General features: G+C 36.1%; 62 protein-coding genes and 1 tRNA gene. 49 read left to right on the top strand and 14 right to left on the bottom strand.

What is annotated here, in order from left to right:
• Window positions 1–494: 494 nt before the first annotated feature.
• The 7 genes from AC5KOD_RS10345 (at window position 495) to dltD (ending at window position 8174) form a co-directional block, all read left to right on the top strand.
• Entirely contained in the window at window positions 495–1262 is a 768-nt protein-coding gene (locus AC5KOD_RS10345) for an ABC transporter ATP-binding protein (protein ID WP_496914478.1), read from the top strand.
• Window positions 1249–3321, top strand: a complete 2073-nt coding sequence (locus AC5KOD_RS10340; protein ID WP_496914477.1) for an ABC transporter permease — start codon at window positions 1249–1251, stop codon at window positions 3319–3321. The genes AC5KOD_RS10345 and AC5KOD_RS10340 overlap by 14 nt, the downstream gene beginning before the upstream one ends.
• A gap of 319 nt (window positions 3322–3640) precedes the next feature.
• Window positions 3641–3802: a teichoic acid D-Ala incorporation-associated protein DltX gene (locus AC5KOD_RS10335; protein ID WP_496914476.1), complete on the top strand. Its 162-nt coding sequence runs from the start codon at window positions 3641–3643 to the stop codon at window positions 3800–3802.
• Between the two features lie 34 nt (window positions 3803–3836).
• Window positions 3837–5348: a D-alanine--poly(phosphoribitol) ligase subunit DltA gene (dltA, locus tag AC5KOD_RS10330; RefSeq protein WP_496914475.1), complete on the top strand. Its 1512-nt coding sequence runs from the start codon at window positions 3837–3839 to the stop codon at window positions 5346–5348.
• 26 nt (window positions 5349–5374) lie between these two features.
• Complete coding sequence (dltB, locus tag AC5KOD_RS10325) at window positions 5375–6628, top strand: D-alanyl-lipoteichoic acid biosynthesis protein DltB (protein ID WP_496914481.1); 1254 nt, start codon at window positions 5375–5377, stop codon at window positions 6626–6628.
• 41 nt (window positions 6629–6669) lie between these two features.
• Window positions 6670–6909, top strand: coding sequence for a D-alanine--poly(phosphoribitol) ligase subunit DltC (dltC, locus tag AC5KOD_RS10320; RefSeq protein WP_496914474.1), 240 nt, complete (start codon window positions 6670–6672; stop codon window positions 6907–6909).
• On the top strand, window positions 6906–8174 hold the full coding sequence (dltD, locus tag AC5KOD_RS10315) for a D-alanyl-lipoteichoic acid biosynthesis protein DltD (protein ID WP_496914473.1): 1269 nt from the start codon (window positions 6906–6908) through the stop codon (window positions 8172–8174). Before dltC ends, dltD begins: the two co-directional genes overlap by 4 nt.
• A gap of 279 nt (window positions 8175–8453) precedes the next feature.
• Here dltD and AC5KOD_RS10310 read toward each other — a convergent pair whose 3' ends face one another.
• Window positions 8454–9230, bottom strand: a complete 777-nt coding sequence (locus AC5KOD_RS10310; RefSeq protein ID WP_496914472.1) for an endonuclease/exonuclease/phosphatase family protein — start codon at window positions 9228–9230, stop codon at window positions 8454–8456.
• A 194-nt stretch (window positions 9231–9424) separates the two neighbouring features.
• Between AC5KOD_RS10310 and AC5KOD_RS10305 the strand changes: the two genes are divergently transcribed.
• The 6 genes from AC5KOD_RS10305 (at window position 9425) to AC5KOD_RS10280 (ending at window position 15621) form a co-directional block, all read left to right on the top strand.
• Window positions 9425–10507: a M42 family metallopeptidase gene (locus AC5KOD_RS10305; protein ID WP_496914471.1), complete on the top strand. Its 1083-nt coding sequence runs from the start codon at window positions 9425–9427 to the stop codon at window positions 10505–10507.
• A 295-nt stretch (window positions 10508–10802) separates the two neighbouring features.
• Complete coding sequence (locus AC5KOD_RS10300) at window positions 10803–11543, top strand: MBL fold metallo-hydrolase (protein ID WP_496914470.1); 741 nt, start codon at window positions 10803–10805, stop codon at window positions 11541–11543.
• A gap of 21 nt (window positions 11544–11564) precedes the next feature.
• Window positions 11565–12569: a lipoate--protein ligase gene (lplA, locus tag AC5KOD_RS10295; protein ID WP_496914469.1), complete on the top strand. Its 1005-nt coding sequence runs from the start codon at window positions 11565–11567 to the stop codon at window positions 12567–12569.
• Between the two features lie 192 nt (window positions 12570–12761).
• On the top strand, window positions 12762–13262 hold the full coding sequence (locus AC5KOD_RS10290) for an FUSC family protein (protein ID WP_496914480.1): 501 nt from the start codon (window positions 12762–12764) through the stop codon (window positions 13260–13262).
• A 358-nt stretch (window positions 13263–13620) separates the two neighbouring features.
• Window positions 13621–15036 carry a glucosaminidase domain-containing protein gene (locus tag AC5KOD_RS10285; RefSeq protein ID WP_496914468.1) on the top strand — a complete coding sequence of 472 codons (1416 nt, stop codon included), beginning with the start codon at window positions 13621–13623 and terminating at the stop codon, window positions 15034–15036.
• 102 nt (window positions 15037–15138) lie between these two features.
• Window positions 15139–15621 carry an NAD(+) diphosphatase gene (locus AC5KOD_RS10280; RefSeq protein WP_496914467.1) on the top strand — a complete coding sequence of 161 codons (483 nt, stop codon included), beginning with the start codon at window positions 15139–15141 and terminating at the stop codon, window positions 15619–15621.
• A gap of 51 nt (window positions 15622–15672) precedes the next feature.
• Here the strand turns inward: AC5KOD_RS10280 and AC5KOD_RS10275 are convergent, their stop codons facing one another.
• A complete protein-coding gene (locus AC5KOD_RS10275; protein ID WP_496914466.1) occupies window positions 15673–16245 on the bottom strand; it encodes an ATP-dependent Clp protease proteolytic subunit in 573 nt (190 codons plus the stop codon).
• 135 nt (window positions 16246–16380) lie between these two features.
• Window positions 16381–17391 carry a tryptophan--tRNA ligase gene (gene trpS / locus AC5KOD_RS10270; RefSeq protein ID WP_496914465.1) on the bottom strand — a complete coding sequence of 337 codons (1011 nt, stop codon included), beginning with the start codon at window positions 17389–17391 and terminating at the stop codon, window positions 16381–16383.
• Window positions 17392–17826: 435 nt separating this feature from the next.
• On the opposite strand from trpS, the gene spxA reads away from it, so the two are divergent.
• The 3 genes from spxA to AC5KOD_RS10255 all read left to right on the top strand — a co-directional run bounded on the left by spxA (window position 17827) and on the right by AC5KOD_RS10255 (window position 19924).
• On the top strand, window positions 17827–18225 hold the full coding sequence (gene spxA / locus AC5KOD_RS10265) for a transcriptional regulator SpxA (protein WP_496914464.1): 399 nt from the start codon (window positions 17827–17829) through the stop codon (window positions 18223–18225).
• A 139-nt stretch (window positions 18226–18364) separates the two neighbouring features.
• Entirely contained in the window at window positions 18365–19060 is a 696-nt protein-coding gene (locus tag AC5KOD_RS10260) for an adaptor protein MecA (RefSeq protein WP_496914463.1), read from the top strand.
• Between the two features lie 180 nt (window positions 19061–19240).
• Window positions 19241–19924, top strand: coding sequence for a YjjG family noncanonical pyrimidine nucleotidase (locus tag AC5KOD_RS10255; RefSeq protein WP_496914462.1), 684 nt, complete (start codon window positions 19241–19243; stop codon window positions 19922–19924).
• 51 nt (window positions 19925–19975) lie between these two features.
• On the opposite strand, the gene nrdF is transcribed toward AC5KOD_RS10255, so the two are convergent.
• The 4 genes from nrdF to nrdH all read right to left on the bottom strand — a co-directional run bounded on the left by nrdF (window position 19976) and on the right by nrdH (window position 23832).
• Window positions 19976–20941: a class 1b ribonucleoside-diphosphate reductase subunit beta gene (gene nrdF, locus AC5KOD_RS10250; RefSeq protein WP_496914461.1), complete on the bottom strand. Its 966-nt coding sequence runs from the start codon at window positions 20939–20941 to the stop codon at window positions 19976–19978.
• 141 nt (window positions 20942–21082) lie between these two features.
• Entirely contained in the window at window positions 21083–23242 is a 2160-nt protein-coding gene (nrdE, locus tag AC5KOD_RS10245) for a class 1b ribonucleoside-diphosphate reductase subunit alpha (protein WP_496914460.1), read from the bottom strand.
• The gene (gene nrdI / locus AC5KOD_RS10240; protein ID WP_496914459.1) at window positions 23220–23600 is read right to left on the bottom strand and encodes a class Ib ribonucleoside-diphosphate reductase assembly flavoprotein NrdI; all 381 of its coding nucleotides are present in this window, start codon (window positions 23598–23600) and stop codon (window positions 23220–23222) included. Before nrdI ends, nrdE begins: the two co-directional genes overlap by 23 nt.
• A 1-nt stretch (window position 23601) precedes the next feature.
• Window positions 23602–23832: a glutaredoxin-like protein NrdH gene (nrdH, locus tag AC5KOD_RS10235; RefSeq protein WP_496914458.1), complete on the bottom strand. Its 231-nt coding sequence runs from the start codon at window positions 23830–23832 to the stop codon at window positions 23602–23604.
• Window positions 23833–24382: 550 nt separating this feature from the next.
• Between nrdH and AC5KOD_RS10230 the strand changes: the two genes are divergently transcribed.
• The 4 genes from AC5KOD_RS10230 (at window position 24383) to AC5KOD_RS10215 (ending at window position 27457) form a co-directional block, all read left to right on the top strand.
• Window positions 24383–24865, top strand: a complete 483-nt coding sequence (locus AC5KOD_RS10230; protein WP_496914457.1) for a FeoA family protein — start codon at window positions 24383–24385, stop codon at window positions 24863–24865.
• Window positions 24855–27017: a ferrous iron transport protein B gene (gene feoB, locus AC5KOD_RS10225; protein WP_496914456.1), complete on the top strand. Its 2163-nt coding sequence runs from the start codon at window positions 24855–24857 to the stop codon at window positions 27015–27017. The genes AC5KOD_RS10230 and feoB overlap by 11 nt, the downstream gene beginning before the upstream one ends.
• A 47-nt stretch (window positions 27018–27064) precedes the next feature.
• Window positions 27065–27208, top strand: a complete 144-nt coding sequence (locus AC5KOD_RS10220) for a FeoB-associated Cys-rich membrane protein (RefSeq protein ID WP_496914455.1) — start codon at window positions 27065–27067, stop codon at window positions 27206–27208.
• Between the two features lie 176 nt (window positions 27209–27384).
• Window positions 27385–27457: transfer RNA gene (locus AC5KOD_RS10215), tRNA-Lys, on the top strand.
• Between the two features lie 106 nt (window positions 27458–27563).
• On the opposite strand, the gene AC5KOD_RS10210 is transcribed toward AC5KOD_RS10215, so the two are convergent.
• The 3 genes from AC5KOD_RS10210 to AC5KOD_RS10200 form a co-directional block, all read right to left on the bottom strand.
• Complete coding sequence (locus tag AC5KOD_RS10210; protein WP_496914454.1) at window positions 27564–28715, bottom strand: site-specific integrase; 1152 nt, start codon at window positions 28713–28715, stop codon at window positions 27564–27566.
• Window positions 28716–28774: 59 nt separating this feature from the next.
• Window positions 28775–29443, bottom strand: coding sequence for a Fic family protein (locus AC5KOD_RS10205; RefSeq protein WP_496914453.1), 669 nt, complete (start codon window positions 29441–29443; stop codon window positions 28775–28777).
• 67 nt (window positions 29444–29510) lie between these two features.
• Complete coding sequence (locus AC5KOD_RS10200; protein ID WP_496914452.1) at window positions 29511–30338, bottom strand: helix-turn-helix domain-containing protein; 828 nt, start codon at window positions 30336–30338, stop codon at window positions 29511–29513.
• Between the two features lie 142 nt (window positions 30339–30480).
• On the opposite strand from AC5KOD_RS10200, the gene AC5KOD_RS10195 reads away from it, so the two are divergent.
• The 22 genes from AC5KOD_RS10195 (at window position 30481) to AC5KOD_RS10090 (ending at window position 49178) form a co-directional block, all read left to right on the top strand.
• Window positions 30481–30681, top strand: coding sequence for a helix-turn-helix transcriptional regulator (locus AC5KOD_RS10195; protein WP_496914451.1), 201 nt, complete (start codon window positions 30481–30483; stop codon window positions 30679–30681).
• A gap of 35 nt (window positions 30682–30716) precedes the next feature.
• Window positions 30717–31004 carry a hypothetical protein gene (locus tag AC5KOD_RS10190; protein WP_496914450.1) on the top strand — a complete coding sequence of 96 codons (288 nt, stop codon included), beginning with the start codon at window positions 30717–30719 and terminating at the stop codon, window positions 31002–31004.
• Window positions 31005–31148: 144 nt separating this feature from the next.
• A complete protein-coding gene (locus AC5KOD_RS10185; RefSeq protein WP_496914449.1) occupies window positions 31149–31412 on the top strand; it encodes a hypothetical protein in 264 nt (87 codons plus the stop codon).
• A gap of 73 nt (window positions 31413–31485) precedes the next feature.
• Window positions 31486–31614, top strand: coding sequence for a hypothetical protein (locus AC5KOD_RS10180; protein WP_496914448.1), 129 nt, complete (start codon window positions 31486–31488; stop codon window positions 31612–31614).
• Entirely contained in the window at window positions 31611–32198 is a 588-nt protein-coding gene (locus tag AC5KOD_RS10175; RefSeq protein ID WP_496914447.1) for a hypothetical protein, read from the top strand. Before AC5KOD_RS10180 ends, AC5KOD_RS10175 begins: the two co-directional genes overlap by 4 nt.
• A 335-nt stretch (window positions 32199–32533) precedes the next feature.
• Window positions 32534–32752, top strand: coding sequence for a hypothetical protein (locus tag AC5KOD_RS10170; RefSeq protein ID WP_496914446.1), 219 nt, complete (start codon window positions 32534–32536; stop codon window positions 32750–32752).
• Complete coding sequence (locus AC5KOD_RS10165; protein WP_496914445.1) at window positions 32739–32960, top strand: hypothetical protein; 222 nt, start codon at window positions 32739–32741, stop codon at window positions 32958–32960. Before AC5KOD_RS10170 ends, AC5KOD_RS10165 begins: the two co-directional genes overlap by 14 nt.
• A gap of 57 nt (window positions 32961–33017) precedes the next feature.
• Complete coding sequence (locus AC5KOD_RS10160) at window positions 33018–33845, top strand: phage replisome organizer N-terminal domain-containing protein (protein WP_496914444.1); 828 nt, start codon at window positions 33018–33020, stop codon at window positions 33843–33845.
• Between the two features lie 247 nt (window positions 33846–34092).
• Complete coding sequence (locus tag AC5KOD_RS10155) at window positions 34093–34269, top strand: hypothetical protein (RefSeq protein ID WP_496914443.1); 177 nt, start codon at window positions 34093–34095, stop codon at window positions 34267–34269.
• A 207-nt stretch (window positions 34270–34476) separates the two neighbouring features.
• A complete protein-coding gene (locus AC5KOD_RS10150) occupies window positions 34477–34830 on the top strand; it encodes a hypothetical protein (RefSeq protein WP_496914442.1) in 354 nt (117 codons plus the stop codon).
• 39 nt (window positions 34831–34869) lie between these two features.
• Window positions 34870–35349, top strand: a complete 480-nt coding sequence (locus tag AC5KOD_RS10145) for an ArpU family phage packaging/lysis transcriptional regulator (RefSeq protein ID WP_496914479.1) — start codon at window positions 34870–34872, stop codon at window positions 35347–35349.
• Between the two features lie 72 nt (window positions 35350–35421).
• A complete protein-coding gene (locus tag AC5KOD_RS10140; RefSeq protein ID WP_496914441.1) occupies window positions 35422–35718 on the top strand; it encodes a hypothetical protein in 297 nt (98 codons plus the stop codon).
• Window positions 35712–36296, top strand: coding sequence for a hypothetical protein (locus AC5KOD_RS10135; RefSeq protein WP_496914440.1), 585 nt, complete (start codon window positions 35712–35714; stop codon window positions 36294–36296). Before AC5KOD_RS10140 ends, AC5KOD_RS10135 begins: the two co-directional genes overlap by 7 nt.
• Before the next feature lie 80 nt (window positions 36297–36376).
• Window positions 36377–39295: a gp58-like family protein gene (locus AC5KOD_RS10130; protein ID WP_496914439.1), complete on the top strand. Its 2919-nt coding sequence runs from the start codon at window positions 36377–36379 to the stop codon at window positions 39293–39295.
• Window positions 39295–39735: a DUF1617 family protein gene (locus tag AC5KOD_RS10125; protein WP_496914438.1), complete on the top strand. Its 441-nt coding sequence runs from the start codon at window positions 39295–39297 to the stop codon at window positions 39733–39735. The genes AC5KOD_RS10130 and AC5KOD_RS10125 overlap by 1 nt, the downstream gene beginning before the upstream one ends.
• A gap of 150 nt (window positions 39736–39885) precedes the next feature.
• The gene (locus AC5KOD_RS10120) at window positions 39886–40203 is read left to right on the top strand and encodes a helix-turn-helix domain-containing protein (protein ID WP_496914437.1); all 318 of its coding nucleotides are present in this window, start codon (window positions 39886–39888) and stop codon (window positions 40201–40203) included.
• Window positions 40204–40279: 76 nt separating this feature from the next.
• On the top strand, window positions 40280–40543 hold the full coding sequence (locus tag AC5KOD_RS10115; RefSeq protein ID WP_496914436.1) for a hypothetical protein: 264 nt from the start codon (window positions 40280–40282) through the stop codon (window positions 40541–40543).
• 522 nt (window positions 40544–41065) lie between these two features.
• Window positions 41066–41935 (top strand): hypothetical protein, encoded by an 870-nt coding sequence (locus AC5KOD_RS10110; RefSeq protein ID WP_496914435.1) that lies wholly within the window; start codon window positions 41066–41068, stop codon window positions 41933–41935.
• A 226-nt stretch (window positions 41936–42161) separates the two neighbouring features.
• Entirely contained in the window at window positions 42162–43292 is a 1131-nt protein-coding gene (locus tag AC5KOD_RS10105) for an AAA family ATPase (protein WP_496914434.1), read from the top strand.
• Window positions 43282–45537 (top strand): S8 family peptidase, encoded by a 2256-nt coding sequence (locus AC5KOD_RS10100; protein ID WP_496914433.1) that lies wholly within the window; start codon window positions 43282–43284, stop codon window positions 45535–45537. Before AC5KOD_RS10105 ends, AC5KOD_RS10100 begins: the two co-directional genes overlap by 11 nt.
• A gap of 1024 nt (window positions 45538–46561) precedes the next feature.
• Window positions 46562–47386, top strand: a complete 825-nt coding sequence (locus tag AC5KOD_RS10095) for a hypothetical protein (RefSeq protein WP_496914432.1) — start codon at window positions 46562–46564, stop codon at window positions 47384–47386.
• Between the two features lie 898 nt (window positions 47387–48284).
• A complete protein-coding gene (locus AC5KOD_RS10090; RefSeq protein WP_496914431.1) occupies window positions 48285–49178 on the top strand; it encodes an NAD(P)H-dependent oxidoreductase in 894 nt (297 codons plus the stop codon).
• Window positions 49179–49216: 38 nt separating this feature from the next.
• On the opposite strand, the gene AC5KOD_RS10085 is transcribed toward AC5KOD_RS10090, so the two are convergent.
• Window positions 49217–49849, bottom strand: coding sequence for a VanZ family protein (locus AC5KOD_RS10085; RefSeq protein ID WP_496914430.1), 633 nt, complete (start codon window positions 49847–49849; stop codon window positions 49217–49219).
• A gap of 603 nt (window positions 49850–50452) precedes the next feature.
• Between AC5KOD_RS10085 and AC5KOD_RS10080 the strand changes: the two genes are divergently transcribed.
• Complete coding sequence (locus AC5KOD_RS10080; protein ID WP_496914429.1) at window positions 50453–51034, top strand: polymer-forming cytoskeletal protein; 582 nt, start codon at window positions 50453–50455, stop codon at window positions 51032–51034.
• Between the two features lie 180 nt (window positions 51035–51214).
• Here AC5KOD_RS10080 and AC5KOD_RS10075 read toward each other — a convergent pair whose 3' ends face one another.
• The 3 genes from AC5KOD_RS10075 to AC5KOD_RS10065 form a co-directional block, all read right to left on the bottom strand.
• Window positions 51215–51505 (bottom strand): recombinase family protein, encoded by a 291-nt coding sequence (locus AC5KOD_RS10075; RefSeq protein ID WP_496914428.1) that lies wholly within the window; start codon window positions 51503–51505, stop codon window positions 51215–51217.
• Window positions 51506–52534: 1029 nt separating this feature from the next.
• Window positions 52535–52768 (bottom strand): DUF2922 family protein, encoded by a 234-nt coding sequence (locus AC5KOD_RS10070; RefSeq protein ID WP_496914427.1) that lies wholly within the window; start codon window positions 52766–52768, stop codon window positions 52535–52537.
• Window positions 52765–53589, bottom strand: a complete 825-nt coding sequence (locus AC5KOD_RS10065) for a hypothetical protein (protein ID WP_496914426.1) — start codon at window positions 53587–53589, stop codon at window positions 52765–52767. Before AC5KOD_RS10065 ends, AC5KOD_RS10070 begins: the two co-directional genes overlap by 4 nt.
• Window positions 53590–53916: 327 nt before the next feature.
• Between AC5KOD_RS10065 and AC5KOD_RS10060 the strand changes: the two genes are divergently transcribed.
• From AC5KOD_RS10060 to AC5KOD_RS10035, 6 genes are all read left to right on the top strand, one after another.
• On the top strand, window positions 53917–54132 hold the full coding sequence (locus tag AC5KOD_RS10060) for a hypothetical protein (protein ID WP_496914425.1): 216 nt from the start codon (window positions 53917–53919) through the stop codon (window positions 54130–54132).
• Window positions 54133–54160: 28 nt separating this feature from the next.
• Window positions 54161–54400 carry a DUF2922 family protein gene (locus tag AC5KOD_RS10055; RefSeq protein WP_496914424.1) on the top strand — a complete coding sequence of 80 codons (240 nt, stop codon included), beginning with the start codon at window positions 54161–54163 and terminating at the stop codon, window positions 54398–54400.
• Window positions 54401–54507: 107 nt separating this feature from the next.
• Window positions 54508–54801 carry a hypothetical protein gene (locus AC5KOD_RS10050; RefSeq protein WP_496914423.1) on the top strand — a complete coding sequence of 98 codons (294 nt, stop codon included), beginning with the start codon at window positions 54508–54510 and terminating at the stop codon, window positions 54799–54801.
• A gap of 51 nt (window positions 54802–54852) precedes the next feature.
• On the top strand, window positions 54853–55434 hold the full coding sequence (locus AC5KOD_RS10045) for a helix-turn-helix domain-containing protein (RefSeq protein WP_496914422.1): 582 nt from the start codon (window positions 54853–54855) through the stop codon (window positions 55432–55434).
• A 13-nt stretch (window positions 55435–55447) separates the two neighbouring features.
• Entirely contained in the window at window positions 55448–55651 is a 204-nt protein-coding gene (locus AC5KOD_RS10040) for a hypothetical protein (RefSeq protein ID WP_496914421.1), read from the top strand.
• 19 nt (window positions 55652–55670) lie between these two features.
• Window positions 55671–55913 (top strand): DUF2922 family protein, encoded by a 243-nt coding sequence (locus AC5KOD_RS10035; protein WP_496914420.1) that lies wholly within the window; start codon window positions 55671–55673, stop codon window positions 55911–55913.
• Window positions 55914–56363: the final 450 nt, after the last annotated feature.

Genomic DNA, 56363 nt, shown 5'->3' with positions numbered 1-56363 from the left:
TATTATATTCACCATTTGGACAACAGATAAACCCTACGAAGTTCGTTTAACTTGTGAAACAGATACCTAGAAAAAATTTGTATTCTTCTCTAGGTTTATTTATGTTGCATTAAAAATCACAACAAACAATTTTAAAATAGTTCAGTTTTTACTTGACCTTTTTATAGCTGGCTTACTTAAATTGTTTATTTATTGGTTAATAGTTAAACGCATAAAATTATTATAGCATCTTTTGCGCCAATCGCGAAACTAAATTAGTCTTTTTACGAGCTAGGTTAAGAATAAGTTAAAAAAGAGGCTATTCCTTTTAGAGAAGTTGAGGTAAAATAAAAGGTTAGTGACATTTTTGTAAGTTAGTCGGTGAAAGTGTAAGGTGGTTAGATTTTCAATTGTTGAAATGCTTGATACAATTAACGAAGAATAGTGGGATATGGGGCAAAGTTTATAGGTGATCCGTCAGTAATATGCCACGAAACGAATGGAGGATAAAAGAAATGGCAAGAATTCTAGAAGTAGCCCGGTTAACTAAAATTTATGGGAGTAAATTGAATCCGACCAATGTTTTAGATAACATTTCTTTTACTGTGGATAAAGGCGAATTTATTGGAATTATGGGACCGAGTGGCGCAGGGAAAACAACTTTACTGAACATGATGTCGACGATTGATAAGCCGACAACAGGTAAAGTACTGATTAATGGAACTGATATCACGCGACTTAATGAGCAGAAATTGAGTGATTTTAGGCGACAGGAATTGGGGTTCATCTTTCAAGATTTCAATTTGATGGATTCGCTGACAGTTAAAGATAATATTTTATTGCCTTTAGCACTAGAGCGTCTGCCTTATGAAGAAATGTCTGGTCGTCTAGATCGTATTACTCGTATTTTAGGCATCAACCATTTGTTGGCAAAGGTTCCAGCAGACATTTCGATCGGACAAAAACAGCGAGTAGCAGCTGCCAGGGCGATTATTACAAAGCCACAACTTATTTTTGCCGATGAACCAACAGGCTCTTTGGACTCTAAATCAGCAACTGAATTATTACAATACTTAACAGAAATGAATAAGCAGGAGCAGGCTACTATTTTGATGGTGACTCACGACGCGTTCACTGCTAGTTATTGTCATCGTATCTTATTCATTAAAGATGGTGTAATATTTTCTGAAATAGTTCGCCAAGGGACTCGACGCGAGTTTTTCCAAAAAATAATGGATATGCAGTCGGCTATTGGTGGAGGTGTTTCACATGATCTTAGTTGAACTAGCGCTTAAAAATGTTCGAACGCAGTTAAAAAGTTACGTGATATACTTCATCAGTATGGCGTTCTCAGTTATGGTTTATTATAGCTTTACGTCAATGAGTCTGGATAAGTATTTAGTTGAGCGTATCGGACCAGAACAAAGCATTGATAGTACTCTTAAAGCAGCCAGCGTGATGATTGTGTTATTTATATTAGTTTTTATGTTTTCTGCTAACAGCTTCTTTTTGAAAAAACGTAAAAAAGAGATTGGCTTATATAATTTATTAGGGATGCGCAAATTTTCAATAGGCTTGTTGTTTTTTATGGAAAATTTAGCGATCGGGATAGGCGCACTACTAGCTGGGTTAGTATCCGGCGTGATTTTTTCGAAATTATTTGCCATGTTATTGGTTAAAGCCATGTATGTTGAAGCAGACAGTAGCTTTGCTTTTTCGCTACAGGCAGTCTGGTATACCGTAATTATGTTTATGATTATCCTAACGTTGGTATCGTTTCGAAGTGGCCGAGTAGTTTATCGGTATAAATTAGTTGACCTTTTTAAGGCAAGTCAAAAAGGTGAACGCATAAAAAAAATGACTTTTATGACTTGGGTAATCGGGTTATTAGGCATTTCATTGATCCTTTATGGGTATTACCAGGCCGTCCATTTAACGGATTATTCGATCTATTTAAATGAGAAAACAAAATCAGATATCGGTTTTCTTTATGCAGTAATGTTAATCTTGTTAGTTTGTGTTACGGGCACGTACTTATTTTTTCATGGATTTCTGCAAATAGCGATTGATGTAGTTCAAAAAATCAAACCTTTTTATTATCGCGATATTCACATGGTAACAACAGGTGGCCTTCGATTTAATTTGAAAAAAAATGCGACCACACTTGGAACAATCGCCGTTCTTTCAGGGACAGCTCTAGCGGCTATTGGAGGAGCTACAAATGTTTATTCGTTTGGAATGGAATTGGTGGATAATGAAATGCCTTTAGATTATCTGGTTGATAGTCGTGATTATCCAGCTCTAGAGGAAATTATTAGTGGCTTTTCAAACCATCCAGTGACAGATAAGGTGGAGTTGGAGATTAAACAAGTAGGGGGACATTTTATCCAGTCTATTTATGAGTTTGATACGTCTCACATCGCACCGATTGGGGTTGTGTCATTGAGTAATTATAAGCAGTTAAGTAAATTCAATCATTTACTAAAGCCAATTACTCTTAAAGGTGAAAATGAGGTTGTCTTATTGCAACGCTTATTAGGCAGTTCGATGGAGACAGAGTCTTACACATTTAGTGATTTAACTCTGCAATCGTATAACCAGCCTTTGAAAATTAAGGAATATCGATCTGATGATTTAGGTGGGGCTCGTAATGATCGTTTCAGTGGGAATACCATTATAGTTAGTGACAAGCTCTATGAGACCTTGCCTACCGAGCGAAGTTATCAGTTAACTATGATTAATGTAAAAAATGGTCAAGAAAGTGCGAACTTGTCAAAGGCAGTAGAAGATCAATTTTCACAAAAAGTTTATCAGGAACAGGTTATGCTATCGTTAGAAAATGGCAAAGTGGTTGGCAAAATTGGACCAGAATCAGTCACACCTAAAAATGAAGTGCAGACTGATCAAGGTGACGATTATCTAAGCAGAAATAATCTGGGGGCTCGTTATCCTGAATTGGTACGAAACCGAATGAGTTATGGCCAGCTTGTTTATACTGCTATCTTTTTGGGCGTTGTTTTTTTGATTGCCACAGGTAGCATTATTATGTTGAAACAATTATCAGAGGCACAGGAGGAAAGAGCGCGTTATCAGATGCTCAAAAAAATTGGGGTTCCTCAGAAAATGATTAAGCGTAGTGTTTACACTCAAAATTTCGTCGTATTCTTTCTTCCTTTGGCCGTAGCCTATCTACACTCGAAATATGCCTTAGTGACTTTGAGTTACATGGTCAGCAGTCGAGATGATACATTGACGTGGATTGCTCGTGGTTTCTTATTCATCATCTTTATTGGGTTCTTTTTTGTCACGGCAGCTAGTTATAATCGGCTTGTAAACGACTAACAGAAAAAAAGGTGAAAACGTTTGTAATCTTTTTGTAATAAAAAGAGAGATTGATCGTTTATTAGTAATGCTTAAAAAGGACCTGAGATGACAAAAATGTAAGGATTATTTAAGAAATATTTTACTATATATGGCATGATTTGTGCTATACTAGGCGTTGTAATATTTGTAATATATTATGGGTTTATAATCAGTCGCAAGTCTTATTCATAAGTCAGGCAAAGGCTTGATAACAAATGATGCGCTTTGATCTACAATAAAGATAAAGCAAAACAGTCGACTGCCAAGTAAGATTGGTTAAATAAAGGAGGAATTAACAATGATTGATAAATTAAAAATGAAATTAGCAGATGAGAATGTAAATTACTGGTTGGTTTTCTTCGGTAAGACATTATTTTACTTAACTATCATGCTTGTCTTGATTTATTTCTATCACTTTAGTCACATCGATGGTGGAAGCTTCATATACAATGAATTTTAAAAATTAACAGTGAGTTATAGAGAAGGGTAAAAAGATGGTGGAAACAATGACTTTAGTTGAAAAAATCGATCAATGGGCAAGAACACCAGAGCGAGTGTGTTTTAAAGATGGTTCTAACAGTTACACATATGCTCAGCTGAAACAAGACTCTGATAGCCTGGCTGCTTTTTTGGAGAAGACGTACACTAATCAAGCCCCAATCATCGTATATGGTGGTTTGGAGTATGAGATGATAGTCTCGTTTTTAGCTTGTTCGAAGGCAGGCCATGCCTATATTCCAATTGATAGCCATACACCGGCAGAACGCGTGTCATTAATTGCTGAGGTAGCTGACTATGCGGCAATTATAGCTTGGGCTGACTGGCCTTTAGCTAGTGCAACGAATTTAATAAGAGCTGAAGACGCTCTTGAGCAAATGGCTCAGGGAGTTGAACCAACAGGGAAAGGCGTTGCTGGAGACGACAATTACTACCTAATTTTTACATCAGGAACAACTGGTGTGCCAAAAGGTGTCCAGATTAGCCATGATAACTTAGTGAGCTATACCGATTGGATGCGACAGGATTTTGGTATAAAAGAGGGCCAAGTATTTTTATCTCAAGCACCGTATTCCTTTGATTTATCAGTCATGGATGTTTATCCAGCCTTATTATCTGGTGGTCAACTTACGCCATTAAAAAAAGCTGTTATTAATGAGTTTAAAACACTATTCACAGAGTTGCCAAAAATGGCATTGAATGTTTGGGTATCAACCCCCTCATTTGTAGATATTTGCTTAATGGACCCACGTTTTAACGGCGAAGAAAATCCAAGTATCACTCATTTCCTATTTTGTGGGGAGGAATTAGCTCATAGTACGGCTAGTAAACTACTTGAACGTTTTCCAGAGGCTCATATTTATAATACCTATGGGCCAACAGAAGCTACTGTGGCTATCACACAAATTGAAATAGCACCTGCTGTCTTATCAAGATATTCGCGATTGCCAATTGGCCGTGTTAAGTCTGATACTGCGATCTATATTATGGATGAGGCAGGCCATCCCTTACCAGAAGGCAGTATTGGTGAAATTGTGATTGTCGGACCGAGTGTGTCGAAAGGGTATTATCATAATTTAGAGAAAACGGCAGAAGCTTTTTATACAATTAATGGTTACCAAGCATATAAAACAGGTGATGCTGGTCTGTTAGAGGACGGCTTACTTTTTTATAAAGGGCGAATGGATTTTCAAATAAAACTGCATGGTTATCGAATTGAGTTAGAAGACATTGACCATCATTTAAGTGAGGTCTCTTATGTCAAGGCGGCAACGGTTGTACCAAAATATGCCGACCATAAAGTTCAACAATTGGTTGCGTATGTGGTGCCGGAAGCTCATTCTTTTGCTAAGGAATATCAATTGTCCAAGGCGATTAAAGAAGAACTTAAGCTAACGGTAATGGACTACATGATTCCACAAAAATATGTTTACGTAGAGGCGTTGCCGTTGACTCAAAATGGTAAGGTGGACCGTAAAAGCTTGATAAATGAGGTGAACGGGTCATGATAGATAAGCTGAATTACCTCTCTTCAATGATGGTTTACTTGTCACCTTATGAGAATCCGTTCTATTTTGTCATTTTAAGTGTGGCATTACTACCTTTAATCATTCAACTGTTGCGTGGTAAGCGAATGATGTGGTATCAAACTGTTTTAACGATTTTCTTTTTATGGATGAGTTTTGGTGGGCCGAGTTTTCATCAAGGAATCGCGCTACTCATTTATGTGGTATGGCAAACGTTGCTCGTGTGGCTTTACTTTAAGCACCGGCAAACCAAAAATAGTAATGGGATATTTTATCTTGCAGTTGTTTTAGCTATTGTTCCTCTTTTTTTAGTGAAAGTTATTCCATTTATTCTGGAGAATAAGGCATTTAGAGTAGTGGCTGATGCCTCTCCTTATTTGAAACTAATGCCTGGCTTAATTGGTTTCTTGGGAATTTCTTATTTGACCTTTAAAGCGGTCCAAATGATTATGGAAATTCGCGATGGGTTGATTAAGGACTACCATGTTGGACGTTATTTACAATTTCTTTTATTTTTCCCGACTATTTCATCAGGGCCGATTGATCGTTATCGTCGGTTTGAAAAGGATTTATTAAATCCGCCAGAAAAAGAAAAGTATCTAGAGTTAGTATCTAACGGGATTCAAATGTTTTTCATGGGCTTTCTATATAAGTTTATTATTGGGTACATTCTTGGTAGTCAATTATTGCCGCGAGTGCAAGATTTTGCGATCCAACAAGGCGGCGTTTCACTGGGGTTATTAGGAACGATGTATGTCTATACGTTCTATCTATTCTTCGATTTTGCAGGTTACAGTTTATTTGCAGTCGGTACGAGTAATTTAATGGGGTATGAGACACCTGTTAACTTTAATAAGCCATTTTTAAGTCATAATATTAAAGAATTTTGGAATAGATGGCATATGTCATTATCTTTCTGGTTCCGCGATTATGTATACATGAGATTGATGTTTACGCTCATTAAGAAAAAAGTATTTAAAAGTCGAGTAACTGCTTCAAATGTCGGGTATTTCGCCCTGTTTATTTTAATGGGTGTTTGGCATGGCTTAACATGGTATTATTTAGTTTATGGGTTATATCATGCGGCTTTAATTTGCTTGACAGATGTGTGGCTTCGTTATAAGAAGAAGCATAAAGACCATCTGCCTAGTAATAAATTTACTCATGGCCTGTCGATTTTCTTGACGTTTCATGCGGTAGCGCTAAGTTTCTTGATTTTTTCTGGTTTCTTAGATACCCTAATGAAAGTGCCTTTGAGATAAGAGAGACAAATAAATTGATAAAATAAAAGGAGAGAATGTCAATGAATACAAAAGAAACAATTTTAGATATTTTAGAAGAATTAACGGGAACAGATGAAGTAAAGGATAACCTAGCAGTTGATTTATTTGAAGAGGGGTTATTAGACTCGTTAGGAACCGTTCAATTGTTAGTTGAAATTGAAGGTCAGCTTGGTGTAACAGTACCAGTATCAGAATTTGAAAGAGATGAGTGGGCAACACCTCAAAAAATTGTGGATAATGTTGTTGCCATGCAAGCATGAGTTTTAAGAAGAAGCTTTTTACAACAATAGGACCTCTGCTGTTGGCTTTAGCGATTTTAGGAGGAATTTTTTTATCGCCATTTAAGTTCAGCGAGACAAGTCCAAAAGTGATTGAAGAAGCTTCTACCTCAATGGCTGTCAATGTTATTAAAGGGAATTTGTTAAAAAATAAAGCGATGGCTACAAATGAGTATGTGCCTTTTTTCGGCTCTTCCGAATTAAGTCGGTTCAATGCGTTTCACCCGTCTGTTTTAGCTAATAAATACGATCGTAATTATCGCCCGTTTCTTTTAGGAGCAGCAGGAACACAGTCGTTGTCACAATTTTTGATGCTACAATCAATGGGAGACGAGCTGGTCGGAAAAAAAGCTGTCTTTATTATTTCCCCTCAATGGTTCGTTAATCGGGGGGTGAGCAAAGAAATGTTTTCTTTGTATTTTTCACCATTACAAACATACGAGTGGGCAAAAAATGTTGATCAGATTGAAGAGAGTGACCGTTACACTGCTAAGCGCTTGTTGAAATTTTCTAGTGTACGTTCGGATACGACGATGAAAACTCTTTTGAGTCAAATTGCTCAAGGTAAGCCGTTATCTGACACTCAAAAAAAATTGTGTCGGATGAAGCTGAATGTATTAAATCGCGAAGATGAGCTTTTTGGTCATTTGGGGATGATGGGTAAACAAGGTAAAATCAAGAAGGAAGAGCGCTTATTGCCTAGCAAGTATGACTTGACTGACTTAGATAACTTAGCGTATAAGATTGGTAAGGAAAGTACAACAAGTAATGAGTTTCAGATTACTAATAAGTTTTACCAAAAACGAATTCTTCCAGTTAAAAGCTCTTTAGAAGGGTCACAAAAAGAGTTTGATTACCGTCAATCGACAGAGTTTAGTGATTTTCAATTATTCTTGTCTGAGGTGGCACGATTGAAGATGGATGTCCTGTTTGTTATTCCACCAGTCAATGCGCATTGGTCTGAATATACAGGTCTTTCTACTGAGATGCTTGACCAGTTTAGTCAGAAAATTAATAAGCAACTAAAGGATCAAGGATTTAATCATGTCCTTGATTTTACTAAAGATCGTGGTGAAGACTACTTCATGGAAGATACTATCCACATTGGTTGGCGTGGTTGGGTGGCAATGGATAAAGAAGTGGCACCTTTCTTATCTAAGCGTCAGTCAGAGGCCACAAACTATCAAGTAGATGATTACTATCTTTCAGAAGAATGGCAAAAATTACCACCAGCAGAAATTAAATAAGATCAATGACTCATGAATTTAATGTTCGTGGCATTAGTAGGGGAGGACGAAAGTCCTCCCCTTGTTTGTTTTATCTATATTATGAGATAAACATGCTACAAAAATTTGCTCACTACACTATCCCAAACGCTAAGCAAATAAATATGTAAGCCGTCATTCTTAGAGCTTTAGCGCTTAGAAATGAGGGACATCGAAGAGCCGTCATTCTTAGAGCATTAACGTATCGTTGTTTATGTAGTTGCTCGGAACAAAACGACTTTATGACGCCCAGCCTCTTTCCTACATAGAAAGAGTGGCTACTACTGGAAAATGATCGGAAGGATAACGACGGTCGCAGTTATCTGTTAAGACGGCGACTTTTTCGATGGTGACATCATCTGAGACAAAGATATAGTCAATTTCTTCCAGTTCTTCCCAAGGACAGTTATAGGCGAACTCTTGAAAAGTACCTAAAGGGCCATAGAGGTTATCATTTTTCATTCGTTTAGTATCATTAAAGTGCTGTGTAATGAGTTTGTAAGTTGCTTCGTTAGGTTGTGCATTAAAATCACCCATAAGAATAATGGGTTGCTTAGAAATGGTTAACAGGCAATTAGCCAAAATTATTTCAGCACCGAAAAGACGTGATTCTGGTGAAATATGATCTAAATGAGTATTGGCCACTACAAATTCTTGTCCTGATTTTATGTCTTTAAAAAAGGCACAAACACAGACTCGAGGACAGCCTGCTGTTGGGTGAATACTCGGAATATCTGGTGTTTCAGATAGCCAGAAGGCCTTTTTTTGAAGCAATTCAACTTTATCTTTTTTATAAAATATGGCTGTGTACTCCCCTTGATTAATACCGTCTTCACGCGCTAGTCCAGTCATTAGGTACCCTTCTAGAGCAAGTAGGTCAGTCAGTTGATGGGGAAGAGCTTCTTGAACGCCAAAAATATCCCAATCATGGTAGCGAATAAGAGAGAGGACGTGCTCTCGTCTATTGGACCAACTCCAATCACCATCTTCTGTCGTATCAGTTCGAATGTTATAAGTTGCGACTGTAAATTTTTCCATAATAAGACTCCTTTTAGTTGAAGTGTAGCTGTTTTATGCTTAGAATTATAAAGTTAGTTTTGAAGAAATACAAGGGACTATATCTTCAAGAGGATGGATTATCTTATCCAATTCACAGTGAGCTTTAGTTCAATTAAAGTAAGTAGAGTGTTATAATTGAGCAGTGAATAAATAATAAATAAGAGGTGGAAAAGGTGGATATCCAAGAAGAATTATTTTTAAAAGAACTAACGGATGCTCGTGGTGTACCAGGAAATGAAGAAGAGGTTAGAGAGGTTTTTAAAAAATATGCAGAGCCTCATGCAGATAAGCTAATGTACGACGGATTAGGCGGAATTGTTGCACGTCATAATGGTGATAAAGAAGGCCCACGAGTTTTAATTATGGGGCATATGGATGAAGTTGGGTTTATGGTCACGCAGATCACTGAAAAAGGGTTTATTAAATTTCAAACGCTGGGTGGTTGGTGGGGGCAAGTAATGCTTGCTCAACAAGTTCAAATTAAGACTGGGTCTGGTAAATTGATCCATGGTGTTATTGGATGCAAGCCTCCTCATGTATTGACAGCGGAAGCTCGTCAAAAGCCTTATGATGTTGCTGAGATGTTTATTGATATTGGTGCAACCAGTGATAAAGAGGCGAAAGAGTGGGGGATTCGCCCAGGGGATACGGTGACGCCATATACTGAGTATCGTCGTTTAAATGAGTCCAAATATTTATTAGCGAAGGCATGGGATAACCGGATTGGGACTGCAGTGTCTTTAAAAGTATTAGAAAACTTAGCTAATGAGGGGCATCCTAATGTGTTATTTGCAGGGAGTAATGTGCAAGAAGAAGTTGGGTTACGCGGGTCAAGAACGAGTACTCACTTAACTAATCCAGACATAGCTTTTGCCTTAGATACTGGGACTGCGGGGGATACTCCAGGGATGACAGCTAAAGAGTCTAACTCTGAGTTAGGCAAAGGCCCACAAATTTTAATTTTTGATGCGTCCATGATTCCTCATAAAAAATTACGTGATTTTGTGATTGAGGTTGCAGATGAGCTGAATATACCATATCAGCTAGAAGTGATTACAGGCGGTGGAACAGATGCAGGCACACAGCATATCACGCGTGACGGGATTCCATCACTAGCAATTACAGTTGCGACTCGTTACTTACACTCACATACATCCGTCATTCATGAAGATGATTATTTAAACACGGTTAAATTGGTAACAGAGGTTGTACGCCGTTTAGATAAAGAGACAGTCGCTAAGCTACGCGCGTATTAGAACAGTTTTTTTGAGTACGTGTCTCGCATAGTAGGAGTAGGACGTTTAGTCCCACTCCTTTTTTATTGGGTGGCTCGTAAGTCGAAAAGTTTGTTTAGGGCAATTAACAATAGGTGTTTTTATTTTGAGTAAGGTCTGTTTTTAAGAAGTTATCAATTATGATTAAAAACATTTTTGTCTTTTTTATTAGAGGATCTCAGAGTTTAGTTTGGAAATCGTTGATTTATGAGCTTTTTCATTTTAAAATAGTCAGAAGAGGTATAGAGTAAATAAGTGAAGGGAGTCGGATTGTCTTATGAAGGTAACAGTGTTAGGTTATTGGGGAGCATTCCCGTGGCAAGGAGAAGGGACTAGCTCGTATTTATTGGAGTCAAACGGTTTTAGTCTACTGATTGATGCTGGAAGTAGTACGCTGAATGTGTTGCAAGAGCAATTAGATCCGTTGATGTTAGATGCGGTCATTATTTCTCATTATCATCATGATCATATAGCTGATTTAGGTGTTTTACAGTATTATCGCCAGTTAAAACCCAAAGGAGCTGCGATTCCAGTGTTACCCATATATGGACATACTGAGGATACGTTTCATTATCACGAGTTGTCAATGGCAGGTGTTTCTGAAGGTCGGCCTTATTATGAGGATGAGACACTTGAAGTTGGTCCTTTTCGGTTACGTTTTTTGAGAACGGTTCATCCAGTGACTTGTTTTGCTATGAGGATTGAGGAAATTAAGACAGGAAAAACGTTGGTTTATACGGCTGACTCTGGTTACTTAGAGAGCTTCAGTCAGTTTGTTAAGGGCGCAGATGTTCTGATTGCAGATACTTATTTGTTGGAAGGACAAGAAAAGCATCACGCTCATTTTACCTCTAAGGAAGCTGGTATAATGGCGCGAGAGGGTCTGATCGATACGTTAGTGTTAAGCCATTTGCAGCAGGAAATCGAGTTGGAACTATTAAGAGAGCAGGCGCAACAACATGCAGGTAATAAGGTCAATGTGGTATTAGCACAGACAAATTTGACTTTAGATATTTAAAGAGAATGAAAGGATGATCCCATGTTATTTGTACCAAATGAAAACAACGATCCAAGAGTAAATTTAGCAATTGAAACCTATTTAATGAAAGAAAAGCCGATAGATGAGCCAATTTTACTTTTTTATATTAATGAGCCATCCATTATTATTGGACGTAATCAGAATACGATTGAAGAAATCAATAAAGAGTATGTGGAAGAAAAAGGCATTCATGTTGTTCGTCGATTAAGTGGTGGTGGCGCAGTGTATCATGATTTTGGTAATTTGAATTTTAGTTTTATCATGCCTGATGATGGTAATTCATTCCGTGATTTTGCTAAGGTGACACAACCAATTATTGAGGCGCTTCATGCAATGGGAGTAGAGGGTGCTCAATTAAAGGGACGCAATGACTTAGTAATTGGCGATAAGAAATTTTCTGGGAATGCCATGTATGCCACGAATGGTCGGATGTTTGCCCATGGTACGATTATGTTTGATAGTGATGTTAATGAGGTTGTTAATGCTCTTAAAGTGCGTAAAGACAAGATTGAGTCTAAAGGAATTAAGTCTATTCGTTCTCGCGTGACGAATATTAAGCCATTCTTATCTGATGAGTATCAGAATCTATCAACAGTTGATTTCCGTCAAGATATTTTATTGCGTATTTTTGGTGTTACGTCTATTGATGACGTAAAGACTTACGAATTAACAGACGAGGATTGGCAAAAGATTGATAAGATTTCTGATGAGTATTATCGTAATTGGGATTGGAACTACGGGCGCTCACCTGAATTTGATTTAGTTCGTCGCGAACGTTTCCCAATCGGTTCCATCGAAGCAAAAATGAATGTTTCGGATGGTAAGATCAATGATATTAGAATTTTTGGTGATTTCTTTGGTTTAGGCGAGATTGCAGATGTGGAAAAAATACTTAACGGAGTCAAGTATGACAAAGAATCTATTACTGAGGCTGTTTCGAAGATTGATTTGAAAAAGTATTTTGGAAATGTAGAGGTTACAGATTTAGTTAATTTACTTTATTAATCAGTATCAAGAAGCAACTCCTGCCATTTGGCTTGGGGTTGTTTTTTTTTGACGGTCAGTTTCTCTCACGCTGTTATAAATAAGTGAAAAAATGAGCTTGACTAAACCTAGTGAGTTGCTTATGCTAGTATGAGGCGTGCTTTTTGCACGAGAAATAGGAGAAGTGATGAGAAGTTGAAATTTAAAGTAGGGATGCGGACACTAAAAACCGGCCTTAGTGTCTTTATTTGCATGCTGATAACTTTTTTGCTCAAGCGTGAAACATATATTGTGTCAACAATAACAGCTGTTTTTACCTTGCGAGAAAATATGCAAAAAACAATGATGTTTGGTAAACATCGAATTGCTGGAAATATTTTTGGTGCGTTGACATCATTAGTGGTTATTTTCATTTTTAATATATTTGGAAATAGTCAACTAACGCAAATTATTACAATTCCTAGTGTGATTATCTTGATGATTACCTTATTATCTGGATTTGGTTACAATGAAGGAGTTGTTGGTGCGTGTGCGACACTGCTGACCATCTTATTTATGATTCCAGAACAGGATTCATATGTTTATGCTCTAAATCGAGTGATTGACAGCTTTATTGGAATGGGCGTTGCTTTGGGGATTAATTTGTTAGTTAATAAGCATGAGAAGGTTGTCTATCAGAAGGACGAGGCAAGCGATCGCTACAAGGGGCTGTGACGAATTTATGTCACGCCTTTTTTGATTAGAAGATAAGCTGGGGTGCCTTTTATAATTAACTAAAGATCAGCTCTTACTTTATAAAGATTACATTATTGCTTCACATTAACTTCACATCGTTTTGGTAAATTAGAAGAGTAACATAAGTAGGTGAATAGATGGTTCGTTCATTTAATGTGACGTATTTATATGTTATTTATTAAAACTGATTATGAAAGAGTTGATATATCTGAGTTTATATATTTAGGTCTTGTGAATTGTTATTTAAATAAGCATAAATAAAGAAAACGAACAAGGATTAGTGTATATTATAACATGAATGTAAAACGATGTTATACAGTGGAAGGAGAAGATATATGTGAAGCAAAAAGCGATTAGAACGTTTTTATTTATCGCCCTATTATCATTATTACAACCTGTCGCAGTTTCAGCAACGGAAATTGCCCAATTAACACAAATCAATCAAGGGGAATCGGCCTCTGTAGAAAATTCACCAGTAGAAGCAACAGAAGGAAGTTCGGAAGTATCGGTAACTGAGGAGCCTTCTGTCGATGAAGTAGCGATTACCTCAGAGATATCACAGGAAGAGCAGCTAACAAAAGAGACTGTTACTAGTACAGAAGCAACTTCTGATGAAACTGAACCATCAAAAACAGAGAGTACCGAGTCGTCAACTAGTGAAACTAAGCCGAGTGAAACTAAGCCGAGCGAAACCAAGCCAAGTGAAACTAAGCCAAGCGAAATCAAGCCAAATAAACCAGCAACAAAGCCAATTGTGCCGACACCTCCAAACTCAGTCCAGCCAGTATATCCAATTGGACCTAGTTATGAGGAAGAGCCACAATCAGAGGAAGATGTTTCTGTACCGGTTGGTGGAGAAGCCAGTGTTACTTTTAATAATACGACTGAGGAGTTCATCAGAAAAATTGGTCCACTAGCTGCTCAAATTGGTGATAAGCAAGATTTGTATGCGTCTGTGATGATTGCTCAAGCAATTTTAGAAAGTGCTTCGGGAAATTCTACGCTAGCAGGTATGCCTAACTATAATCTTTTTGGCATTAAAGGAAGCTATCAAGGGAAATCAGTTGGAATGCCAACTCAGGAAGATGCTGGAAACGGCTCTCTTTATACAATTAATGCAAACTTCAGACGTTATCCAACCTATAAGGAGTCATTGGAGGATTATGCTAAATTATTAAAAGAAGGGATCTCTGGTAATCCGGATTTTTATAAGGGGACCTGGAAGTCCAATACACGGTCTCATGAAGAGGCGACAGCTTTTCTGACAGGGAAGTATGCGACAGACACACAATATGCAGCAAAATTAAATGGGTTAATCAAAACCTATAAGTTAACACGTTATGATAAGTTTGATAAAGAGATGGAAACCTTGCTAGCTTCTATTACAATGGGGCCAAAAGAAGAGAAACTAGTTGCCGAGGCAACTCAGTTCTTAGGCTTACCTTATGTGTGGGGTGGGACAACCCCTCAGGGCTTTGATTGTTCTGGTCTAGTACAGTACGTCTATAAAAAAGCTGCAAATGTTGATTTACCACGGGTAACATGGCAACAAGAAACATTAGGTAAAGAAGTTAAATTAGATGAGTTAAAAACAGGAGACCTATTGTTCTTCGGAACAAGAGGAGCAACTCATCATGTGGCGATGTATATTGGTGATGGGCGATTTATTCATGCCCCAGAAACTGGCGATGTGGTGAAAATTACGGCCATTGCTGATTTTAAACCTGACTTCGCTAAACGACTTTTAGATTAATTAATAAAACTTGTGGGGAATGCTACTATTCTTCACAAGTTTTTTGTTTGTCAAATGAAATCAGGTATAATGAGTTAAGGATGGTGAAGGAGGAGTGGTAACGTGAATCTGTATTGTGATAGCTGTGGCACCAAATTAGTAGAGAAATTAGATGAGGAAGGTCTAACTCCTTATTGTATAAACTGTCAGATATTCAAGTATCCAACTTTTTCAGTGGCGATGAGTACAATGATTCTTAATGCTGAAAAAGATCGGCTATTATTGATCAAACAAGGTGGCCGAGAGGGGTATATTTTAACAGCTGGCTATGTGTCACTGGGGGAATCGGTTGAAGAGGCAGTGGTCCGAGAGGTTCAGGAAGAACTTTCTTTGCGCGTGGTTGATTCCCGTTTTTTACGCAGCCGTTACTATGAGCCGTCAAATACGCTGATGATGAATTTTGTTTCAGTGGTTGAGTCTGAGGCGTATATTCTTAAAGAAGATGAAGTGGATGCAGCTAATTGGTTTACTTTTGGTGAAGCGAAGCAAGCGATTAGACCTCATTCATTGGCAGAGCAGTTTTTATTAGCTTTTTTAGCAGAGTGAAAAAGGACATGTGGCAAGTTAACTTTGCCGACATGTCCTTTTGCTTTTTGTCTATTTGACGTCTTTTGTGTTCTCTACAATTTTTGTAACAATGCCATAATCAACCGCTTCGTCAACACTTAGCCAGAAATTACGATCGGTATCAGCAGCGACTTTTTCGTATGAGTTGCCAGTTGCTTCTGCGATTAAGCGATTGACACGTTCACGCATCCGAACAATTTCTTTGGCTTCGATTTGAATTTCAGTACTTTGACCTTGAACTCCACCAGCTGGTTGATGAATCATATAACGAGTATTTGGTAAGCTGTAGCGATTTTTAGCTTGGGCGGCTAAGTAAATAGTAATACCTGCGCTAGCCACCCAACCAGTTCCGATTACTTTTACTTCTGGTTTTACAAATTTAATCATATCATGAATCGTATCCCCAGCTTCAACATGACCACCTTGGCTGTTGATGAAGATAGTGATTGGCTCGTCACCTAAGGATTCTAATAATAACAATTGACTTGTTACTTCTTTAGCTAAATCCTGGTCTATGCCACCATAAATTAAAATGGTGCGATTTTCAATCATTTTTTTTGTTAACAAACTGTTTACATCCGTTGCTTTTGTTTCTTCTGTCATGATTAGAGCCTCCAATAGATTAATTTTTATTAGCAAACTTGCTAGTGTTGTCTAGAAATATCTTAGCACAAAGAAAAAGAATAAACAAAAGATTTGACCTTCTTTGACTAATATTTTGTTTATCCTTTAAACTAGCTATCTACGTACTTTTCTGCCTAAGCCGACACCATTGCGCATTTTTTGCAAGGTTTTATTGGCAACTCGTCGAGCTTTTTCAGCGCCTTCGTCTAGGATTTGATTGAGCTCACCAGAGACTAAGAGCTCCTTCTGACGGTTTTGAATAGGTTCTAGGGTAGCAACTATGGCTTCACCTAAGTCGGCTTTAAACTCGCCATAACCAGCATTTTCGTATTGTTCAACTAATGCAGAAATTGTTTTACCCGAAACGGCAGCATAAATTGTTAATAAGTTTGAAATGCCGGGTTTCTCTTCGACATTATATTCGATTTTTCCGCTGGAGTCAGTGACTGCAGAACGAATTTTTTTACGAATCGTATTAGGCTCATCAAGCATCGAAATATAACCTTTTGCATTTGTATCTGATTTGCTCATTTTTTTAGTGGGCTCTTGTAAGCTCATAATGCGAGCGCCTTGTTCAGGAATTTTTACTTCAGGCAGAACTAGGATAGGTTGTTTATCTGTACCATAACGTCTGTTAAAACGCTCAACAAAATCACGTGTTAATTCCAAATGTTGTTTTTGATCATCGCCTACAGGAACTAGGTTAGCATTATACAAGACGATATCTGCTATCATTAATGGTGGATAAGTCAAAAGGGCTGCGCTAACTCCTGTACGACCATTTTTTAGTGACTTATCTTTAAATTGGGTCATCCGTTCTAATTCGCCAATCGTGGTATTGCATTGGACAATCCAAGCGGCTTCAGCATGGGCGGATACCTCAGATTGAATAAAGATGGTTGATTTTTGTGGATCCACTCCGACTGCTAAGTAGAGAGCAGCTAGACCAAGGGTTTGTTCTCTAAGCTTTAAACGATCCTGGGGAACTGTAATCGCATGTTCATCAACGATGCAGTAATAGCAGTTATAATCTTCTTGAAGTGCAACAAACTGTTGCATGGCACCGATGTAGTTGCCAATAGTGGGGATCCCACTTGGTTGAATACCAGAAAAAATTGTGTCCATATGTGTCATCTTCCTAACTTTTTTTATTAGCGGGTAACAGGTTACTCTTAGCTGAAATAGTGACTAACTAAGTCAATTAAGTGTTATCATTTAATATTATACTGGAAAGTAAAGGAAAAAGACAGTTCAATTAAGTGGCTGATAAATGTCTAATCAATAAAAACTAATACAGAAAAAAAACTGTACCAGTGTTTAAAAAAGGTACGAATTACATTTGTGAACTTTTCATGAATATTGTATAATAATTGCAAGAAGTTATCGAGAAATACATACACGACAGGGATTCTGGTGGTTTTTTTTTTTGAGAATTAGTTAATTTGGTGTAGTAATTAGTTTCATAATGAGGTATAATATAACTTGTAAGAGTTACAGTTGAGGTTGCTGTAATAAATTATGGATGCAGATGTAGAGTGCATGAAAAAAGGAGTGAATCATATGCTAACACTATATACTTCTCCAAGTTGTACGTCTTGTCGAAAAGCAAGAGCGTGGTTATTGGAACATGAAATTCCTTTTAGAGAACGTAATATCTTTTCAGAACCGCTGGATATTATGGAGCTGAAAGAAATTTTACGAATGACAGAGGATGGAACAGAAGAAATTATTTCGACACGTTCTAAAGTATTTCAAAAGTTGGATATGGATCTTGATGAATTGCCGCTACCAGAATTATTAAAACTAGTGCAAGAGAACCCAGGTTTGCTACGACGTCCAATTATGATTGATGAAAAACGACTTCAAGTAGGATTTAATGAAGATGAAATTCGTCGTTTCTTGCCACGGGAAGTCCGTGCTTTAGAGTTACGCCACGCCCAATTAATGGCTGGTTTATAGAATGAGTCGATACCTCGTCTGTTTGGCGAGGTATTTTTAAGATTTTTTTCTTTACTTTTGTAGGTTTTAGGCTACAATGTGTCTATAGAGAATAATTACTAACTGAATTAGTATAGTAAAGAAGAGAGGTGTAGCCAATATGGAAATGGAGCGCATTAATGAGAATACTATTCGAGTATTAATTGAGAACGAAGATTTAGAGGAACGTGGGATTACCTTCTTGGATCTGTTAGGCAATCACAAACAAATCGAGAATTTCTTTTACAGTATTTTAGAAGAAGTAGATATTGATGAGCAATTCCAAGAAACAGACGCAGTCACGTTTCAGGTGCTACCGAATCGAAATGGTTTAGAGTTATTTATTAGTAAGAATATGATGATGGGGGACGATGGTGATATTCCTGAGCTATCAGATGTCATGAATCAAGATGCTTTCGGTGAGTTTGTTAAAAAGCAAATGTCAGATGGTACCCCTTTAGAAGAAATGCGCAGTCCTAGTAACCTCGATAAATATATTGACAACCTAGATTCTCCAATCATTGAATCTGTTGTCAAATTAGAGTCATTTGAAGATTTGATTCAGTTAGCTAAGATGGTTAAATTTGAAAATGTTATCACGCATCTATATCGATTAGAAGATGAGCCAGAAGCTTATTTCTTACATGTGATTTTCTTCTTAGAGGATACAACAGAAACTCAGGTTAACGATGATATGGCAGTTATTTTAGAGTTTTCAAGTCTGACTAAAATAACACCAGAGGTATTGGAAGAATACGGTCAATTAATCATGGAGCGTAGCGCGTTAGAGCAAACAAAGTATTATTTTAAGAAGTAATTGTGATTCTTAATAGTTAGCTGTTAGTTTCTTTTTAAGCGAAGCTATCAAAAAATGTTCTTATAAAAAAAGTGATTAGAAGGGATCTGTTTCTAATTGCTTTTTTTGTGCGTTTTAGTTGCTTAATAATTGCGAATTACGCTAGACTTATTCTTGTGAATAAAAATAGGAGTGGTAAAAATGACTCAATATAGAACATTATTGTTTGATGTAGATGAGACACTACTTAATTTTAAAGAAGGCCAATATAATGCTATGACTCAACTTTTTACAAGTCAAGGTGTAAGGTTGACACCTGAGATACGGCAGCTCTATGAGGTGAAAAATGCGGCGCTCTGGGAGGCTTTTGAAAAAGGAGAGCTAGCAAAGGAGCGAGTATTGGCTGATCGTTTTAGTTATATTTTTAGTGAGTGTGGCTTAGTTAGAGATGGGGCAGAGATGGATCAGATTTTTCGAGATTATTTGAAAGAGGAAGCGATTCTTTTGGATGGAGCTTTTGACACTGTATCGGAGTTGTCAACTAATCACCAATTGTATGTTGTCACCAATGGTGTGTCGGCTACGCAGTATCGTCGTTTAGAAAAAGCCCAGTTAATGCCATACTTTGCTGATGTTTTTGTTTCAGAGGATACTGGTTTTCAAAAACCCATGCCAGAGTTCTTTAACTATGCTTTTGAGCGAATCCTTGAATTTGAACTTGAGAAGACCTTGATTATTGGAGATTCGTTATTGGCAGATATTAAAGGTGGTAATAATGCGGGAATTGCTAGTTGCTGGTATAACCCGCATAATAGTATTAATCAGCATGGAATCACCCCAACTTATGAAATTGATCACTTAACTCAGCTACATGAAATTGTTTAATAATAAAAAAGATCAAGAGCTCATAATCAGAGCTCTTGATCTTTTCTATTATTAGTCCAACCCGATTAAGTAGTCGTCATCTTTCATTGCCTCTACAGAGCCTAGTAAATACCCATTCCCAACTTGCGAGAAGAAATCATGATTGCTGGTCCCTGTGGAGATACCATTCATGATGATTGGGTTCACGTCATTTGCTGTATCAGGGAAAAGTGGATTCAAACCTAAGTTCATCAAGGCTTTATTAGCATTATAACGTAAGAAGACTTTTACATCTTCAGTCCAGCCAAGCTCATCGTATAACAATTCGGCGTACTTTTCTTCGTTTTCATACAATTCATATAATAAGTTATACATCCAATCTTCCATCTTTTGTTGGTCATCCTCAGATAGTTGATTGAAACCTAATTGAAATTTATAGCCAATATAAGTTCCGTGAACAGATTCGTCACGAATAATTAATTTGATGATTTCTGCGACATTCGCCAGTTTGTTGTTACCCAAGTAATGAAGTGGTGTGTAAAAACCAGAATAGAATAAGAAGGTTTCAAGATAAACACTAGCTACTTTTCGTTCTAAGGGAGAACCATTCAAGTAAATATCATTGATAATTTTAGCTTTTTTTTGTAAGTATTCATTCGTGTTGGTCCAGTCAAAAATCTCATCAATTTCAGCTTTAGTATTCAACGTACTAAAAATGGAAGAGTAGCTTTTTGCGTGAACTGATTCCATAAATTGAATATTGTTTAGAACGGCTTCTTCGTGAGGTGTCCGGATATCATGACGAATGGCATCAACACCATTTTCAGATTGCAGCGTATCTAGCAATGTTAGACCACCAAAAACACGGCCAACAGTTTGTTTTTCTAATTCAGAAAGTGTCCGCCAATCATCTAAATCATTTGATAATGGAATACGTGTATCTAACCAGAATTGTTCTGTTAGCTTTTCCCATGTTGATTTATCAATGGCATCTTCGATGGCATTCCAGTTTATTGCTTCGTAATAAGTTTCACCCATTAGTCCATTTCCTCCTGTTTACCAGGCTTATTATGCCTGGATTAGTTGCATGCTCATTTCTGACAGAAAAATAGGGAAAAATGTGCAAGTAGTCATTGCAATCATTTTTCCGTCTATTTTTCAGGTTATCAGTCATTCTTTTTAGATGACACAGCTTTCGCATGAGTTACTACCGATTTCCTCTTCGTCATCAGTAAAGGTACGAATGTAGTAGATTGACTTAATTCCTTTATGGAAGGCATAGTGACGTAAAATATTTAGGTCACGAGTCGTTTGTTTAGGTGTCTCTTTCCACTCGTACAAGCCTTCAGGAATCTCTGAGCGCATGAAGAGCGTCATACTCATTCCTTGATCAATGTGCTGTTGAGCTGTCGCGTAGACATCAATGACTTTTCGCATGTCCATGTCATAAGCAGACTTGTAATAAGGTAACGTGTCATTGCTTAAATAAGGAGCAGGGTAGTAAATTTTTCCAATTTTTTTCTCTTGGCGTTCTTCAATCAGGCGCGTAATTGGATGAATACTAGCACTTGTATCATTAATATAAGAAATTGAGCCATTTGGTGCGACTGCAAGGCGATTTTGATGATACATGCCATCTTTTTTGATAGCGTCACGTAAGTTTGCCCAATCGTCAGCTGTTGGAATAAAAATACCAGCAAATAGTTCTTTAACTTTATCAAATTGAGGCGCGAACTCACCTGTTACATATTTATCGAAGTAAGTACCATTAGCGTAATCTGATTGTTCAAAGTTATGGAAGTTTTCGCCACGTTCTTTAGCGATATTATTACTTTCCACTAACGTCCAGTAGTTCAATAGCATAAAGTAGATATTCGTAAAGTCCAATGATTCAGGTGAGCCATACTCCATTTGATTTTTAGCAAAGTAAGAATGTAATCCCATTGCGCCTAAGCCAATCGTATGATTTAGGTCATTTCCATTTTTAATTGAAGGGACTACTTCAATATTTGAAGCGTCAGTAACATAAGTTAAGGCACGTGTCATTGTTCTAACAGATTTGCCAAAATCTTGACTGTTCATCAGATTAGGAATATTAGTTGATCCAAGGTTACAGCTAATATCAGTTCCCAAAACATCAAATTCTTGTCGATCATTGATTGCAGATGGCTGTTGAACTTGTAAGATTTCTGAGCAGAGATTACTCATGATGATTTTGCCATCAATCGGATTTTGACGATTAGCAGAATCAATATTAATAATGTAAGGATAGCCAGACTCTTGTTGTAACTTGCTGATCTCGTTTTCAAGATCACGAGCTTTGATTTTTGTTTTGCGAATCTTAGGGTTCGCAACTAACTTGTCGTATTCTTTTGTGATATCAAGATAAGAGAAAGGAACACCGTATTCTTTTTCAACACTGTAAGGACTAAATAAATACATGTCAGCATTTTTTCGTGCTAATTCATAAAATTTATCTGGAACGGTTAAGCCAAGAGAAAGAGTTTTAACACGGATTTTTTCATCCGCATTTTCTTTTTTTGTGGATAAAAACATTTCGATATCTGGGTGGAAAACATTGAGATAAACGACTCCAGCACCTTGACGTTGACCAAGTTGGTTGCTGTAGCTGAAGCTATCTTCAAATAATTTCATTACGGGTACAACACCGCTTGCGGCACCTTCGTAGCCCTTGATAGGTGCTCCTGCTTCACGCAAGTTATTTAGTGAAATACCAACACCACCACCAATACGTGAGAGCTGCAAAGCACTATTAATTGAGCGACCAATGCTATTCATGTCATCTGTTACTTGTAAGAGAAAACAAGAAACTAGCTCGCCACGACGTTTACGTCCAGCATTTAAGAAAGAGGGCGTCGCTGGCTGGTAGCGTTGGTGAATCATTTCGTCAGCAATTGCTAATGCCAATTCTTCGTTACCTTCTGCAAAATATAAAGCGTTAAAGGCAACTCGGTCTTCATAGCGCTCTAGGTATTGTGAGCCATCGTTACTTTTAAGGGCATATTGAGAATAAAATTTGTATGCAGCCATAAATGACTTAAATTCAAAGTGCTGCTCACCTAAGAAGGTATACAGAGAATCAATAAAATCGATAGAGTAGTTGCGAATGAACGCTTCCTCGATAAATTCATGTTCAATTAAATAGTCGATTTTTTCTTTTGTAGAAGAAAAGGCCATTGTGTTCGGTTCGACATTTTCTAAGAAAAAGGCTTCAAGGGCTTCCTTGTCTTTGTTTAATGGGATTTGACCATCAACAGGACGATTAATCTCATTGTTTAATTTGAAGTAACTTACTTCATCTAGTTGTTTTAGACTCAATTTCACTCACTACTTTCTTAAAGTTTTTTACATCATCCGGCGTACCATTCATCTCAAAATCAAAAAGCAAACTCACACCATATTTCACAGCTAAATCTTTTGCTGTGTAAACATATAAGTCTCCGAAGTTTAAATTGCCACTACCGGCGACTCCTTTTAGGTGGTATCGATTGCTCTTAAACTCAATAAAGTCGTCCGCTACCTCGGTAATATCTCTATCGTAAGTAGGGACGACTAATATATAAGGTTCATTTAGTTCGTGGAAAGGGTTGGTTTGATCAATTTCATAAGCAGGTAATCCCACTTTCTTTATAAAGCGTCTGGTCTGTCCAGTGACACTAAAATAAACAAGTTTCATCTTAAACGGCTAATGCTCTTAATTGATCGGGTCTGAAACCGACAATTGTTACATCTTCGCTAGCAGTTACGACAGGGACACTACGGTAGCCTTGATCTTTTAACCAATCTATATATTGTGGTTCTGTATCGATGTTTACTTCACTATAAGAAATATTTTTATCGGTCAAAAACCGTTTAGTCATTTTGCATTGAGGACAATTGTCCTTCGTATATAAAGTGATGTTAGTCATGTTAATTACCTCCAAGAAATTTCGTTTTTAACTAATTACTAGTATACCCCCTACAAAAAAAAAGTCAACTCAAAAACACTATATATTGTGGGTGAAATGTAAATGAACACAACTCTTGGTAGGTGTTAATCTTCACAAAACCGATTTATCGAGCTTTCATATTGATTTTCATGAGAAATAAAGTGTTGAAATAGTTAAAAAAATTTTTTAGATACATCATCTAGTTAATAGCGATCGCTTTCTTTTGTAAGAGGGCTAATTATGGGAGCGAATAAGAGTATTTTAGTGAGAAACTTATTATCTATATGTTGTGTGTACTAAAAGTGCTTTTTTATTCTTATTAGATACTTTGAGTGAAAAAAATGAGTCAAATTTCACTACTTAGAATAGCAGGATTTGGTGAGAAAGTTAACAATATGTAGTGAAATTACATTGACAAATCGTATGTAGGGGGCTAATATAAAGATAATGATTGAGAATGATTATCACTATCGTTAACGGAAGGTATGTGAAAATATCAACAAGTGAAAAAATATAGCGAGGTGAAAGAATGATTAATTTACAAGAAGGTACTATCGGCGCTCTTTATTACTTTAAAGAGGTCATTGACGCTAGGTCATCAGAGCGGCATTTAGCTAATTTAGGCTTTGTCAAAGGGGCAGAAATTAGAATTATATCACGAGACAATCAAGGTGGTTTAATTATTATGGTTAAAGAAGCACGTTTAGCTATAAGTCAAAGTGTGGCTAGCCAAGTGATGGTTTTAACTGAAAGTGATCAACCAGTGTCTTATCAGACCTTAGATGGGATTCGAGTTGGAACAGTAACTAAAGTTGAGTCTGTTTTAGGGAGTGGTGTTATTCGTCGTCGCTTGATGGATATGGGATTGACTCGTGGTGTTGACGTCATGATTCGCAAAGTTGCTCCTTTAGGTGACCCGATTGAAGTAACCATTCGTGGATATGAATTAACCTTGCGTAAAGCGGAAGCTGAACTAGTTTTAGTAAAGGATGTACAGCCAAATGACAATTAAACGTATCGCATTTGCAGGAAATCCCAATAGTGGTAAGACGAGCTTGTTCAATGAGCTTACAGGTGCTAATCAGTCTGTCGGTAACTGGCCTGGTGTGACAGTGGAACGAAAAGAAGGGCACTATAAAAAAGATAAAACTATCTTGATTCAAGATTTACCTGGTATTTATTCATTGGCACCTTATACGCCAGAAGAAGTAGTGGCCCGTAACTATTTGTTACAAGATCGTCCAGATGCCATTGTCAATGTAGTTGATGGAACTAATTTAGAACGAAATCTATATTTAAGCTTACAATTAATGGATTTAGGAATTCCTGTCGTGATTGCACTAAATATGATGGATGTCTTAAAAAAACAAAATAAAGAAGTTAATATAGAGAAGCTAGCCTATGGTTTAGGTGTTGAGGTAGTTGGGACGAGTGCAGTTAAGCGCCAAGGGATTGATCAGGTCATGGAAACTGCTGTGGCGGTTATTAAAGAGCGACCTAGACAACAGCAGCCGATTACGTATGATGCACGTTTAGAAACAGCTCTGCAAGAAATCTCTTCTATTATAGAAGGAAAAAAAGTTTTATCAATAGTTGGACGAATGGTTGCTAATGAAACTATACGTTGGTATAGTATGAAATTATTTGAAAGAGATGCACAGGTATTAGCGGATATTGATTTATCGACTAAAGAAAAAATAGAAATTGAAGAAATTATTACTATTACTGAAAAAATAGTTAGTGATGATAGTGAAAGCATTTTAATTAATGAGCGTTATGATTACATTACGAAGCTTGTCAAACTCTGTGTGATTGATCAAGGGGATTTTAAATTAACAGTGAGTGATAAGCTGGATAGATTGGTGACGAATCGCTTCTTAGCGTTACCGATTTTTGCCTTTATTATGTGGTTGGTCTACTATGTTTCGATTCAAACGGTTGGAACGATGGGGACAGATTGGGTGAATGAGACTTTATTTGGAGAAATTGTTCCTTCGACTGTTTCAGGCTGGCTTGAACAATTAAGTGTTGCTAGCTGGATGCAGAGTTTGATTTTAGATGGGATAATAGCGGGTGTGGGGGCTGTTCTAGGATTTGTCCCACAATTAATTGTTCTCTTTCTGTGTTTAGCGATACTGGAAGACTGTGGGTATATGTCGCGAATTGCCTTTGTCATGGATCGGTTGTTCCGCCGGTTTGGGATGTCTGGGAAATCGTTTATTCCGATGCTGATCGCAACAGGCTGCGGGGTGCCGGGTGTGATGGCTAGCCGCACGATTGAGAATGAAAAAGATCGAAAAATAACGATAATGGTAACGACTTTTATGCCTTGTTCGGCTAAACTGCCAATTATCGCGCTAATAGCAGGTGCTTTTTTCCCTCATGCTAGCTGGGTGGCGCCCTCTGCTTATTTCATTGGAATGAGTGCCATTGTTTTATCTGGTATTGTACTTAAAAAGACGCGATCATTTGCGGGAGATGTCTCGCCGTTTATTATGGAATTACCAGCCTATCATCTACCAAGGGTGAGAGGTGTTTTACAACAAACTTGGCATCGTAGTTTTGCTTTTGTTAAAAGAGCAGGGACGATTATCTTTGTTGCGAGTATCTTAATTTGGTTCCTGTCTAGTTTTAATCTTCGCATGCAGATGGTGACTGCAGATGAAAGTATTCTAGCTGCGCTAGGCAATCTTGTAGCCTTTATTTTTATTCCTTTGGGATGGGGAGATTGGCGTGCTACTGTGGCGACAGTTACAGGCCTTATTGCTAAGGAAAATGTGGTCAACACCTTTGGGATCTTATTTGGCGGTTTGAGTGAAGTTTCAGAGGCAGGTAATGAAGTCTGGCCGGCACTGAGAGCCGCCTATACGCCAGTTTCTGCTTATTCTTTCTTGGTCTTTAACTTATTATGTGCGCCTTGTTTTGCAGCTATTGGGGCGATTCACCGTGAAATGGCGGATTTCAAATGGACCATGGCGTCTGTTGGTTTCCAGTGTGGGGTAGCGTACCTAGCTAGTTTTGTGGTGTACCAATTGGGGCATGTCTTTTTTGAAGGTGGTAGCTTTGGTTTAGGTGCTAGCTTAGCAATTGGCGTCGTGACCGGATTGATTTATTTATTAGTTAGGAAGCCGAAAAAGGTCGTTGCGACTTTATCCACTATATAATTCTGATTAGTTTACGAAATGGCTATATCTAGAGAGGAAGTAGAACCATGTCGACTTTAATTTTAAGCCTAGTTATTTTTGGAATAGCAGGTTATGTTATCTATGTGACGTATTTGAAAAAAAACAGAAAAAGTAGTTGTCATGATTGCGATTGTCCAGCTAAGCCTCAGCAATTGACCAATCGAAAATAAAACGTATTGAAATCCCCTCATTCAAGTTGAGTTTTAGCAGCTAAATGAGGGGATTTAGTTTAATGATTGCTTAGGCTAAATCGAAATCAGTTATTTTATTAATTTTGAAATTAGGCGAGGAAAACACTTGCTATTGAACATTTTGAGTGCTAAAATATGTTTTGTAGTTAATTTTTGGGTTGTTAGCTCAGTTGGTAGAGCAACGGACTCTTAATCCGTGGGTCGAGGGTTCGAACCCCCCACAACCCATAGGTGCCAAACCTAAATGAATGGATAAACGTTGGTGCGAAAGCATTTAGAAAACGTTTATGCCATTCTATTTTTTTATCTGAATACGGCTTTGAATACGGACAGTTTAAAAATTCACGTAATTAGCGAATTTTTGAGCTGTTTCTTCTTTTGTCTTTTTAGTGACATGAGTATATATATTCATGGTGGTTTGCACATCACTATGGCCTAAGCGTTCTTGGACTTCCTGAATAGTAGCATTGGCTTCAAATAGCAAACTGCAATGAGTGTGTCTAAAACCATGAACAGTGATACTACTTAGATTATATCTAGTCTGAATGGCGATCAGCCATTTTCTAGGCTTGGCCGGTGACAAAAAGCTGTTATCCTGGTTAGTAAACACAAGTTGTTTCTTATTCATTGTGTTGTAGCCAAATCTTAATGCTTCCGTCCGTTGGATTTTACGCCACTCTTTAAGTGTTGCTAGTGTGCCATCATCTAAAGATAGTGTACGCGCGCTCTTTTTTGTTTTTGGTGGTAGTACTATCAAGCGTGAATTTTCACCTCTTGTGAGGGTTTTGTTCACTGTCAATGTTTTATCCTTAAAGTTTATATCATTCCACGTTAAGGCTAATGCTTCACCTTGACGAAGGCCACTAAAGGCTAGTAGTCGGAAAAAGGTATAAGCTTTTTTATTATTCTCTTTTTTTAAAGATTCAAAGAATGCTGCTAGTTGGTCACGGTCGTAGTAATTGAACTCTGTCTCCTCTTTTACAATTTCCATAACTCTTGGAACGCTAACCTTTTTAATTGGATTATCAGAGATGATACTTAAAGAAATAGCGTAATCAAATACATTAGAAGTGTAATTGTTAAATCTTTTGTACTTGGTCTTTGTGTGATCAAACCAGGTATTGATGGTCTTTTGACAATATTTAACATCTATTTTATCAATCCTTAATTTTCCATAGGCCGGTAAAATATGATTGTTAAACATTTCTTTTGTTTTAGCCCAGGTACTCTCTTTAACAGTATTTTTATACTGAGAGAACCAGAGATGATAAATATCTTCGAATGTCGTCACATTTTTCTTTTTAAGACCATTCTGCAGTACATCAGCTTGTAACCTTTTTTCTTCTAGTTTTGCTTGTTTAAGCGTATCAAATCCACGTCTAGTAGTTCTTACTTCTTTTCCGGTCACCTCATCCACACCTAAATATGTCTGAAATAACCATTTTTTAGAGCCATTCTTTAAATCATATTGTTTAAAAGTTGCCATAATTTTTACTCTCCTTATCTTGCTTTGGGCGTTTGCGAGATGGTAAGGAGTTTTTTATTTTAGTTGTAATCGATGCCGTGAATACAATTATTGTATAGAAATGGTTTAATTTTAGATTTATCCGCTGTTTCGTAATAATCAATCATAAGTTTATTAAAACGACGTAGGCTCTTTTCGTTAATTATTAGTACTCCTGCCCCGCTTGAAATAAGTATCTTATTAGCAATGATGGTGGCAGTACGTTTGTTTCCATCCCAAAACAATTGAGACCGACAAGCAAATAGGAAGTAATCAAGCGCCTTTTCGGTTGCTGTAGTCTTACTATGCAAAATATTATCGATCTTTTTAGTAACATTGGCTTTAATTGGAACGTCAGGTTGATAAAATGAGCCACCGATGCTTACATCGCCAGTACGTAAGGTATTTAGCATAGACTGTGGGAGCTCTCCATAGGCAACGATTGCGTGAATGTCTGTGGCATATTCAAGTGTGAAAGGTGCGTCGATGTTGCTTAAAACAAGCTGCCAAGCGTTACGGAGATTAAGTACTTTTTGCACATCGTCTATATTAAGGCCTGATACACTCATACCATCAATAATGGTCTTTGTATCAGGAAATGTAATGTTGATGTTTTCCATTTTAGCCTGACTATAGATATTTTCAACAAGAGTTTTCTTGGCTAGGAAAATACTTTCATCGGGTGCTAATTTATATTTGTCAGGGTACATTAAGGTAATTGTCTCCTATCTTTTGTTTTCGATGATCAGTTTATAATGTATTTCTTTTTGGCGTTAATTAGTTTAAAAATATCCTTTCATAAACGTCTAGTCTTTCTAAATCTTCAGTTATGCTAATAGCTTCAATCTCTAGATCCATGCTCATTTCAAGTGGTAAGGAGCTTTCTTTTTGAGCTATCAGAAGAGAATCTCTTCGTTCTATCATGTATTCAATTAAACTTTCTTTATCTTTAATCAGAGTATCTTTTGTAGCAAAATTAAGATTAAAGCTGTACATTTGTAAAATATCTGCAAAATTATATTGAATTACTTTAGTTTCATTCATAGCATTGACTAGAGGTTTTAAAGCATTCTCATCAATGGTTTGTCCGCTCTTTTTCAAAAAATTCTCAATTCCAAGCTTACTAAATGAGATGGCAATTTTACCAGTTACGAAATCATCAAATATTATATTGGCCATGTTAGCCATTATATGAATTTGTTCAGTGGTAGGAAGCATATAGCCATTTTCTATCTTATCTAATTCATTTAAATACAATATAGAACTTTCTTTTAAATATTCTAAACGTGTGTTGATCGTGTCAACAAACTCTTTAGGTGTATAAAGAAATAGTTCACGAGTAAATCTAACCATTTTCCCTATTAATTTAGGATCTAATTCTGCTATTGACCTATCTTCTCCATACAATAGCTCTTCGACTTTCATATTTCCTAACTCAGCTATTTTTTTTAGTCTGTCATTACTAGGTGTGTTTCTACCAGATTCCCAGTTACTAACAACCCCTTTGCTTGCATTGAAAAATTTTCCAAATTCTTCAAGAGTTAATCCTTTAGATTGTCTTATCATTTTGATGCGTTGAGCGATTTCTGTTTTGCTAGCTTTCATTTTCTCACCCCTGTTTACTTTAGTATACCCAAATGTTTACCATTTTGCTAGATAAAGTTTTACAAAGTTTTAAGTTTTTGTTGACTTAAATAAAATACTACGGTATATTTGTTTTGTAAAGTTTTACGAAAGGGGTGAGAAAGTGAATAAAATTGTTGGCTACAGAAAAATGCTTGGTATGACACAAGCAGATATGGCAAAAATCTTTGCTATATCTAAACACGCATATTGGATGAAGGAGAATGGGAAAAGTCGGTTCTCAGATAGTGAAAAGTTAAAGTTCAAATTGTTAGTAAAGGAAATTTTTCCCAATATAACAATTGATGAAATTTTTTTTACTTGAAATGTTTTGTAATGTTTTGCGAAGGAGGGCTAGTTATGTCGTATCAACTAAAGGAAGAACAAGAAGTAATACTCCAATATGATCGTCAACTTGATGAATGGTTTTATTATGGTGATGTGCCAATGCTTAATAAGAAGTGGCGGCAGCATGTTGAAGCTGAAAGGGAGGTAATTGAAGCAAATGGGGCTATCACATTATTGTCTGGCAAAGTAATCGGTAAAGTCTCTATTCGAAAAGAAAGAGTAAGTAATATGAGCATAGAACAGAAAAAAGTAGCTTCTCAAAGAATGAAGTTGTTAAACGATGCTAAAGCAAAGTTTTAGTTACACTTTTACGTGTTATAAGTCGCGATAAAAAAGATGAATTATCATTGTAAGGTATTTATACCCAAATGATTAAAGAAGGTTTAAAAAGGCGTATATTGATGAAACTTTAAATATAAAAAATTGAGGTGAGGAGAAATGTTAATGTTCAGTCAGGAATACGAAAATGCTCTATTACAACAGCATCAAACGACATTTAATCGTTTGCTTGAATTAGCTGAGAAACGGATTAGTAAGCCAGAGTTTATTCAGCAAAAAAATGTACCTAAGTTTTATGATGATGTTTCAATGAATACTTTGTATAAGTATGAGCGGTTAGGTTTAAAGCGTTGTGAGCCGGTAGATGATGGGAATGTTTATTATCATGTTGACGAGTTAGAAAGATTTATGTTTCAACACCAAAAATAAGCGATGGGCGTCGCTGAGATGGGAAATATTTTATAGGAGTTGTTGACTTATTACTAATTTACAAAAAGCAAAAATGATTTTAGCAACTTTAGAAGAGTATGTACAAATTGAAGAAGCTGTCAAAGGTTTCTGGTTAGCCGGAATTTTACAAGGACTGGCCAACATTCGAGATGAAGAAAAAGAAAAGGAGCTAGCAAAATGAAAGCAACCATAATTTATCCACCATTAGTGGAACAGTCATGTAGGTATTTAAATTCAATAGGCGTAAAAGCCAATAAGGACGAGATTTACAAGGAAATGGTCAAGAATGGGCTAATAGATCAAATGGGAGATCCGACACCACAGGCGATAAACCAAGGGCTTGTGTCAGTGTTTAACTTAGAGCATGAGACATTAAGCGAGTTTAAAAAAGAGTTTCCAATTTTTGCAAGATATCCAGCTAAAGAGTTCTTTCAAGCTGATGGAATTTGGTATATTTCTGCCGACATAGCAGATGATTTTTTTGAAAAATGTGAGAGTAATTCTTTTTCGAAAGATAAAATGCAACAAATTGTGGCGTATTTCAATTTTAGAAATTATGATGATCCGAGAACAATAGGTGAGTTTAAGGGAGTTAATCATCCGACATATTCAAACTATCCAGATGAACATTTTCATCTGATAAAAGACCAAATCAGTGTTGACAGCATAGTTATTCAAGATATGGCTAATCGTGTACTTAACGGTGAGATTGATGGTAATCGTGAGAAAGCGAATGAACTATTATCTAAATTAGATGAATTATAGAGGGGGATTGTAATGTTTAATTTACGAAGAACTGCATTATTGTATACATTATTCTTGGTAGGTGGCGTTCTTGCTAGCATTAACTTAACGTTTTTTATCCTTTTATCAGTTTCAGTTCCCTTAATGTGGTGGCTTGTTTATGATGAGCGTACTTACTGCAGACATAAGAAACGGAGTTGTTAAGAAATGAATAAGGACGCAAAAAAGTCTTTCCTTGCCGACCAAAGCAAAAGGAAAGACAGGCTCAAAACTGCTAGGTTATGGGCTTTTGTGTCCTCATTATAGCAGGAAACAACTTGAAATAACAACTAATCTATGGAAATGAGGAAAATTTAATGACTAAAACATCTGTGCATCAAGAGTTAATGGATCAAATGTTAGATGATATTTCTGATAAAGTGAGTACTGCTAGTTTAAATCAGTTAGTGAAGCTTAAAAATTCGTTATCGGAATCAAAGAATATGTTTCCGTTATTAAATGAATTTATTTTGAGCTTTATTGAATTGGTCGATCTCTATATTGAACAAGGGGGTGTGGAGAATGATAGCCAGTAATGAATGCACAAATATCGTTGTAGCTGATATTATGGCAACGATGGACAGGTTGCTAGTCAAGTGGAGTAATTGTCATCTAGGGGATTTAGAAATTGATATAACTCGATTAGAAGAATTAGCAGCAGAAAATACGTTTAGCGGTAAGGTTAGTGAGAAGTTCTTAGAACTAGCTAAGGGAATTATGCAATTACGAAGAAAAGATAAGTGACTAAAAATAGTCAATATGAGTTAGCGAAATTTATTAAATTAGAGGGTGAAAATAGAAATGAGTGATAATAAAAAATATTATTATTTAAAATTAAAAGATAATTTTTTTGATAGTGATGAGATGATAGTTTTAGAAAGTATGCCCGATGGTTATCTCTACTCTAATATCCTTTTGAAGCTTTATTTAAGAAGTTTGAAAAATGAAGGCAAACTAATGTTTAATGAGCGTATACCTTTTAATTCAACCATGCTAGCGCAAGTTACACGCCATAACATTGGAACTGTTGAAAAAGCTATTACGGTATTCCAAAGTTTAGGATTAATTGATGTAATGGATAATGGCGCAATTTTTATGTTGGATATACAGAATTTTATAGGGAAATCTTCGACAGAAGCTGACAGGATAAGGGTTTATCGATCAAGGATAGCAGAGGAGAAAAACAGCGCACAAACGTTACAACAATTGTCGAACAAAAGTTATGACAAAAGTACACCAGAGTTAGAGATAGAGAAAGAGTTAGAGATAGATATAGAGAGAGAGGGAAGAAAAAACGATTCAAATGACAAATGTACAAAAGACCTCCCCCCATTTCAGGAAATTATTGATTATCTGAATAAAGAAACAGGTAAAGCCTTTAGCAATGTTGAAGATCAACAAAAATTAATACAAGCCAGATGGAATGAAGGGTTTCGAAAGCTTGATTTTGAGAAGGTAATTGACAATATGGTATTCCATTGGAAAAATGAAATATTTAAGGATGGTACACCAGGTGAAACTTTTTTACGGCCAAAGACTCTTTTTGGACCTAAGTTTGATGAGTATTTAAACATGGTTCCTAGCAAATCTAGTCCATGGGAAGTAGAAGATGATGGACTTCCGTTTTGAGTACGTTGTTAAGCTTCCTCCTCTCTAAAGATGAAAGGCCGGTTTTAATAGTTGATTAGTACTGGTTAGTAAGTAGTAGCAAAGTAGACAGGGGCACATGGCATGAGTATTGCATTTTACTGAATGTAGAGGTGTCTTATTAAAAATTTGAAACAAACTCAATTAGTAACGATGTACCTTTTCATTGGTAACGCTAAAAAAATGGAAAAAAGAACTCAAATGTAGTATAATTAGGAGGTAGTTATGTATGGGGAATCGCCAAATTGATCTACCAGAAACAGAGTCACCTTTAGTGATTTTAGTAGGTAGAGAAACACATGAGATTATTGAGTTACCGTTGTTTGGTAGCTACAAGGTCATTATGGTAAACGGGGTAGTAGCCACCGTAGAGTATTTAGAAACAGATAAACCGAATATAGTCTGACCGAACAACGGAGGACACTTCTTATTAGCTTAGTTGCTAGTGAGTGGTGTCCTCCTTTTTGTTTAGAGCGTTCCGGAACCTTGCCTCCTTAAAATTAAAGTCATGCAGCTTGAATATTTGTTATTAGTGGCTTATGGTAACGGCGAGAAATTTTACGGAGTACTTTATTCATTTTATCGGAGTACTTTTCAAAAGGAAGTGATTATTTTGAGTAAAAAACGGAAACGTGGGGCGCCAATTGGTAATCAGAATGCCAAGGGTAATAAAGGTGGTCCGGGTGGCTTGTATGGTAACACAAACGCCTTAAAGCATGGTGAGTATGAAAATGGCGTCTATCGCTTATTGTTAGAAGATTATGTTGGAAGAGTCATTGAACTTGAACGATGGGAATTAATTCAGAACAGAGAACTCCTTAAAATAGCTACAGATTTTCTGAAAGAGCGCGTTAAGGTAGAGATATATCCTTTAATGACAATGGACTATCTTGTTAATTATGTATTGGAGTATCAGGTTGCGACTGATGAGCCTGTCAGACGAAAGGTTGTGGTATCTAAGGAATAAAATAAGATGTGAGTAGTAAGGGTGGTGCACTATTTGGCAATGGAGATGAGTTTAAAAGAATTAGTTCGAAATGCACAAAGAACGAGTAAAAAGCATGTTGATTACCAAGCTACTAAAGCTAATGCTTTAACATTTATTAAACTTTACAAGGAATCTAGATTGAAAGCAGGTTATCTAAGAGAACCCAAGGTTACTGCTACTTTTTCATTAGTGCCACCTACTAAAATGAACCAACTCGTTTCGTCAGTTGAAAGTGTTGTTATTCAAAACATGGAGGCGGAAGAGGAGTACGAAAAATTGGAGCAATTGTTTCAAAAGGGGCTTGCTTCAATAGGGAATGATAGTGAGCCGAAAACTGAAAGAATTAAACGTGTATTTTGGGATCGATTTATACTAAATTTGCCTGTTTATGTAGTGGAAGAAAGAATTAAATATGGTAGAGACGTTGTGATAAACGATTCTAAAGCGGCCATCATACAATTTGCCCAAAGTTTAGATTTGACGGAGTATGCAAACTAATTTTTTGATGAATCTCCATCTATAAATAGTGAGTAATTAAAATGGAAACTATAAAGAAAGAAGGAAAATGTGATGACAGAGAATAATCTAGGGAGTAAGTATGAAAATAAGGATGTATCTATCCATATTAGGCAGGCAAGAGTTTTAGGTAGTGAATATGGACTGGATTCAGAGCAAATAAGCAAGATAGAAGTAGCTAGGGCTGATGAACAACTGCTGTTGGCAAAAGAATTTAAAGCCGAAAATGCTAAAAGACCTCAACCACGTAAGCCTGGGGATATAGGTAGAGAAATCGCTGAAAAGAAGTATGCTAAAAGACGTTCAGATAGTCACTACTTTTCTGAAACGCAAGGAGGCAGCGCATGGTAACAGAAATAAATGCAGATAAACTAAAAGTTTTAAATGATTTGTTAGCGCCAATTAAAGAAAAAAGAAAATATTTCTGGCAACTACGGGAAGAACAAGGAAAAGCAATTAAGGAGATTCGAGAATTAGAGAGTAAAGCATCATACAAGCCTTCGTTTGAGAAATATAAAGAGCTAAACAGCCATAAGGCGAGCTATGACATGTTTTCTAAAGATGTTGAATCTTTGGAGGCTGAGTATAAAGGGTTAGTCAAATCAAGTAATGCCCAATTAAAGGGAGTAGCTAATTCAATAGTCATGGAATACATGTCCAAAATTGTTCCAGAGATAGAGGCCGAAGCTTTAGAAGAAATTTCTAAAGGAGCTGAGATGATCCTTACAGCTTCTGAGAAAATTCAGTCAGAGCATGGGCAAGCTGTTAAATCAATTCTAAGTGAATTGCAAGAGAAAACCGATTTGGAATCTTTTTTTGACCCGACAGATTATTCAACTAAATACCCTGATTACTGGCGCATTCGTCACAAAAGATTAGCCCCGAATTATTCTGATTTACTAAAGGCCATTAAAGATCACTTTGTTTAAAATTTTAAAAACTATGGCTGTAGAGTTTCCCTTGGGTTTTAAACAGCCTATATATCTAAAGGAATTGAGGTGATAATCATATGCAACAAGTAAGTAACGACTTTCATCGAGCGTTTAAAGACCCTCTACGAGATATCTATATCAACATTAAAATGAATGGCATTACCTATACAAGTGTCAATATCAACTCTTTAGAGTTTGTTGGTGGGAGTATGGGTGGCGAAACATTCCAAATTGGTTCAGCGTTTGCCAATACGATTAAAATTGAGTTTAGCGAAATCATTGAAGGGTTGAAAGAACTTGATCAAATAGATGTAGAATTAGGCATCAAAACTTATGCTAGTATTATTCCGATTTTACAGTACCCGTCACGAATTAATCATGCAATGGTGGGAAAAGCGCAGTTAATGACCTATCGACCTGATGAGTTTGAGTACATTAAACTTGGGACATTCTTTATAAAAGATCGTGTTGACCCCGATAGAAATGAAGTGAAAACTACTGTCGAAGCGATGGACGGCTTTATTTTTATGAATGGTCTCTATGATTCTAAGCTGGCTTACCCTGCTGAAATTAGACGGGTAGCACTTGAAATCGCAAATCTAAGTGGGATGAAAGTCAATGAAACAACATTCGGGAGATTGAGTGCAGCTAAGATTGCCAAACCTCAGGGGTATACATTCAGACAGGCGATTGGCTTAATTGCTCAGTTTGAAGCCGGGTTCGCTACGTTTGATAAGGATGGGCTTCTTGATATCAAAACTCTTTCTGATCCTAATTTTAAAATAGAACCAAATGAGTACTATATGAAGGGGTTAAGTAAGAGCGAAATCATGTATCGTTTAGGCGGTATCTCTTGCAAAATTTCTAATGAGGATGAAGAGGAACAAATTATTAGAGCGGGATCATCTGAGGGGGCTCAAATTGTCCTAGAGAATCGAGTCATGACCCAATCAATGCTGAATAATATCTATACAAAAATTAAAGACATTAATTACTATCCTTTCACAATCAAATGGAGAGGGAACCCTGCGCTTGAATTAGGGGATTGGGTAACGTTATACGATCGAACAGGAAAGCCGTTTAAAACGCCTAATTTGAACTATAAGTTAATCTATCGTGGTGGCTTGACTGCTGAAAGTAGTGCTGAAACTAAAACTGCTGCGGAAGGAACTTCAGTGTATCGAGGGACCTTGGCACAGCAAATTGAGTATCTAGGTCAACGATTAGATGGGGCAAGTGGTAACGGCCTATGGTTTGGCTTGGATGAGCCATCGCATCCGAAAGAGAACGATATCTGGTTTAAACAAAATGGACCTGATAAAGAAATGTGGGTCTACAAGAAAAACGAAGATGGAGAGCTTGAGTGGATTCTTGAGCTTTCAACCGCGCCGAATGAAGCACTATACGAATTGATTGCTCAAGCTGAAAGAGATGCCGCAGCCGCCCAACAAACAGCGACAGATGCCGGAATTAAAGCGCAGCAAGGTCTTGATAAGGCTAATGAGAGTTTAAGTAAGATTGGGACTATTGATACACAAATTGATAATCTTACTACGAGCTTAGCCACAATTGACGGAAAAGTTGTTGGGATCCAAACAACAGTTAACGGAAAAGCTGATCAGTCTCAGGTCACTCAGTTATCCAATTTGATTAACCAAACTGTTCAGGATGTTGAAGGAAATAAAACTCAGATTGCTCAGCTAAGTGATCAGTATACAATCGTTGTGCAAGATATTAATGAAAATAAGGGAGCTATCTCCGTCTTACAAAACAACATTAATTTGATGGTGAAGCAAGAAGAGATCATTAATCAAATAAATATTTCAACAGAAGGTATCCTGATCTCTGGAGCTCGAATTCAAATTACGGGTCAGACATTTATTGAAAGTGCTGTGATCAAATCGGCTATGATTGATTCAGTTATTGCTGACAAGATAAACGCCGGGACACTTAACGCTGCACTTGTTAATGTGATAAATTTGAATGCCAGTAATATTAGTTCAGGTACGATAAATGCGATTAATATTAAAGGGTCAACTATAACGGGATCAATATTTATTTCTGAATCTCCGACAGTAATCATGAAACTATACAGTGGCGCCTTACACTTTTGGCATCCAAAGTTAAATAAAATTATGGCAGGAATAGCTGCTTTATATGGAGGTACTGGAACAGAAGTAACAGGTGTTTCAGTAGCGCAAGAGTACGGATTTGCTTTATCACTAGGCACTTCAGCAGGCAATAGTACAGGTGTTTCAGGGGTAGTTGTGATTCCTAAAGAGTCTAACCCAACTAATCCTTTGCTGAATATATTCGCTACCACTAAGATAGTAGGGGATGTTAATCAGACTTACGGAACACTGACTACAAACTACGTTCAGATAGGGAGTAGCGCCTCGCCTATGCATAGGTTGAGTGTTGTAAGTAACAAGCTGAGAATAAACAATGAGTACGGGATGGAATTTATTTTCAATAATAACGGTACCCTGCAATATGTCGCTCAATTCTTAGGAGCTTCCGAGATTAAATTCACCACACCAGCCAATTCTAATGGGGGAGCAGTAGACATAGGGAGTTACGGGACAAGAGTCTGGGGTGCTTTTAGTGTTTATAATGGCGCTAAAAATGCTGTACATATTAGCCGAATTGGTCCTGTGGCTACTCCTGCTTATGAAACTGCTGAGTCTTACCTTGGAGACATACAAGGATCTAAGACCCATGAAAGTTGTCGTGTCGAAATTTTAATCGAAGAATTGTTCAGTGATACGGTAAATACATCCGAATATGAGTACCACGTCTTTCTTCAGTCATACGGAGAAGGGAACCTTTGGGTTTCAGAGAGACACCCAAATTATTTTGTTGTTGAGTCAAGTAAACCTAATACCTCGTTTGTATACGAAATCAAGGCGAAACGTCGAGGGTACGAAAAAGAACGACTAGTCTTACAAGATGTTAGTTTTAAAGAAATCGAAGAAATATATAAGGAGAAAGCATAATGAAAATTAAATTAATTAATGGTGATTTGCTAAGTATTTATAATATGTTGATGAAAATCGAGGCTAAGAAGAAACAAGCAAGAGCAGTCAGCAAATTCTCTGATCTAATTATGGATAAGGTCAATGAAAATAAGAAGGATGAACTTGAGTTATTAAAGGAATACTGTGAACTAGACGAAGACGGAAAAGTTAAGATTGATAGTGACGGTAACTCCCGTTTGTTGAAAGACAAGCAAGCAGAGGGCTTTCTTGCCATTAACGAGATGCGTAATGAAGAGTGTATCATAGATTTAGCTGAATTAAACTCAATTTTAGGATACTTAGTTGCCGCTTTAAATAATAGTAATGTAATGCTGTCGGGATTAGAATTAAAAGCTTATGATTTACTATTATGTAAATTAGAGGATACAAGTAGCTATTTACAAGTTCTTAAAGAGTAATTAGCGTTGTAGTTATAAAAATACTGCTTCAAAATAGAAATAAACTAGGGAAGTTTAAAATTAAGCACCCTAGTTTTTTTGTTATTGAAAAATGATATTATTAGATGTTAGAAAGAGATTGATAATAAAAATAGAGGGTGTGTGATGTAAATGGAAAAGCAGGGATCAAAAACAAAGATGACCAAGGAAAATGTAATGGTATTATTTAATACACTAATTGAAGAGTTGGAAAAAATGATTGATTCAAGAATTGAGGCAAAACGTCAAGACACTGAATTAAAAGTGGAGGTGAATCTACCTTGCAGGTATTTAACTACTAAGCAAGCTTGTAGTTATCTTAATATTGGACGTACAACTCTACACGGGAAGGTAAAAAAGGGGAAGATTCATCGAATAATTGATGGAGGGCTAACTAGATTTGATATTAAGGACTTAGATATCTACATGGATGCTCACCGAGGTAGATAAACATTTTTTGAAAGTTAAAATGTGTGGAGAATTGATTGAATTACTAAAAAAGTCAATAGAAGGTAGTGTGAAGAGGATGGCATTAATTGAAAAAATAATTGATTTAAGAGTTGAAGCCAAACTTCAAGAAATTGAAAATGAAAGATTTCTTTTGAAGCCGTGGTTTAAGATTCAACGAGTGATGGTTGAGTTGGATGGAAAAACATCAAAATGGATCCGTGATAACTTTTGCACAGCAGAATTAGTGGACAGGAAATTTGTAAAGAAAATTGGTGGAGAGTGGCATTTTAGGAATCTAGAATTTTTTAATTATCTTCATGATGAATGGTGGATAAGATAATTAAAAGAAAAGGCGTTCTTTAATTTGAGGACGCCTTTTTCTTATATTAAAACTTTGAAAAGGCTGCTTAGTTAGGTGTTAGTATTGAATAAAAAGGAGTGCTAAGAGGATAAGCTAGTTAGTACTCCGGAACACTTTATTTTAAAAACGAAACTCAATTAGGTTTAATTAGAGAAAGCGAGTTCTCATGCTACCTAAGTCTACTTATTTTCATTGGAGTATTACTAAATCGAGTAACGTTACGGAGTACTTTTGAAAAAAGAAAACGAACTCAACTATGGAGTGCTTGGAAATGGAGTATTGTAGCAAGGGACCACAAGCTTTTCATTCAATGGTAACATTCCAGAACGTTACTATTGATTTTTCAGAAAATTAAACTCAAATGTTTTGAGTATTAATTTGGATAGAAGATTAATATGTGTTTTAAGGATAGGGATATGAAACAGTATTTGATAAAGCTAATAATAATGTTAAGATTTTGATATAATTGAATTAACAAAACTAAAAGAAGAGAGGGAGATAATGAAAATTGATGATAATATGATAGGTACTATGATTAATGTATTGCAAGTTTTATTTTCTGTAGGTTTTTTTAGTGCTTTAGTAAAAATAGTTATTGATCGGTTTCTATCTACAAAAATCGAAATTGCATTAGAGAATAATCATCAAAAGGCATTTCGATATTTGGGAGATGTGTTATTATCGACAATGCTAATAATAGCATGTATAGGAAGTGTTGCTTTCAATCAATATAATCAAGAAGAGAAAGAAAAACCGATAGCAATTACAAGTGCTGGCTGGAAAGTGACGAAGGCTGATGCGAAAAAAGATGTAAAGTTGGCAAAAGAGAAGAATGAGTCGTTTTCAATATTTTTATTAGTGGTTATGTTTATAATGTTAATAGCCATGAGCGGATGGTTAAGATCATTCTACAAGGAAAATTATGAGAAACGAGTGTATTTGAGAGGACGAAATAATAATAAAATGGTTGTCTTGAAGAAATTGAACAAAGAGCAAGTGTTATTAATTACAAGTGATCAAAATAAATATAAAATCATGAATTTGTCAACACTTGAGAATGTATATTTAAAATTGGAAAGCACAGAAGAACGAAATAGGCGCAGGTACTTGAAATACTATGAAATGTTTAAAGTAGTTTTGGAAAAAAAACTGAGTAAAAAAATGGGATTGGTCTACTTTATTATCGGTTTAACATATTTTATGTTTATAGCGTGGCTACTTTTCTTCGCATCGGGTAATTGGAAAGGGCTTTGGGAGCTCTGCATAGGATTATTTGTAGTCTTTACGTTTATGGCGTATCAGTCTAAAAAAGGAAAAAGTATAAATGACTCTTTAAAAGTGAGTAAACAAAAAAGAAGGCGAATAGGTTAAATTTCGATATGTAGCTGGTTGTGATAATGGTGGACTTGTTGCTGAAGTTGAAAACAGACATGTTACAATTTTCGAAAGAGTGAAGGTTGGATTTTTTATATTTTTTCTTTAAAAGGTGATAACGGTATCGTTTTTATTTGTTTTGGTATCGTTAATGGTGGTTTTGGTACTTTACTTATCGGTTTTGTTCATATATAATATGTGGAGAATCGGAGGGTGATGCTACATGAAATATGCTATTGAAATATCAAAAATTATTGAAGGTGCAATAAAAAGCGACAAAAACAAGGTACATAGTTATTCTGAACAATTGATAAAAAAGTTAGAGTCCGATGGTGAAGCTCGCTTTGCAAACAAGTTAAGTGACTTATTGTCAAAAAATGGAGTTAATACATTAACTCCAATGAATACCAATTTTCAAAACACTCCCGTGGACAGTGAATCGAGATTTTCAATGATAGAAATTTTTTATCCTGAGGACTTTAAAGATGAATTGATTATCAGCGAACGAATCAGTAATCAAATAGAAATGTTTATTAAAAATTACAAACAGTCAGACGATTTAGCAAGAGCAGGATTAGAAATTGCGAATAAATTATTATTATACGGTCCTCCAGGTTCAGGTAAAACTAAGACTGCTTACTATATTGCAAAATCATTAAATCTTCCATTAGTAATTGGGCGATTGGACAGTATTATTTCTTCCTATCTTGGGACAACTGCTAAGAATATAAGAACTTTATTTGAATTTGCGGAAAGCACACCTTGCGTATTACTATTAGATGAATTTGATGCAATTGCTAAAGCTAGAGATGATGCTAATGAGTTAGGTGAGTTAAAAAGAGTAGTTAACAGTTTGCTACAAAATATTGATATCTTAGATAATAACAGCATAATGATTGCAGCTACAAATCATGAGCAACTTTTAGACCCAGCTATTTGGAGACGATTTGATTATAAGATATTTATAGATTATCCTGCTGAAGCCGAGATAAAACAAATGATTTTGAGTTTTACGAACGGTGAAAAAATGAAAACTAAGGAGTTAGAGGTATTAGCAACTCTATTTAAAGGTAAAAGCGGCTCTGACATAGAATTAGTTGTTAAAAAGGCGAGAAGAAATGCAATCATCAATCAATTTGAATTTTCATATAGACTAGTGATAAACGAGTTACTGGAATTGCAACAGATAGAAATAGAGTCCGACAGTACAAAAGAAATATTAAGGAAAACAGTTCTTTATTTAAGAAATGTTGATCCAAAAAAATTTACCTATGATTTAATATCTGAGATATTAGGTACATCCAAAACTACTATTAGTAATATTATTAGAGAGGAGAACAATAATGATGAGTGAGAAAAATTTACCTTTAAAATTAGTGTTATCAAGAAAAAATGATATTCAAAGTAATACAGCTAGAGGTGGAGGTCCTAAGTTTTTTGGAGAAGTAACTCCGCAAATGCAAAAAAGATTAACTGAACAATTACGAAAAGTTGAAGAATTTTATCAAGATGTCTTTAAAGAAACGAGCTCTGTGCCGGTAGTTGCTAAAGTAGTCATGATAGATGAAGCTAGATCTAAGAGCAATAAACCAAATCGTTTTTGCAAAAATATGCCTATAATTGGCACGGATACTTTAAACGAAATATACGTTAAAGTAACTAAAGATGGTCTTGAAAAAACTATTAAAGAAATTGAGACTCTGCCAGCAAAAGATTTTAGAGCTAATATGACAGCTATTAGGGAAATTTTACCTGTACCATCAACAGAGAAAACCTTGAATCTTACGGTAAACGAGACAGTAAATGTAGTAAAAGTCAAAAATTTTAATTTTCAAGATGAATTATCTAATCTTCAAGCATCTAAATATTTTGAAAAGAAAATATTAGAGCATGATTTAGAGTTTACGTATAAGGACTATACAAAAAATGTGAAATTTTATGAAATCGAGATAAAATCTAATGAGGATATTGAATTTATATCAAGTTTGGGTGTTGTAAAATCAATTGATCAGTTTCATAGATATTCCATGGCGATAGATAAGTCACAAGAAAGTGAAATTGATTGTAATTTAGATGATTTTGAGTATGAAGATTGTGAAGAAATAATTGGAATCATTGATTCAGGCATTGAAGATATAAGCCAATTAAGCCCCTTTATTGTTGCAAGAGAGGAATATGTACCTAGTACTTACCAAAATAGAAAGCATGGGACTTTTGTTGCTTCAATGATACAGTACGGAGACCCCTTAAATCAAATTAATCGTGAAAAGAATATGAGGTTTAAATTTGTTGATATAGTTGCAATTCCCAATAGTGATCCAGCTTATGGACAAGTGGATTCACTTGGGGAGACTGATTTGATGGATATAATAATCGATGTTATGAATAAATATTCCGGGCAAGTGAAACTCTGGAATCTATCTTTGGGATCAGATAACTTGTGTAATAGTCAGATTTCAACGTTAGGAGCCTTCTTTGATGATATTCAAGATCAGTATGGTGTTCAATTTGTTGTAGCAGCTGGTAATATAAATCAATTACCTTTACGCAATTGGCCGCCGAATGCTGGATTAGGAGAGCATGACAGGATTACCACTCCTGCCGATTCAGTCCGTTCGGTTACTGTAGGTGCAATAGCTAAATCAGAATCAAATATTTCAATGGTGAAGATAAACGAGCCGTCACCCTTTAGCAGACGGGGCCCCGGAGCAAACTTTATTGTTAAACCGGATGTTGTAGATTATGGAGGTAATAATGATAATTCGTATGGATTAGTAGGATTAGGTGTTAAAGGGCTGGATCAATACGGTAATATTATTGAAGGAAATGGAACTAGTTATTCTGCGCCTAGGATATCACGAAAACTAGGAGAAATAAAAAATATCCTTAATGATTCTGACATGCTGTTATCTAAGGGGTTATTAGTCCATTCAGCTAAAATGAATACGGCAAGTATTAATCATAAAAAAGATAATCAATTTGTTAAATATTATGGTTTTGGTTGTCCTTACATTGAACCAAAGCATATTCTACAATGTAGTCAGAATGAAATAACTTTGATTTTTAAACAATCTGTTATGAAGGGGTCATTTTTGGAATTAAATCCATTTCCGTTTCCTGAAAAGCTAATAGTTGATGGAAAATACTATGGAGAAATATTTATGACCTTAGCGTATAATCCAAAATTAGATTCAGATTATGGAGAGGAATATTCCAGAGTGAATTTGACAGCGTCATTTGGTAGACAAAAAATGAAAGAGCAGGGGGCTCCAGATTATTCAACAGATGTCCCAATTGAAGCAAAGTGGGATAAGAAATACGAGAAAGAACAAGTTGAAAATGGATTTAAATGGAGTCCGATTAAGTCCTACTATAAAAAAATGGCTGGAATTGATGTCAGAGATGATTGGAAGATATTAATTAATATGATTCAGAGAAATGAAGAGAATATACCGTCTCAAGATTTTGTTTTATTGATTACGCTTAAAGCAGAAGACCCTGAAATAGATTTATATTCAGATGTGGTTAATGATCTTAGAAAACATAATTATATTACTCAGGATTTAAGTACTCGTTATCAAGAAAGACAAAGAATGTAGATGTGTTCAATTCTTTTGAAATTAAAGCAATTTTCAAATAATGAATCTAAATTATTAAGAATGCGCAATGAAATGAGAATCATATGGTAAGAGAAAGCTATCATCAATATCGGGTGGTAGCTTCTTAATTTTATACCTTCAAAATACTACATTTTTGAAAGGCTTCAAAAACTTTTTAAGAGTTTGAAATGTTGTCATTTAGAAGCATTCATAATAGCAGGGAGAAATTGCCCACTATAGAGAGTTGACTAGAGATGATCTGTTATGGTCATCTCTTTTTGCTATTGCTTGGAACAAGAGCGAAGTACCCGTACCTCAAAGTGCAGGGAGAGCATGCTTCTAATGAACTGAAAATTACACCGATTAAATCAGATCACTTAAAGTGATGTGTTTTAGGAGTAGGATTGATCGACACCTAGCAGTAAGGTCAATTAGAGTGACCTTAGATTATATCAGCGTTTAAAAGCCGTGGTCAATTTAATCGACCTTGAAAGTTATCGTATATGACATTATGGGTGTGAGCCATATCGAAGTGTTATTGTGGTCGTTCAGAGCGACTACTATTGGTTATCGCTCAGAACGATAACTAATTAAACTTGATGGTACTAAAGCACCCAAAAATAAGCCACTTTAAACGGCCTGTTTTTGTTATTAATTAGGTTGTAAGTACTATTTAGTAGCCTGAACAAGTGTAGCTGTAACTACGGTTGTTACATAGTTACCTAGTGTTGAGAAAGATGTGAGTCGTTGCTACTTATGGCAATCGTCCACCAGATGGATGATCTTAAATGATTACGTAAAAAACAGTCTAACACGAATATAGGAAGCGTCAGGCTACTACTTATAGAGAGTTTTATTATTGTGTATGTTAAGTGTTGTAGTAGCCCCTCATGTTGTACTGGTTAAGTAATGAAAAAGCCAGACTTAAACGAATTGACTAAGATGGATTTGTTACTGAAAAATATTGAAGAGTAGAAGTGTATAATGTACAATAAATAAAATGTATAGATTGGATGGTGATAAAATGCTACTTTCACTTCTCACCAGAATAATGGGAGTCTTTGTAATACCATATATAATGATTATTCCGTATATTAGATTTATTGCTAAAGATAAACGAAATTTTTTAAAAATAATAGAGAGTGTGTTTGATCCTCCCGATAAAAACTATAAAGTAAATTGGGAGTTTGCTGTATATTCAATAATTATGTTCGCGTTATTTTTTTGGGGAAGTATGTTAACTCCTGCAACTTCAAAATTGTATATACTCTTGCTTGATATATTAGCTATGTTTTTTTGTATTATTGTATATATGTTTATTTTAATTGCTATACAGTTTTTTAGGTTTGTATGGAAAAAAATAAATGAGCCTTTTAATTATTTAAAGAGTACCGATGTGTTATTTTGGGCTAGTGTTGAAAAATTTGGAAATATCGAAGTCTTTGTTGATTCAATCGGTTTAAGAGATTCAAATTTTGAGTCTAAGGATTTAAACCCTATAGAGAAAAAAGAATATGCAAAAAATTTAATTAGAAAAGCCATACCAGGTGAAAGGGAGTTGAGGGAATGGAAAAAGTATTTAGATTATAAAGCCAATAAAATTAATGTTACTAATTTATTAATAAACCTAATTCCTTCTTCAGTTTTAATATCAGTTCTATATAGTCTCCCTAAAAATATTAAAGCCTATTTTTCATTTGAACTGGCATATTTGTTGATAATGTTTGTAGTGGTTTTTGTTCTGATTATTATTGTCTTTTCAAGGAAAAAGAGACAGAAAGAGTTCTTCAGACTGCTTCTTAATGAATTAGTTGATGATCTTGAAAAAGTAAAACTCACTCAAAAATAAATGAAGTAAAGAATTGTAGTTTATAAGGTAATGATAAAACTGACTTAATAAATTGATAGACTATCATCTATTTTTTGAGTTAATTTTTACAATAAAAAAGCTTAGCCATTCAATGAGTGACTAGCTAATTATTGCTCGTGGTAATTATAGCTTTACCATCTCGCAAACGCCCAAAGTTTGAATACGATAATGAATACATTTTTGAATACGGTTAGACTGAAATTAGTATATTTTGATTGAGATCAATTTATCACTGAATGACACAATTATCGGCAGAATGAAACGTGTTAAAGTATGCTGAAATTTGTCATATATACCCCCACAACCCATTGGGTGCCAAACCCGCGAGAATGGTGTCACATCGGCGTCGAAAGACGTTTTGAAGATGAGACACGCATTCTTTTTTTTGTGTCTTTTTATGGTTTGGTGGCAGATTTGCAAGAGAGTCAATGGTTAGGGATGGTAGAAAAGACCAAAAGAATAGCTCCCAACCGAGGCTGAGAGCTAAAGGAGATTTTTTATTTACTTTGGAGGAGTAAATAATGAAAAAGTTTGTTAGGGTTGTTTGTTGGTATATTTATAATATACAGTCTAAATATGAATTAACTGTGACGAAGTTTAAACAATAAGATGAAATTTGTTTTAAGAAATGATTACAAGGCTGAAATGGTGTGATGAGTGAGGAAATAAGTGGGCTAACCATAGCAGATAGTGTGTAAATTTGAACGTTTTGTTGATAGAAGCTTGTTATTTATTATTAGTTTGATATAATCGAAGTATCATTAGTGAAGAAATGAATAAGATAGTTTTTACTGTTTTTCTGATGGACCAAAACAGTAAGAGCTATCTTTTTGTTATTTTATTATTGTGAAAAAAAGAACAAAGGGGGATATGGGCAATGAAGAAGAGCTGGATGGGGTTAATAGTGATTGGTATGAGTTTAGTTTTAGCAAGTTGTGGTGCAGATTCGAAGAGTAAAGAAGATGCTCAAACATCAAGTGACAATCAAGTCGAGAGTAGTACAGATGCTGTTTCAGCAGCTTCAGGAAATAGTGAGGGGGATGTTGTGACATCGGCAACTGTTGTACCAGATGAATACGTGAACGCCTATAAACCAACGGGATTTACAGATGATTCAAGCAAGAAAAAAGTTATGATGGTTGTTGGCGATCCACGTAAGTATAGTGTGAATTATGATCTGGCGAACACTGCTATGGCTTTTTTTGAAGAGAATAATTTTGAAGTGGAGTTGCGTGATTTATATGATTTGGCATTTAACCCTGTTTTAAGTGAGGCAGATTTTTATAATGCTAAAGATGGCTCAGGTGAAACGCCAGCTGATGTCAAAAGGGAACAAGATATTGTGTTAAAAGCAGATCATATTGTATTTGTTTATCCTAATTGGCATGATACTCCAACAGCGATCATCAAAGGATACATGGAACGGGTTTTCGCAAAGCAATTTGCTTATAAAGATGGAGAAAATGGGTTAGAAGGGTTATTAACAGATAAAGATATTTATACGATCATGAACTGTGGGTATTTGGGAGGCGGTCAAGGCTTTATTGGCGATGGTATTGGACAGAATGATGAAACTTGGGATGAATATATGAAGGCCTTTAAAGTGTTTGATGATGATACAGCTGGCTTTTGGGGCGTGAAAAATCGTGGTCGCTTTATGAATGATCAATCACCTAAAAATAATTCAGCTAGCTATGAAAAAGAGTTAGATGGGTTACGAAAGGTATTGAGAGAGCATTTGAAACAAGACTTTATCGATAAAAAACTGTAATTTGATTAAGTGTTTTTTGGAGTAGACTATCTGTTGATTTAGGTGAGTAAAAAGACACTTAAGTAGCCAATAGTTAGGGCAACTACAGGTAAAAAGTTAGGAGATGCTTGATCATTTAACTGTGTTGCTTTTTTTGTGGGGATTATGGCCGAGAATGCGCCAAAACAAAGGTAACCAATTAAAGTGCCTAACGTATTGGTCATGATATCGTTAATGTCAGTCGCGCGATGGAGAGTGAACAGCTGGCTTACCTCAATGGTTATAGAGAAGAAACAACCGACTAAAAGTGTTCTTTTATACGTTCTAAAAGTAGAGCTAATCATGGGAACTAGGAACCCGATGGGGATAAAGATGACAATGTTTAAAAGAAAACTCAAAGAAAAGCCATCTGCCAAAGGTAGAAAAACTAGATTAGGATTAAAAAAGGCTTCGTTAAGTTGATAGATACGAAAAAGTTCACGAAGAGTTGGAATTCCAAAAATAGCTGATAAAGTGATGAATGAATAGTAAAATAGGATCAAAGAACTGAGTGAGATTCTCGTAAAGTCGTTTCGATGACGAGCTCTTAAGGTCCAGATGATACCTATCATAATGGCAAAGCCGATAAGAAACAGTGGGTTAGGTAAAATGATGTCTAAAATAGCATGCAAAAGTGAGTAGTGATTTTCCATAATAGTCTCCTTAATTAATAGCTACTGCCTAGACTATCAGAAGACTATTAAATTTACGTAATGACTTTCTTAAGTTTAATTGATAATTTATAGGGGGAATTAAGTGAAGACACCTAGGAAGAGCAAAAGATTAGGCTAGTAAGTGGTGGGGGCTATGTCGGTGAAAGAAAGAGTTATTCTTTTTTCAGGGGATTCTGATAAGTAATCATAATTGATCGCAAAGAAAGAATTGAGTTTTATCGTTTATTTCCGAAAATATCACTGGAAAAAATTGAGTTGGTAAGCAAAATGATTGTTTTACTTGTGATTATTGGCTCAACCTTAATCAAAGCCAAGTTTTTTTGAGAAGGCATAGCTAATGAAAGAGTATATAAAGGAGTGAACATTAATGGTTATCTTTCATTGTATTCAATAACAATTTAAATTTTTTTTAGGGGGTATGTAACTATATCTATTAATTTCAACTATCCGTAAAATGAAATTTATCATAAGAATTTTCAAAGTAATTAGACATTGATAAGATTTCGAATGTTATTATTATTATTAAAATGAAAAATATAGTATAATTTCACTGTCAAATAAAATAACATTAGGAGGATTTCAATGAAATATGCAAAGATTTTAACATTAGCGACTACTTTGTTAGTTGTAGGAGGTGGCTTAGCTGCCTGCAGCCCAGATAAATCTAGTAGTAATTCAAGCCCTTCAACATCTGAGGTGACGAAAGAAAGCTCCTCTTCAGCAAAAGATGTCGTGACAGGCGCGTCTATCAGTAATAAGGCTGATGAAATTGAGAAGGCTTTAAGTGCTGAGGGTAATTGGATTGTAGCGGCAACAGGGGATATTACGTTTGACAAGGACTTAACCGTTTCAGGAGAATTCCATAACAAAGGGGAAGATTCAGAAGATATTTACCGCAAGTTAGCCTTATATGCGCAAAACGATGATCACAAGGTGACTGATGAGTACACTATTACAGCTCCAAAAGTAATTGTAGAATCTGAAAACTTTAACATCGTTCACGGGACAGTTAAAGGTGATATTGAAGTAAAAGCAAATGGTTTTGTATTAGATGGTACTAAGGTAGAAGGCAAGATTACTTTTGAAAAAGAAGAGTATAAAGAGTCTGCTGTTTTAGATAAAGAGGGTGCTTCTGTAACAAGTGATGTGACAGTGGCTGAGTAATATGATTGAAACAAAACGTGGTTAGAGGATTTTTCTAGCCACGTTTTTATTTGTGTTGAAAAGGATCTAACATGGAAAATGGTAATTAGTGATTGTTTGTCGAATAGGCTGGCCAAATCGTTCGCGAATTAACTCAGCCTTCAGTTCAGCAAAAGCCCCATGGTCGTGAAAAAGAAGCATTCATTGAAGTTGAGGTATTGATGTTATTTTGAATGTATTCTGCTGCTCAAAACCTTCCAGCAATAGTAGCAATTGTTTAGTCGTTCGTGCAAGGCGATCAAGATTTAAAATAACCAGAGTATCACCAGGTTTTAAAGTGTCCAGAGTATTATTTAATTCTGTACATGAGGTATTTCGCCCACTTTCATATTCCATAAACATGCGGTCTACGCCGAAACTTTCAAGTGTTGCCAATTGAGAATCAAATTTTTGCTGATGGGTGCTTACCCGCATATAGTCAATAGTGGACATATCTAACTTCTTACTTATTAGTGATAGAGATGGATACTAATTTAAATGAAGTTGATAGTAGATTTATGCTTGACACAGCACTCAATAGCACGTAGAATAACCCGGTTAATACACCCTGAAAATTAAATAAAAAAAGGCACTTTGTCAATTGGTTGGCGCTATTCAACGAAGCCTGAAAAAAACTAGCATCTAATCAGTTGGCCATTTGCCGCACTATGTGCCAGCTACTTCATTGTAATGAAGATAAACGTTTTTTTTACACCTAAACCAGATGAAAGTATAAAAAATCTCCATTTTTTTCAAGAAACAACAATGAGGCGCTGTTACTATTTGTGGGAGATAAATCAGTTCTCAGGAGGTTAGGGTGTCTTAGCGTAGGAGTGAGAAGTAGATACCTGTTATTAAAAGGAAAAATCTTGATTGAACCTTGTCCGTCAAAGGCGTACATGATGGCTGGCAGTCTGCGTCATGCTATCGAGTGAACAATCATCGCCCTTTCTGAGTTAAGTTGACAGAGGACAAGTTATTAATTGAAAAAATCTCGATTGGATGATGCCCGCTATAAGCGTACATCGTATTTGGTGGTGGGTGTTATATAATTAATTAAGCCATTTACTCTAATTGTCTACCTTTATTTTTAGCTAACTAGCTGACAATTTGTTATTTAACGAAAAAATCTCGATTGAGTCATGTCCGCTAAAAGTGTACATGGCGGTTTATGAGTTTTGTCATTCTATTCAGTTGTTTGTCTTATGGTGGATGAGTGGACTTAAAGGCAGTCTCTTGATAACTCAGGCTTTAGCTAACTATTTAGTGAGAATCAGTCTGTTGAGCGTCACCTGATCAGAAGCGAGGGACGGTTATTAAATGAAAAAATCTCGATTAGATTGTGTCCGCTAAAAGCGTACATGCTTGCTAAAGCATTTTGTGATGTTACTCCTATAAAAAAGACAAGTAAAATTCCTTTTTTTACCTGTCTTTCAGCGTTCGATTCTTTTGTTAGGTCTCATAATTAGTTGTTGGTCTCCTTTAACGTGTAGAGTGAAAGAGGACAGTTCGGGTTGTTTCGACATAGGATGCGTGAACGCAGCTGCTTAATCTGCCAGTAGCGTCACGTTGCTTAGAGTAATTAGGAGTCAGATTCATCAAATGAGTTGAAAGGACATCAGGATCCATTCCTTTCAAAAATCGATGAACATTAATTTTGCGTTTGCGACCTTTTGCATCATAAAAGGTTAATGCCAGCGTTGTTTTAGTTGTCATAAGCGTGTCACCTGCTTTCGATTGGTATCGATGAGCTGTTCTTTGATTAATTGTTGAGTAAAAGGCTTATAAGAATCGAAAAGCTCTTGCGTGAGCTCGATGCTTAAAAGTCGTTGTTCAAGTTCTGAAAAATAATAAAGAGCTTCTGTTACGGTTGACAATGTCAGTTTTGGAATAGTGATATGATTCTTATTAAAGGTACGAATCATGAAGAAATTGATCGGGTTAGGACAGTGATAAATCGAGTGTTCCTTTCTTTCTTGATCCGTTCGTTTGTCGTAATGTCTAAGCGCAAGCAAAATTGAACCGCCTTCGTGATATTTTTTGCGAAAGGACTTTCGCCCTAACTCGACTTCAAGAACTGCCCCTGACGGTAGATTAACAGATGTGTGGGTCGCTTGCTGTAGCGGATTGGTTGAATAGTTGTAACCGCTAACATAATTTAGATTTAAAATACAACCAGAATGAATAATCGCAAAGCAAGAAAAAATAGTTGCATACGGGTAAAGCTTTTTTGTTCCATTCATAAGATAACTCATTGCTTTTTTCCAAGGGGTCCACGCTTCTATATGATGAAGAAGTCCATAGTTATCAAAGAGTGTTTCGATGGTTTGTCGCGTCTTTAGAATCCGACCTGAGCTATAAATTAGTAATGTCTGACTTTGCCCATCATAATGGGTATCATAAGAATAAGCCACAACCAATTCATTAGTAATTGGAGGGAATTCTTGATACTCAGAGAGCTGTAAATAAATAGTAAGATTACTTATGGAAATAAACGCTGTAGTCATATCTAATAAATTGTCTTTTTTTTCAGTCATATCTGCCACCTTTCAAGTAGGAAAAAGAATCAAACGCTTGTTATCTATTAGTTATATCACAGTTATCTAAGAAGTGTCCATTCGCATATGGGCCAAATAAGTGATTATTTAGCCCTAAAACCCTCTATTTTACCAGCGCTGTTTGATAGCAACCCTTTGTTTAAGGGATTTGTTAACAAATAGCGCTTTTTTATTGGGTAATTTGAGAGCATTTAGGGAAAGTTACGCAATAAAAGGTAATGAAGTTGATTAGACAAAGCCTGACTCTAGACTATACACTACAAGTAGATCGGCCGATCAGATAAAAATAGAAAGGGAGAGAGAGTTATGGCAAGTAATGTTTTTTTGAAACATGATGTTGAAATTAGTTATACGAGTGCGACTAGTGGCAAAATGAGTAAGCAAGTATTGCCTAATTTGAAAGAAGTTGCGACTTCGGAAAAAATGGTAGAACTAGGTCAGCTTTTTGTTGAGCTGTTACCTGAGGGCATTGAAGTTGGCGAGGTTGTGACTACTAAGCGGACCCGTCATCAAAAGGTTTAACTTTACGACAGAGAAAGGAGCGAAGACAATGAGTGAAACTACGAGTAAGAAGCTGCAATTAATTTTTGCAAATGGTGATGGCAGTCAGACAATGTTAAGTCCCAAGTATTTCAAGGATGAATTTTTAGTTGATGCTGACGAGGTCAAAGAATGGATGGATAAGTTTTGTGACTTGGCAACATTTCATCATCCAGAAAAGGATATTCCTCTTTATACCAGTAAAAAGAAAGCGCGACTGGTCAAGACAGTGACCACTGATATTTTTTAATGTAGAGGAAGGCTAGCTGGCATTAGGAGGTAAGGTGAGAACAACTTACCTCTTATTGTTAGTTTATTCTCTTGGATGAAAAAGAAAGACAAGGAGTGTGAATTTATATGATAGGAAATGGGTTAACCCTTGCAGAGGTGGCGACACTTTTAGGCATAGTATCGGTACTGGTTGCAGCAGGTGCAAAAGGGTACACGATGGTTCAACGGCATATTTCTGCTCCATTAATTGTTGCATTGGATCAATTACGAAGTCAAATTGGTCAGTTGGAACATGTATTAGTAACAGGGTTTAATGAGCTAGAAGAGCTAACTGATGATTTAGATAAACGATTAAGGACTATTGAAAAAGTGACACAAGTATGGGAAAAGCAAGAATCAATTAGTAACAGTTTACACTGAATAAAGGTGAAGAAGCGACTGGTATAAGCTGTGGAAAAGGAGTGTGACATCATGAAAGAGAAACAATTAAGCGTTTGGTTGAAGCAAGAAACCCTTGAGCGGGAAATTTCTCAGCTAATCAAGGGGCTTAGAAATCAAAAAAATTTATCCCAAGGTGAGATCTGTGAGGCAGCTGAACTGTCACGTCAATGCTTATCAAAAATTGAAAATGGGCATATCAAACGGTTAGATCTGGACAAGGTTAGAGAAATTGTTAATGCCTGTGGAGAGCAATTATATGTCACGACAAGCTATGACAATCCCTTGCAAATATCGGATCAGACAGCTCAAGAAGATAACATTTTACTTGCCTTCTCAGAAGGGCGGGTCGAAGAGGCGGAAAGATTACTCACAGAGATTCGTGGCTGGCGTTATCCAACAACTCATATGGTAGCCAAGTGCAAGCATCATGTGGCAATTGCGATCAGCTATCATTTTCGAAAATTACAAGACCGTAGTCAGATGCACATGAATGACCTCTTAATGGGGTTGTCTTTAATAGATTGCAAAGAAGAAGCGGATCGCTTTGACGAGATGTATGAACGGATTATTGAAATGGGTGAAAAACGACTTTTTGATGTGTTAGAGAGTTAAAAGGAGGACACATATGAAGATATGGGAAGGAACAGATGTTATCTTGTATTATAACGTGGCAGGCGAAGAGAAGTTAAAATCGTTGCGAATGGGGCACTTACCAGAAGAACCAAACATAGAAAAGGTTCAGACCTTTGCTGAACTATATGCAACCTTACTGCCAGATAGCTATAGTAAAGACTCTGTGGTGGTAGTCAATCGAACGCGGTATAGCTAGTTAAAAAGGAGGTCATGCAATGAGTCAAAAGCTATGTTTATATTTCAAAAATGAATTTTCTCAAGCAACAACTATTCAAGTAGGGCTGGCAGAAAATGGATTAAACGAAGCGACTGTCCGATATTTTATGAACGAACTAGTCAAGCTGGAATTGTTTTGTCACAAGGGACAATTGAAGTATGCAGAAGTGATAGGCGCCGCTTATGTCAATCGTAGAAAAGAACCTGTTTTTTTAGATAAAAGTAAAAAACGACTTAATTGACTTAAGGATGGGCTATATGTATAATCAGTTATCGATAGGGAAATAGCCATGACTGTGAGTTATGTGGCGAAGAATAGTTGATTAAATCGAACCTAATTTAAAAATAAACAAACCCCAAAGAATTGGTCAATTCTTTGGGGTTTTTACTTTATATAATATATCTTATGTAACCAAGACGTGTTAATTACACAGTAATCTTAGCATATCCCCCTATTAATTGTCTACCGTTTTTTGAAAAAAAGTTCAAATGGGAAGGATATAAACAAAATGCGACCTCCCTGAAAGGTTGGAGTTAGAGGACTTGTCACTCGTTATTATTATATTAATAACTTTATATGAAAACGAGATGTAGTTGACATAAGATATATTATACAAAGTACTTTTTAATGGCCACATGTCAAGGTTAAATGCAACAAAGTATTGTTGATATACCAATTAAAATAACATTTT

The organism is Vagococcus sp. WN80Y, from assembly GCF_059621045.1.
This window is presented reverse-complemented; position numbering and strand designations above follow the sequence as displayed.

Excerpts from the sequence above, each read along its gene's own strand:
- AC5KOD_RS10345 (WP_496914478.1), top strand. The coding sequence starts at position 495 with ATGGCAAGAATTCTAGAAGTAGCCCGGTTAACTAAAATTTATGGGAGT.
- AC5KOD_RS10340 (WP_496914477.1), top strand. The coding sequence starts at position 1,249 with ATGATCTTAGTTGAACTAGCGCTTAAAAATGTTCGAACGCAGTTAAAA.
- AC5KOD_RS10335 (WP_496914476.1), top strand. The coding sequence starts at position 3,641 with ATGATTGATAAATTAAAAATGAAATTAGCAGATGAGAATGTAAATTAC.
- dltA (WP_496914475.1), top strand. The coding sequence starts at position 3,837 with ATGGTGGAAACAATGACTTTAGTTGAAAAAATCGATCAATGGGCAAGA.
- dltB (WP_496914481.1), top strand. The coding sequence starts at position 5,375 with ATGATGGTTTACTTGTCACCTTATGAGAATCCGTTCTATTTTGTCATT.
- dltC (WP_496914474.1), top strand. The coding sequence starts at position 6,670 with ATGAATACAAAAGAAACAATTTTAGATATTTTAGAAGAATTAACGGGA.
- dltD (WP_496914473.1), top strand. The coding sequence starts at position 6,906 with ATGAGTTTTAAGAAGAAGCTTTTTACAACAATAGGACCTCTGCTGTTG.
- AC5KOD_RS10310 (WP_496914472.1), bottom strand. The coding sequence starts at position 9,230 with ATGGAAAAATTTACAGTCGCAACTTATAACATTCGAACTGATACGACA.
- AC5KOD_RS10300 (WP_496914470.1), top strand. The coding sequence starts at position 10,803 with ATGAAGGTAACAGTGTTAGGTTATTGGGGAGCATTCCCGTGGCAAGGA.
- lplA (WP_496914469.1), top strand. The coding sequence starts at position 11,565 with ATGTTATTTGTACCAAATGAAAACAACGATCCAAGAGTAAATTTAGCA.
- AC5KOD_RS10290 (WP_496914480.1), top strand. The coding sequence starts at position 12,762 with ATGCGGACACTAAAAACCGGCCTTAGTGTCTTTATTTGCATGCTGATA.
- AC5KOD_RS10275 (WP_496914466.1), bottom strand. The coding sequence starts at position 16,245 with ATGACAGAAGAAACAAAAGCAACGGATGTAAACAGTTTGTTAACAAAA.
- trpS (WP_496914465.1), bottom strand. The coding sequence starts at position 17,391 with ATGGACACAATTTTTTCTGGTATTCAACCAAGTGGGATCCCCACTATT.
- spxA (WP_496914464.1), top strand. The coding sequence starts at position 17,827 with ATGCTAACACTATATACTTCTCCAAGTTGTACGTCTTGTCGAAAAGCA.
- AC5KOD_RS10260 (WP_496914463.1), top strand. The coding sequence starts at position 18,365 with ATGGAAATGGAGCGCATTAATGAGAATACTATTCGAGTATTAATTGAG.
- AC5KOD_RS10255 (WP_496914462.1), top strand. The coding sequence starts at position 19,241 with ATGACTCAATATAGAACATTATTGTTTGATGTAGATGAGACACTACTT.
- nrdF (WP_496914461.1), bottom strand. The coding sequence starts at position 20,941 with ATGGGTGAAACTTATTACGAAGCAATAAACTGGAATGCCATCGAAGAT.
- nrdI (WP_496914459.1), bottom strand. The coding sequence starts at position 23,600 with ATGAAACTTGTTTATTTTAGTGTCACTGGACAGACCAGACGCTTTATA.
- nrdH (WP_496914458.1), bottom strand. The coding sequence starts at position 23,832 with ATGACTAACATCACTTTATATACGAAGGACAATTGTCCTCAATGCAAA.
- AC5KOD_RS10230 (WP_496914457.1), top strand. The coding sequence starts at position 24,383 with ATGATTAATTTACAAGAAGGTACTATCGGCGCTCTTTATTACTTTAAA.
- feoB (WP_496914456.1), top strand. The coding sequence starts at position 24,855 with ATGACAATTAAACGTATCGCATTTGCAGGAAATCCCAATAGTGGTAAG.
- AC5KOD_RS10220 (WP_496914455.1), top strand. The coding sequence starts at position 27,065 with ATGTCGACTTTAATTTTAAGCCTAGTTATTTTTGGAATAGCAGGTTAT.
- AC5KOD_RS10210 (WP_496914454.1), bottom strand. The coding sequence starts at position 28,715 with ATGGCAACTTTTAAACAATATGATTTAAAGAATGGCTCTAAAAAATGG.
- AC5KOD_RS10205 (WP_496914453.1), bottom strand. The coding sequence starts at position 29,443 with ATGTACCCTGACAAATATAAATTAGCACCCGATGAAAGTATTTTCCTA.
- AC5KOD_RS10200 (WP_496914452.1), bottom strand. The coding sequence starts at position 30,338 with ATGAAAGCTAGCAAAACAGAAATCGCTCAACGCATCAAAATGATAAGA.
- AC5KOD_RS10190 (WP_496914450.1), top strand. The coding sequence starts at position 30,717 with ATGTCGTATCAACTAAAGGAAGAACAAGAAGTAATACTCCAATATGAT.
- AC5KOD_RS10185 (WP_496914449.1), top strand. The coding sequence starts at position 31,149 with ATGTTCAGTCAGGAATACGAAAATGCTCTATTACAACAGCATCAAACG.
- AC5KOD_RS10180 (WP_496914448.1), top strand. The coding sequence starts at position 31,486 with ATGATTTTAGCAACTTTAGAAGAGTATGTACAAATTGAAGAAGCTGTC.
- AC5KOD_RS10175 (WP_496914447.1), top strand. The coding sequence starts at position 31,611 with ATGAAAGCAACCATAATTTATCCACCATTAGTGGAACAGTCATGTAGG.
- AC5KOD_RS10170 (WP_496914446.1), top strand. The coding sequence starts at position 32,534 with ATGACTAAAACATCTGTGCATCAAGAGTTAATGGATCAAATGTTAGAT.
- AC5KOD_RS10165 (WP_496914445.1), top strand. The coding sequence starts at position 32,739 with ATGATAGCCAGTAATGAATGCACAAATATCGTTGTAGCTGATATTATG.
- AC5KOD_RS10160 (WP_496914444.1), top strand. The coding sequence starts at position 33,018 with ATGAGTGATAATAAAAAATATTATTATTTAAAATTAAAAGATAATTTT.
- AC5KOD_RS10155 (WP_496914443.1), top strand. The coding sequence starts at position 34,093 with ATGGGGAATCGCCAAATTGATCTACCAGAAACAGAGTCACCTTTAGTG.
- AC5KOD_RS10145 (WP_496914479.1), top strand. The coding sequence starts at position 34,870 with ATGGAGATGAGTTTAAAAGAATTAGTTCGAAATGCACAAAGAACGAGT.
- AC5KOD_RS10140 (WP_496914441.1), top strand. The coding sequence starts at position 35,422 with ATGACAGAGAATAATCTAGGGAGTAAGTATGAAAATAAGGATGTATCT.
- AC5KOD_RS10135 (WP_496914440.1), top strand. The coding sequence starts at position 35,712 with ATGGTAACAGAAATAAATGCAGATAAACTAAAAGTTTTAAATGATTTG.
- AC5KOD_RS10130 (WP_496914439.1), top strand. The coding sequence starts at position 36,377 with ATGCAACAAGTAAGTAACGACTTTCATCGAGCGTTTAAAGACCCTCTA.
- AC5KOD_RS10125 (WP_496914438.1), top strand. The coding sequence starts at position 39,295 with ATGAAAATTAAATTAATTAATGGTGATTTGCTAAGTATTTATAATATG.
- AC5KOD_RS10120 (WP_496914437.1), top strand. The coding sequence starts at position 39,886 with ATGGAAAAGCAGGGATCAAAAACAAAGATGACCAAGGAAAATGTAATG.
- AC5KOD_RS10115 (WP_496914436.1), top strand. The coding sequence starts at position 40,280 with ATGGCATTAATTGAAAAAATAATTGATTTAAGAGTTGAAGCCAAACTT.
- AC5KOD_RS10110 (WP_496914435.1), top strand. The coding sequence starts at position 41,066 with ATGAAAATTGATGATAATATGATAGGTACTATGATTAATGTATTGCAA.
- AC5KOD_RS10105 (WP_496914434.1), top strand. The coding sequence starts at position 42,162 with ATGAAATATGCTATTGAAATATCAAAAATTATTGAAGGTGCAATAAAA.
- AC5KOD_RS10100 (WP_496914433.1), top strand. The coding sequence starts at position 43,282 with ATGATGAGTGAGAAAAATTTACCTTTAAAATTAGTGTTATCAAGAAAA.
- AC5KOD_RS10095 (WP_496914432.1), top strand. The coding sequence starts at position 46,562 with ATGCTACTTTCACTTCTCACCAGAATAATGGGAGTCTTTGTAATACCA.
- AC5KOD_RS10090 (WP_496914431.1), top strand. The coding sequence starts at position 48,285 with ATGAAGAAGAGCTGGATGGGGTTAATAGTGATTGGTATGAGTTTAGTT.
- AC5KOD_RS10085 (WP_496914430.1), bottom strand. The coding sequence starts at position 49,849 with ATGGAAAATCACTACTCACTTTTGCATGCTATTTTAGACATCATTTTA.
- AC5KOD_RS10080 (WP_496914429.1), top strand. The coding sequence starts at position 50,453 with ATGAAATATGCAAAGATTTTAACATTAGCGACTACTTTGTTAGTTGTA.
- AC5KOD_RS10075 (WP_496914428.1), bottom strand. The coding sequence starts at position 51,505 with ATGTCCACTATTGACTATATGCGGGTAAGCACCCATCAGCAAAAATTT.
- AC5KOD_RS10070 (WP_496914427.1), bottom strand. The coding sequence starts at position 52,768 with ATGACAACTAAAACAACGCTGGCATTAACCTTTTATGATGCAAAAGGT.
- AC5KOD_RS10065 (WP_496914426.1), bottom strand. The coding sequence starts at position 53,589 with ATGACTGAAAAAAAAGACAATTTATTAGATATGACTACAGCGTTTATT.
- AC5KOD_RS10060 (WP_496914425.1), top strand. The coding sequence starts at position 53,917 with ATGGCAAGTAATGTTTTTTTGAAACATGATGTTGAAATTAGTTATACG.
- AC5KOD_RS10055 (WP_496914424.1), top strand. The coding sequence starts at position 54,161 with ATGAGTGAAACTACGAGTAAGAAGCTGCAATTAATTTTTGCAAATGGT.
- AC5KOD_RS10050 (WP_496914423.1), top strand. The coding sequence starts at position 54,508 with ATGATAGGAAATGGGTTAACCCTTGCAGAGGTGGCGACACTTTTAGGC.
- AC5KOD_RS10045 (WP_496914422.1), top strand. The coding sequence starts at position 54,853 with ATGAAAGAGAAACAATTAAGCGTTTGGTTGAAGCAAGAAACCCTTGAG.
- AC5KOD_RS10040 (WP_496914421.1), top strand. The coding sequence starts at position 55,448 with ATGAAGATATGGGAAGGAACAGATGTTATCTTGTATTATAACGTGGCA.
- AC5KOD_RS10035 (WP_496914420.1), top strand. The coding sequence starts at position 55,671 with ATGAGTCAAAAGCTATGTTTATATTTCAAAAATGAATTTTCTCAAGCA.